Source organism: Nocardioides sp. (assembly GCF_047606145.1).
Classification (GTDB): domain Bacteria; phylum Actinomycetota; class Actinomycetes; order Propionibacteriales; family Nocardioidaceae; genus Nocardioides.
Genome location: NZ_JASGET010000166.1, coordinates 1 through 57,671, shown reverse-complemented (window position 1 = coordinate 57,671; position 57,671 = coordinate 1). Strand labels below are relative to the sequence as shown.

General features: G+C 68.8%; 49 protein-coding genes and 2 pseudogenes (1 of these 51 running past the window's edge). 20 read left to right on the top strand and 31 right to left on the bottom strand.

Annotated elements, in window-relative coordinates:
• The 6 genes from QM638_RS22455 to QM638_RS22430 form a co-directional block, all read left to right on the top strand.
• Positions 1 to 359: the 3' end of an ABC transporter ATP-binding protein gene (locus tag QM638_RS22455; RefSeq protein WP_415145798.1), read on the top strand. The gene continues 421 nt to the left of window position 1, outside the view; only the last 359 of its 780 coding nucleotides appear in the window; its start codon lies beyond the left edge, outside the window; the stop codon is at positions 357 to 359.
• A gap of 86 nt (positions 360 to 445) precedes the next feature.
• Positions 446 to 2,362: an FtsX-like permease family protein gene (locus QM638_RS22450; RefSeq protein ID WP_415145796.1), complete on the top strand. Its 1,917-nt coding sequence runs from the start codon at positions 446 to 448 to the stop codon at positions 2,360 to 2,362.
• A gap of 151 nt (positions 2,363 to 2,513) precedes the next feature.
• The gene (locus QM638_RS22445) at positions 2,514 to 3,077 is read left to right on the top strand and encodes a dihydrofolate reductase family protein (protein ID WP_415145794.1); all 564 of its coding nucleotides are present in this window, start codon (positions 2,514 to 2,516) and stop codon (positions 3,075 to 3,077) included.
• 422 nt (positions 3,078 to 3,499) lie between these two features.
• Positions 3,500 to 3,889, top strand: a complete 390-nt coding sequence (locus QM638_RS22440; protein ID WP_415145792.1) for a GntR family transcriptional regulator — start codon at positions 3,500 to 3,502, stop codon at positions 3,887 to 3,889.
• Positions 3,886 to 4,776: an ABC transporter ATP-binding protein gene (locus QM638_RS22435; protein ID WP_415145790.1), complete on the top strand. Its 891-nt coding sequence runs from the start codon at positions 3,886 to 3,888 to the stop codon at positions 4,774 to 4,776. The genes QM638_RS22440 and QM638_RS22435 overlap by 4 nt, the downstream gene beginning before the upstream one ends.
• Positions 4,773 to 5,801, top strand: coding sequence for a hypothetical protein (locus QM638_RS22430; protein WP_415145788.1), 1,029 nt, complete (start codon positions 4,773 to 4,775; stop codon positions 5,799 to 5,801). Before QM638_RS22435 ends, QM638_RS22430 begins: the two co-directional genes overlap by 4 nt.
• Positions 5,802 to 5,967: 166 nt before the next feature.
• On the opposite strand, the pseudogene QM638_RS22425 reads toward QM638_RS22430, so the two are convergent.
• The 8 genes and pseudogenes from QM638_RS22425 to QM638_RS22390 all read right to left on the bottom strand — a co-directional run.
• Positions 5,968 to 6,273: pseudogene (locus tag QM638_RS22425) on the bottom strand (type I restriction-modification system subunit M N-terminal domain-containing protein); the annotation flags it as partial.
• A 95-nt stretch (positions 6,274 to 6,368) separates the two neighbouring features.
• Complete coding sequence (locus QM638_RS22420; RefSeq protein ID WP_415145786.1) at positions 6,369 to 7,283, bottom strand: hypothetical protein; 915 nt, start codon at positions 7,281 to 7,283, stop codon at positions 6,369 to 6,371.
• A 161-nt stretch (positions 7,284 to 7,444) separates the two neighbouring features.
• The gene (locus QM638_RS22415; RefSeq protein ID WP_415145784.1) at positions 7,445 to 8,431 is read right to left on the bottom strand and encodes an HNH endonuclease; all 987 of its coding nucleotides are present in this window, start codon (positions 8,429 to 8,431) and stop codon (positions 7,445 to 7,447) included.
• The gene (locus tag QM638_RS22410; RefSeq protein ID WP_415145782.1) at positions 8,431 to 10,005 is read right to left on the bottom strand and encodes a hypothetical protein; all 1,575 of its coding nucleotides are present in this window, start codon (positions 10,003 to 10,005) and stop codon (positions 8,431 to 8,433) included. Before QM638_RS22410 ends, QM638_RS22415 begins: the two co-directional genes overlap by 1 nt.
• A gap of 291 nt (positions 10,006 to 10,296) precedes the next feature.
• On the bottom strand, positions 10,297 to 10,707 hold the full coding sequence (locus QM638_RS22405) for a hypothetical protein (RefSeq protein ID WP_415145780.1): 411 nt from the start codon (positions 10,705 to 10,707) through the stop codon (positions 10,297 to 10,299).
• 15 nt (positions 10,708 to 10,722) lie between these two features.
• Positions 10,723 to 11,424, bottom strand: a complete 702-nt coding sequence (locus tag QM638_RS22400) for a DUF433 domain-containing protein (RefSeq protein ID WP_415145778.1) — start codon at positions 11,422 to 11,424, stop codon at positions 10,723 to 10,725.
• 111 nt (positions 11,425 to 11,535) lie between these two features.
• Positions 11,536 to 12,696 (bottom strand): RNA-binding domain-containing protein, encoded by a 1,161-nt coding sequence (locus QM638_RS22395; protein ID WP_415145776.1) that lies wholly within the window; start codon positions 12,694 to 12,696, stop codon positions 11,536 to 11,538.
• A gap of 14 nt (positions 12,697 to 12,710) precedes the next feature.
• On the bottom strand, positions 12,711 to 13,811 hold the full coding sequence (locus QM638_RS22390) for a DUF262 domain-containing protein (protein ID WP_415145775.1): 1,101 nt from the start codon (positions 13,809 to 13,811) through the stop codon (positions 12,711 to 12,713).
• A 216-nt stretch (positions 13,812 to 14,027) separates the two neighbouring features.
• Between QM638_RS22390 and QM638_RS22385 the strand changes: the two genes are divergently transcribed.
• Positions 14,028 to 15,458: an IS1380 family transposase gene (locus QM638_RS22385; protein ID WP_415145773.1), complete on the top strand. Its 1,431-nt coding sequence runs from the start codon at positions 14,028 to 14,030 to the stop codon at positions 15,456 to 15,458.
• A gap of 81 nt (positions 15,459 to 15,539) precedes the next feature.
• Here the strand turns inward: QM638_RS22385 and QM638_RS22380 are convergent, their stop codons facing one another.
• The 4 genes from QM638_RS22380 to dnaB form a co-directional block, all read right to left on the bottom strand.
• Positions 15,540 to 15,836, bottom strand: coding sequence for a hypothetical protein (locus QM638_RS22380; RefSeq protein WP_415145771.1), 297 nt, complete (start codon positions 15,834 to 15,836; stop codon positions 15,540 to 15,542).
• Complete coding sequence (locus QM638_RS22375) at positions 15,836 to 16,495, bottom strand: DNA methyltransferase (protein ID WP_415145770.1); 660 nt, start codon at positions 16,493 to 16,495, stop codon at positions 15,836 to 15,838. The genes QM638_RS22380 and QM638_RS22375 overlap by 1 nt, the downstream gene beginning before the upstream one ends.
• A 3-nt stretch (positions 16,496 to 16,498) precedes the next feature.
• The gene (locus QM638_RS22370; protein WP_415145768.1) at positions 16,499 to 17,788 is read right to left on the bottom strand and encodes a site-specific DNA-methyltransferase; all 1,290 of its coding nucleotides are present in this window, start codon (positions 17,786 to 17,788) and stop codon (positions 16,499 to 16,501) included.
• 279 nt (positions 17,789 to 18,067) lie between these two features.
• Positions 18,068 to 19,504 carry a replicative DNA helicase gene (gene dnaB / locus QM638_RS22365; protein ID WP_415145766.1) on the bottom strand — a complete coding sequence of 479 codons (1,437 nt, stop codon included), beginning with the start codon at positions 19,502 to 19,504 and terminating at the stop codon, positions 18,068 to 18,070.
• Between the two features lie 561 nt (positions 19,505 to 20,065).
• Here dnaB and QM638_RS22360 point away from each other — a divergent pair.
• Together QM638_RS22360 and QM638_RS22355 are read left to right on the top strand one after the other, a co-directional pair.
• Positions 20,066 to 21,400, top strand: coding sequence for an MATE family efflux transporter (locus tag QM638_RS22360; RefSeq protein ID WP_415145764.1), 1,335 nt, complete (start codon positions 20,066 to 20,068; stop codon positions 21,398 to 21,400).
• Between the two features lie 81 nt (positions 21,401 to 21,481).
• Entirely contained in the window at positions 21,482 to 22,747 is a 1,266-nt protein-coding gene (locus tag QM638_RS22355; protein ID WP_415145762.1) for an MFS transporter, read from the top strand.
• Here the strand turns inward: QM638_RS22355 and QM638_RS22350 are convergent.
• From QM638_RS22350 to QM638_RS22315, 8 genes are all read right to left on the bottom strand, one after another.
• Positions 22,736 to 23,530, bottom strand: coding sequence for a helix-turn-helix transcriptional regulator (locus QM638_RS22350; protein ID WP_415145761.1), 795 nt, complete (start codon positions 23,528 to 23,530; stop codon positions 22,736 to 22,738). The genes QM638_RS22355 and QM638_RS22350 overlap by 12 nt on opposite strands.
• 139 nt (positions 23,531 to 23,669) lie before the next feature.
• Positions 23,670 to 24,116 carry a 50S ribosomal protein L9 gene (gene rplI / locus QM638_RS22345; RefSeq protein ID WP_415145759.1) on the bottom strand — a complete coding sequence of 149 codons (447 nt, stop codon included), beginning with the start codon at positions 24,114 to 24,116 and terminating at the stop codon, positions 23,670 to 23,672.
• A 14-nt stretch (positions 24,117 to 24,130) separates the two neighbouring features.
• Positions 24,131 to 24,367 carry a 30S ribosomal protein S18 gene (gene rpsR / locus QM638_RS22340; RefSeq protein WP_415145757.1) on the bottom strand — a complete coding sequence of 79 codons (237 nt, stop codon included), beginning with the start codon at positions 24,365 to 24,367 and terminating at the stop codon, positions 24,131 to 24,133.
• Between the two features lie 91 nt (positions 24,368 to 24,458).
• The gene (locus QM638_RS22335; RefSeq protein ID WP_415145756.1) at positions 24,459 to 25,049 is read right to left on the bottom strand and encodes a single-stranded DNA-binding protein; all 591 of its coding nucleotides are present in this window, start codon (positions 25,047 to 25,049) and stop codon (positions 24,459 to 24,461) included.
• A gap of 134 nt (positions 25,050 to 25,183) precedes the next feature.
• Positions 25,184 to 25,474 carry a 30S ribosomal protein S6 gene (gene rpsF, locus QM638_RS22330; protein WP_415145754.1) on the bottom strand — a complete coding sequence of 97 codons (291 nt, stop codon included), beginning with the start codon at positions 25,472 to 25,474 and terminating at the stop codon, positions 25,184 to 25,186.
• Between the two features lie 245 nt (positions 25,475 to 25,719).
• Positions 25,720 to 27,837, bottom strand: coding sequence for a heavy metal translocating P-type ATPase (locus QM638_RS22325; protein ID WP_415145863.1), 2,118 nt, complete (start codon positions 27,835 to 27,837; stop codon positions 25,720 to 25,722).
• Positions 27,838 to 27,866: 29 nt separating this feature from the next.
• Entirely contained in the window at positions 27,867 to 28,076 is a 210-nt protein-coding gene (locus QM638_RS22320; RefSeq protein ID WP_415145752.1) for a heavy-metal-associated domain-containing protein, read from the bottom strand.
• Positions 28,077 to 28,093: 17 nt separating this feature from the next.
• Positions 28,094 to 28,474, bottom strand: coding sequence for a metal-sensitive transcriptional regulator (locus QM638_RS22315; protein ID WP_415145751.1), 381 nt, complete (start codon positions 28,472 to 28,474; stop codon positions 28,094 to 28,096).
• A gap of 126 nt (positions 28,475 to 28,600) precedes the next feature.
• Between QM638_RS22315 and QM638_RS22310 the strand changes: the two genes are divergently transcribed.
• Positions 28,601 to 29,455, top strand: a complete 855-nt coding sequence (locus QM638_RS22310; RefSeq protein ID WP_415145749.1) for a serine/threonine-protein kinase — start codon at positions 28,601 to 28,603, stop codon at positions 29,453 to 29,455.
• 71 nt (positions 29,456 to 29,526) lie between these two features.
• On the opposite strand, the gene QM638_RS22305 is transcribed toward QM638_RS22310, so the two are convergent.
• The gene (locus QM638_RS22305; RefSeq protein ID WP_415145747.1) at positions 29,527 to 30,027 is read right to left on the bottom strand and encodes a hypothetical protein; all 501 of its coding nucleotides are present in this window, start codon (positions 30,025 to 30,027) and stop codon (positions 29,527 to 29,529) included.
• 103 nt (positions 30,028 to 30,130) lie between these two features.
• Positions 30,131 to 30,784, bottom strand: a complete 654-nt coding sequence (locus QM638_RS22300) for a hypothetical protein (RefSeq protein WP_415145746.1) — start codon at positions 30,782 to 30,784, stop codon at positions 30,131 to 30,133.
• A gap of 44 nt (positions 30,785 to 30,828) precedes the next feature.
• On the opposite strand from QM638_RS22300, the gene QM638_RS22295 reads away from it, so the two are divergent.
• Positions 30,829 to 31,839: an LLM class flavin-dependent oxidoreductase gene (locus QM638_RS22295; protein WP_415145744.1), complete on the top strand. Its 1,011-nt coding sequence runs from the start codon at positions 30,829 to 30,831 to the stop codon at positions 31,837 to 31,839.
• A 611-nt stretch (positions 31,840 to 32,450) separates the two neighbouring features.
• Here the strand turns inward: QM638_RS22295 and QM638_RS22290 are convergent.
• A pseudogene (locus QM638_RS22290) lies at positions 32,451 to 33,816 on the bottom strand (IS1380 family transposase).
• Positions 33,817 to 34,170: 354 nt separating this feature from the next.
• Here QM638_RS22290 and QM638_RS22285 point away from each other — a divergent pair.
• Positions 34,171 to 34,782 carry a DUF5317 family protein gene (locus QM638_RS22285; protein WP_415145743.1) on the top strand — a complete coding sequence of 204 codons (612 nt, stop codon included), beginning with the start codon at positions 34,171 to 34,173 and terminating at the stop codon, positions 34,780 to 34,782.
• A 137-nt stretch (positions 34,783 to 34,919) separates the two neighbouring features.
• A complete protein-coding gene (locus tag QM638_RS22280) occupies positions 34,920 to 35,357 on the top strand; it encodes a transposase family protein (protein ID WP_415145741.1) in 438 nt (145 codons plus the stop codon).
• Between the two features lie 427 nt (positions 35,358 to 35,784).
• Here the strand turns inward: QM638_RS22280 and QM638_RS22275 are convergent, their stop codons facing one another.
• From QM638_RS22275 to QM638_RS22260, 4 genes are all read right to left on the bottom strand, one after another.
• The gene (locus tag QM638_RS22275) at positions 35,785 to 36,702 is read right to left on the bottom strand and encodes a CHAT domain-containing protein (RefSeq protein WP_415145739.1); all 918 of its coding nucleotides are present in this window, start codon (positions 36,700 to 36,702) and stop codon (positions 35,785 to 35,787) included.
• Positions 36,703 to 38,246: 1,544 nt separating this feature from the next.
• A complete protein-coding gene (locus QM638_RS22270) occupies positions 38,247 to 39,923 on the bottom strand; it encodes a S8/S53 family peptidase (protein WP_415145737.1) in 1,677 nt (558 codons plus the stop codon).
• A gap of 10 nt (positions 39,924 to 39,933) precedes the next feature.
• Complete coding sequence (locus tag QM638_RS22265) at positions 39,934 to 40,440, bottom strand: hypothetical protein (protein ID WP_415145735.1); 507 nt, start codon at positions 40,438 to 40,440, stop codon at positions 39,934 to 39,936.
• 49 nt (positions 40,441 to 40,489) lie between these two features.
• The gene (locus tag QM638_RS22260) at positions 40,490 to 41,104 is read right to left on the bottom strand and encodes an RNA polymerase sigma factor (RefSeq protein WP_415145733.1); all 615 of its coding nucleotides are present in this window, start codon (positions 41,102 to 41,104) and stop codon (positions 40,490 to 40,492) included.
• Positions 41,105 to 41,290: 186 nt separating this feature from the next.
• Here QM638_RS22260 and QM638_RS22255 point away from each other — a divergent pair, with 186 nt between their 5' ends.
• Positions 41,291 to 42,427 carry a lipid II:glycine glycyltransferase FemX gene (locus QM638_RS22255; RefSeq protein ID WP_415145861.1) on the top strand — a complete coding sequence of 379 codons (1,137 nt, stop codon included), beginning with the start codon at positions 41,291 to 41,293 and terminating at the stop codon, positions 42,425 to 42,427.
• Positions 42,427 to 43,461 carry an alanine racemase gene (locus QM638_RS22250; protein ID WP_415145731.1) on the top strand — a complete coding sequence of 345 codons (1,035 nt, stop codon included), beginning with the start codon at positions 42,427 to 42,429 and terminating at the stop codon, positions 43,459 to 43,461. The genes QM638_RS22255 and QM638_RS22250 overlap by 1 nt, the downstream gene beginning before the upstream one ends.
• Positions 43,462 to 43,499: 38 nt before the next feature.
• Here the strand turns inward: QM638_RS22250 and QM638_RS22245 are convergent, their stop codons facing one another.
• Both QM638_RS22245 and QM638_RS22240 read right to left on the bottom strand, forming a co-directional pair.
• Complete coding sequence (locus QM638_RS22245; protein ID WP_415145729.1) at positions 43,500 to 44,966, bottom strand: glycosyltransferase family 87 protein; 1,467 nt, start codon at positions 44,964 to 44,966, stop codon at positions 43,500 to 43,502.
• The gene (locus tag QM638_RS22240) at positions 44,959 to 47,292 is read right to left on the bottom strand and encodes a transglycosylase domain-containing protein (protein ID WP_415145727.1); all 2,334 of its coding nucleotides are present in this window, start codon (positions 47,290 to 47,292) and stop codon (positions 44,959 to 44,961) included. Before QM638_RS22240 ends, QM638_RS22245 begins: the two co-directional genes overlap by 8 nt.
• 183 nt (positions 47,293 to 47,475) lie before the next feature.
• Between QM638_RS22240 and QM638_RS22235 the strand changes: the two genes are divergently transcribed.
• A complete protein-coding gene (locus tag QM638_RS22235; RefSeq protein ID WP_415145725.1) occupies positions 47,476 to 48,105 on the top strand; it encodes a PadR family transcriptional regulator in 630 nt (209 codons plus the stop codon).
• Positions 48,105 to 49,187, top strand: coding sequence for an inositol-3-phosphate synthase (locus QM638_RS22230; protein ID WP_415145723.1), 1,083 nt, complete (start codon positions 48,105 to 48,107; stop codon positions 49,185 to 49,187). Before QM638_RS22235 ends, QM638_RS22230 begins: the two co-directional genes overlap by 1 nt.
• 126 nt (positions 49,188 to 49,313) lie before the next feature.
• Here the strand turns inward: QM638_RS22230 and QM638_RS22225 are convergent, their stop codons facing one another.
• Together QM638_RS22225 and QM638_RS22220 are read right to left on the bottom strand one after the other, a co-directional pair.
• Positions 49,314 to 49,793, bottom strand: coding sequence for an SRPBCC family protein (locus tag QM638_RS22225; RefSeq protein ID WP_415145721.1), 480 nt, complete (start codon positions 49,791 to 49,793; stop codon positions 49,314 to 49,316).
• Between the two features lie 119 nt (positions 49,794 to 49,912).
• Positions 49,913 to 51,394 (bottom strand): CCA tRNA nucleotidyltransferase, encoded by a 1,482-nt coding sequence (locus tag QM638_RS22220; RefSeq protein ID WP_415145719.1) that lies wholly within the window; start codon positions 51,392 to 51,394, stop codon positions 49,913 to 49,915.
• A gap of 155 nt (positions 51,395 to 51,549) precedes the next feature.
• On the opposite strand from QM638_RS22220, the gene QM638_RS22215 reads away from it, so the two are divergent.
• From QM638_RS22215 to QM638_RS22205, 3 genes are read left to right on the top strand one after another with little or no spacing between them, the layout of a single operon-like run.
• Positions 51,550 to 53,784, top strand: coding sequence for a DUF6049 family protein (locus QM638_RS22215; protein WP_415145718.1), 2,235 nt, complete (start codon positions 51,550 to 51,552; stop codon positions 53,782 to 53,784).
• Positions 53,781 to 55,472: a murein biosynthesis integral membrane protein MurJ gene (gene murJ / locus QM638_RS22210; protein ID WP_415145716.1), complete on the top strand. Its 1,692-nt coding sequence runs from the start codon at positions 53,781 to 53,783 to the stop codon at positions 55,470 to 55,472. Before QM638_RS22215 ends, murJ begins: the two co-directional genes overlap by 4 nt.
• Positions 55,473 to 55,496: 24 nt before the next feature.
• Positions 55,497 to 57,443 carry a protein kinase domain-containing protein gene (locus QM638_RS22205; protein WP_415145714.1) on the top strand — a complete coding sequence of 649 codons (1,947 nt, stop codon included), beginning with the start codon at positions 55,497 to 55,499 and terminating at the stop codon, positions 57,441 to 57,443.
• Positions 57,444 to 57,671 lie beyond the last annotated feature (228 nt).

Sequence of the window (57,671 nt, the reverse complement as noted above, 5' to 3'; positions counted from 1 at the left end):
TCGATGCGCTCGAGCGGGTCGGCCTGCGCGACCTCGCCCGGCGCCGCCCGCCCGAGCTCTCCGGTGGGCAACAGCAGCGCGTCGCCATCGCCCGCGCCCTCTACGGCCGGCCCGACGTGCTGTTCGCCGACGAGCCCACCGGTGCGCTGGACCGCACCACCGGACGCGAGGTCCTGGCCCTGCTGCGCACAGCCGCCGACGACCACGGGCAGACCACCGTCATGGTCACCCACGACCCGCTGGCCGCCTCCTACGCCGACGAGACCCTGTTCCTCGCCGACGGCCAGATGGTCGGACGTCTCCGGCATGCCGACGCCACCGCCATCGCTCGGCGGATGAGTGAGCTGGAGCAGCGATGACCACCACGCCCACCCGCCGTACCCACGCCCACGTGCCAGGGGCGCTTCGACCGACCCGGTTGCTCACGGGTCCAGGATTGGGGCCGATGAGCCGGCTGTCCCGACAGACGGTGCGCACCTCCTGGGCCGCCTACCTCGGCGCGTTCGTCGCCCTGGCCACCGGCGTCGTCCTGATCGCGACCACCGTGAACCTGCTCGGCTCGGTCGACGCCACCCTGACCCGCCTCGGCTCCGCCGCGACCGACGACCAGCGCCAGCAGCTCGACGACCTCACCTCGATGTTCGGCATCATGTCGGCGGTCTCGATGTTCATGGCCCTGTTCGTGGTCGGCTCCACGTTCGGGTTCGTGATCGCCACCCGCCGCCGTGAGCTCGGCCTGCTGCGGCTGATCGGCGCGACCGGCCCCCAGGTCCGACGGCTGGTCCTGGGCGAGTCCATGCTCGTGGCCGTCGCCGCCTCGATCATCGGGTGTCTGGTCGCCACACCGCTGGCGCCACCGGTTCTCGCGGTGGTGCGGTACGTCGGCCTGACCGACCAGCACCTGGTGGCTCCGGCACCATGGCTGGCCTGGGTCATCGCCGCACCCGCCGGCATCGCCGTGGCTCTGCTCGGAGCCTGGCGCTCCTCCCGCCGGGCCGCCACGGTGCCGCCCACCGCAGCGCTGCGCGAGGCGGCCATCGAACGCGGCCGGCCCACTCCGATGCAGTGGATCGTCGGCATCGTGTGCCTCGCGGCCGTGATCACCGCGGCCGTGATCGCCGGACGGACCGGTCCGCTGTTCGCGCTCATCGCATCGGTGCTGCTGCCCGAGGTCGTCGTGATCGGCCTGATGTGCTTCGGCCCGCTGCTCATCCCCCGGCTCGCCGGCCTGCTCGCCCGCCCGTTCCTGGGCCGCGACGTCACCGCCCGGATCGCCCGCGACGAGCTGCGCGCCGCCGTACGCACCACCACCTCGATCGCCGCCCCCGTGCTCGCGATCTCCGCCATCGCCGGCTCCATGCTCCTCGCGCTCAGCTTCACCGCCGACTGGACCTCCGCCCAGGACCGTGCCCAGCTCCACGCCCCCTTGATCGTCCAGCCCGGACCCGGCCAGGAGCAGCGGACCCTCGCCGACATCCGGGCCGACTCGTCGATCAGGCTCGTCGATCAACGCCGCACCATGACCGTGTCCGTCGATGAGGGCGGCTACGAGGATGAGGAGATCGACGCGGTCGAGGAGTCCACCGCGACCGCGGCGCGCGGCCTGCACGCCGTACGAGGCAGCCTGGACGACTTCCACGGCCACGCGGTCGCGGTCTCCAAGAGCTGGGTCAGCGACTCCGGCAAGGGACTCGGCGACCAGCTGGCCGTGCGCCTCGGCGGGCACCGGGTCGACCTCCGGATCGTGGCCGTCGTGCCCGACGCACCCGACCTGTACGGCGACATCCTCCTACCCGCCGATCTCGTGGCCCACCGACTGGCCGAGCAGCCGGCCAGCGAGCTCTACCTGGTCCTCCGGCCCGGCACGGACACCGACGCCGAACGGAAGGCCCTCGGCACACGGCTCGCCGACACCGGTAGCACCGTGCTGACCGCGAACGAGTGGATCGACTCGGTCACCGATGACACCCGGCGTTCCAACGACCTGGGGCTGACCATCCTGCTCGGCCCCGCCGGCTTCTACGCCGCGATCGCCGTCGTCAACGCCACCCTCATCGGCGCCACCCAACGCCGTCGACAACACCGCACTCTGGCGCTGCTCGGTGCCACCCGGGACCAGCTGCGGCGCACCGCGATCTGGCAGGCCACGTTCATCACCGCGGCGGGCCTGGTCCTCGGCGGGCTCACCACGATCTTCTTCGGCGTGCTGACCCGTCACGCGATCGCCAGCGACCTCGCCGGGACCGGTGTCCAGCCGGCCATGACCATCCCGTGGTGGCCCCTGGCGGCCATCGCGGCGATCAGCGGAGCCCTGGCGATCGTCGCCGCCGCCGCGGGAGCTCGAGGTCAGGCATCCGGGTGAGCTCTCGTGATGACCGCCCGCGAGTTGCGCGTCCCGGACGGGCCGACGTACTCCACTCGGTGATGACGCGCCGACGCGGGCGAGCACGCGTACGACGCTCGACGGATCCGGGGCCCTATGCCGAGGACCGATCCCGTGAGAGGCTGAACCGGTGCGGAAGCTGACCTTCGGCATGAACGTGAGCGTGGACGGCTACGTCGCCGCACCCGGCGGGGACCTCGGCTGGAGCGTGCCGAGCGACGAGCTGTTCCAGTGGTGGTCCGACCGGGTGGGAGAGACCGACCTGGCGCTGTACGGGCGCGGCCTGTGGGAGGCGATGAGCTCCTACTGGCCGACCGCGGACCAGCAGTCCGGCGCCTCCGCGTTGGAGATCGAATTCGCCCGCCGCTGGCGCGACATGCCGAAGGTGTTGTTCTCCTCGACGACCCACACGGTCGACTGGAACACCCGGCTGGCCACCGGCGACGCGGTCACCGAGATCACCCGGCTCAAGGCCATGGAGGGCGGCCCCATGGACATCGGTGGCGCCACGCTCGCCGCGGCGGCCATGCGCGCCGGGCTGATCGACGAGTACATGCTGGCGACCGCCCCGGTCTTGGTGGGCGGCGGCACGCCCTTCTTCACCGCCCTGGACAGCTGGATGAACCTCCGCCTGGTCGAGACCCGGACTTTTCCCGACGGCGTGGTCCTCACCAGGTACGAGACCAAGCGCTGAGTGTTCGACCCCGGGGTGGGGCAGCGGGGCAGACGGGGCCGAGCGCGATCACCGAGAGCCCGCGGAAGGTGCAGGCGACGGCCCGCAGTAGGCCGGTCGCGGCCATCGCCCGGGTGCGCCGGGCGCGCTCGACCACCGGCAACAGCACCCCGGTGAGCACGCTGATCACGCCGGTGTTGGCGGCGAGGCCGATCCCGCGGGTACCGACATGGACGACGCCCGGTGGCCGGCATCCCAGAGCAGGCCGACCGCTACACCCTCGGTTCTCGCTCAGCTGTCGCGTGGATCATCGAGCGCTACTACGTGACGTGCGGGCCCTCGGGGACATCCGTTCGACGGTGAGGTGGCAGGTGCGCAGTCTGCGTTGACCCATCGCCACCATTGTACTAGTATGCTAGATCACTAGTTGGTTAGGAGCACCCATGATCGAGTTCTTACTGGACGCCCGGTCGGGAGTCTCGCCCTACCTCCAGGTCGTGCAGCAGGTACGCCGCGCCCTGCGACTGGGCCTGCTGGTGGAGGGCGATCAGCTGCCCACCGTGAAGGACGTGGTGGCGAGCCTGGCGATCAACCCGAACACCGTCCTCAAGGCCTACCGGGAGCTTGAGCGCGAGGGGCTCGTCGCGGCGCGTCAGGGCGTCGGCACGTTCGTCACCAGGACTCTGGCCGACTCCTCGCTGGCGGCCCACGAGCCGCTGCGCCGCGAGCTCGGTCGCTGGCTCGTCCAGGCACGCGCCGCGGGCCTGGACGACGAGAGCATCGAGGCCCTCTTCCTCAGCACCTTTCGTGCGGTGAACGAGGAGAGCGCGTGAGCAGCGTCGTCCAGGCCGAGGGTGTCGGCAAGCAGTACCGTCGACACTGGGCACTGCGCGACTGCACCCTGGAGATCCCCGAGGGCCGGGTCAGCGGCCTCGTCGGGCCCAACGGTGCCGGCAAGAGCACCCTGCTCGGCCTGGCCGTCGGACTCCTCGCGCCCACCACGGGGACGATCGAGGTGTGCGGCGGTCGCCCGGCGGCGAGTTCGCATCAGTTGGCCAAGGTCGGGTTCGTCGCGCAGGACACCCCGACGTACGCCGGACTGACCGTGGCCGACCACGTGCGGATGGGTGCCCACCTCAACCCGCGGTGGGACGACCCGGCTGCCCGGCGCAGGCTCGAGCTCCTGGGCTTGGACCCCGGCCGCAAGGCGGGGCAGCTCTCGGGCGGCCAGCGAGCCCAGCTCGCGCTGACCCTCGGCCTGGCCAAGCGCCCCGAGCTGCTGGTCCTCGACGAGCCCGTCGCGAGCCTGGACCCGCTGGCCCGCCGGGAGTTCCTGCAGGTCCTGATGGAGGCGGTCGCCGAGGACGGGGTCAGTGTGCTGCTCTCCTCGCACGTCGTCTCCGACCTCGAACGGGTCTGCGACCACGTGATCGTGCTGGTCGACTCCCAGGTCCAGATAGCCGGCGACGTGGACCACCTTCTCCAGACACACCACCGGCTCACCGGAGCCCTGCGCGATCCGGGGAGGCTGCCGGCCGACCAGCACGCGGTGTGGTCCAGCCACACCGACCGGCAGTCGACGTACGTCGTGCGCACCGAGTCGCCGATCCTCGACCCGGCCTGGTCGGTGGCGCCACTCGGCCTGGAGGATCTCGTGCTCGCCTACATGCAGGCCCGGCCGTCGGCGCCGGGCGCGCGCGGGTTGGAGGTGCTCCGATGATCTGGCTGAGCTGGCGGCAGTCCCGGACCCAGCTCCTCGCGGTGTTCGGCCTGCTCGCGGCGGCCTGCGGATGGCTCGCGGTCACGGGGCCCAGGCTCGCGCGGCTGGCCCACCACAACAGCGACGTCTACGACCTGCTGTCCCGCAACGATCGGCTGCTGTTCAACGGTGGCCTCGCGGTTCTCGCGGCGGCCCCCGCGCTGCTCGGCATCTTCTGGGGTGGCCCCTTGGTGGCTCGCGAGCTGGAGACCGGGACCTTCCGGCTGGCGTGGAACCAGTCGGTCACCCGCGGGCGCTGGCTCGCGTGCAAGCTCGGCTTCTCCGTGCTGGTCGTCATGGTCGCCGTGGGCCTCCTCAGCCTCGCGATCACCTGGTGGGCGCACCCGATCGATGGTGCGATGAGCAGCACCCACGGAAGTCTGCCCGCCCGACTCTCGCCGATCTCCTTCGCAATGCGCGGCGTCGTTCCGGTGGCGTACGCCGTGTTCGCGCTCGTGCTGGCCACCTTCATCGGGTTGGTCCTGCGACGCCCGCTGCCCGCGATGGCGCTCACGCTGGCGATCTACGTCTTCGTTCAGGTCGCCGTACCTCTCTGGGTCCGCCCCCACCTGGTGCCCGCGACGACGGTCACCACGGTCATCTCGGCCCCCCTCGACGCCGCGGGTGCGGACGACTCCGGCGCGATCACCATCTCCACCCAGGTGTCGCCCGGTGCTTGGGTCCTGACCAACCAGACCGTCGATGCCCACGGCCGACCGGCCGCGCTTCCGGACTGGTTCGGCGACTGCCTCCCGACGCCACCCGGCGCCTCCTCCCCGACGTCGAAGCAGACCGGTGCGGAGAGCTCGGCCACCCTGGACGCCTGCCTGACCAGGTTGAACGACAGCGGCTACCGCCAGCACCTCGTCTATCAACCGAAGTCCCACTTCTGGCCCCTGCAATGGGCCGAGACCGGCCTCTACCTCCTCGCCTCGGCGCTGATCGCCGTCGCCTCATTCTGGTGGACCCGCCGCAAGCTGGCCTGACCAAGCGTCGAAAACCGGCAATGCCCCGGTGTCGCGCGTCAAGATTCCTGGCAGGACCGTTGAGCCGTTCATGACGATGCCGACTCGGCCGCCGCCGTCCTCGGGGCGCGCATCTTGTGCGCGAGATGGAGCAGGAAGAGCACTCGAACACGTCGACGTCCGGGGAGAACCTGTCGATGTAGTCGTTGAGCTTGTCGACGAGTCCGTCGGCATCGGCCAGCAGATTGGCGAATGGGTAGTTCGACGTGTTGTAGAACGGGCGACCGGTGGCCTTGGCGACCTCGACCCGGAGGCGGTTCGGGTTGTCGTACTTCGAAGCGAGTTCACGCACCACTTCGCGGTCGGGCTCGAGGATGCAGTCGAGACGACGAAGGATGGTCAGCGGCAGGATCACGTTGCCGTACTGGTTGGGGTGGTACGGCCCCCGGAGCTGGTCGGCGATCGACCAGATGAAGCTACCGAGCGTGCTCACAGAGTTCCTCACGACAGACGACCAACAACACCTCAGTCTGCCGTAGCAACGGAGTACGTGCCCGCGCTCCGGACAATCACGTCGCTGCTGTCGAGCTAAGTCGGATCGACCCTGGCGACGAGTCCAGCCGTGAACCAGTGGACCAGGATCACGGCGAGGCTCACGGCGGCCTCGGCTTCCGCCGGCGAGACGTCGACGACAGTGCCGTCGGACCGTGCGTGCCGCTCCTGGTTGTGCCAAAGCATCCTCAGCATCGCGTGCAGGGTCTCGCCAGATGCGATCTGATCAGCATCGAGCCCGCCCACAGACCACCGGGAGGCGGCGTCTCGAAAATGGTCGGCGACCTTGCCGAGCGTGGCCTTGGTGTCCTTCGGAACCACCAGCGGGATCGCCACGGCCTCGACAGCGAGCACCGCATTCCGATAGGCGAGGTCAGGGTCGGGGTCGTGCCGGTAGCACGCTTGCCATGCTGCGCGCATCTTGCGCGCAGCATCGGTATCGGGCGCGGTGATGACATCAACGAGCTGCGCTGTCGCCTCGTCCACCCGGCGCGCGAGACACCAAGCAGGATCTTCAACCCGAGATGTCCAGGCGGAGCCACCCTCAGCGAGCAACTCGCCGAGTCGCTGCGCTTCGCGTATGAGCCGCTCGGCCTTGTCGTAATCGCCGCCCTCGTACCGCTCGCGACCCTGCGTCTGTAGGTCGTACAAGATCGCATCGAGGAGAGTCAGCCGATTCTCGTCGTCCTGTGCCTGCCAGAAGCGATCGAGCAGCTGGTTAGGAGCCGTGTGCTGGGTGCCGACACGCCGGTCCTTCGGCTCCGCGAGAGTGATGTGAAGTCGACGCTCCAAGCGGAACACCATCGGCTGGCCACCCTCGGCGGCGCGGTCCATGAGCCAGCGCCACACGGATCCGGAGAGCCAGGCAGGGATGCCCTCGTGGAGCACATCGAACTCAGTGTCGCCGTCACTTCCCCGTAGGAACAACGGACGCCACGGTGACTCAACCACGCAGAACACCTTCCGCCAGGACGACATAACTCAAGTTGTTAAACAACCCGTAGGCAATTTCAAAGTTCGCTGCATCTCGACAACAGCTGTCGAGATGCAGCGAAGATCAACGAACCTCCCGGGCGGGACTTTGACGAAATCGCTGCGATCTCGGGAGGTCGTCAAACTTCGCTCGTTTCAAACTGCCCACCCTTGCTGATGTTGCAGATGAGGTGTCCAAGCTGGGTGTTCTCCCGGCTGTGCTCGCCGTTGGCCACGAGCGGCCTGATGTGGTCGAGGCTGGGCGACATTGGGTCTGGCCACAGCAGGGTCTTGTCGACCGGACGGCCGCAGATCCCGCACACCCAAGCGTCGCGCTCGAAGACTTCTATTGGGTCGAAGCGTTCAGAGATCGCGCCTGCCAGGCGGACCCGACGTTCGTGCCGCGCCGAGCTCTGCGAGATACGGCGTCGCCGGTCGGACAGCTCTTGCCTCGCGTCGGTCCACCAGGCGTTGGTGTAGTCCGAATCGATTGGCGCAGCGACGATGGCTTCCCAGCGATAGTCGCGCCCATCTGGCGCCACATCTGTGACGAACTCTGTCCACCACTTCACCCGAAGGCCCGCGACTTCGAACTGATCGGTGTCGAGCATCTCCCCTTCCGGGCTGAAGGAGCCATAGCACACGGCGGCGAGGCGCCCGTCGAGCTGCGCGCCCCAGACCTGAAAGTGTCGGGTCTGGACCTCTTCCGCGACGAGAAGGTGGGGTGACCACCAGTCCGGGTGGTTGTCCGCCCGTTCCGCTATCGCGTAGATGACTTCGATGCCGTGGCGCTCGACGAGGTCGCCTTCGATGACGCCGAAGCCTTCGAAAGCGAACGGGGGGCGACCTCCAGGAATCATGCGGAAGTCGCGTGGTCCGCTGGTTCTCGGATTGGGGACAGGGGCAGGACGTTTCAAGGAGGCGGGGTCCCAGCTCCCGTCATCGATCGCCTTCTGGACGGCCCGCTTCCACTGTCGTTTGAAGTTCGTGTTGCACCGAGTCGAGCAGAGGTGGCGGTCGCGGTGCTTGAAGTGTGTGCTCGGCGGAATCGGGCTTCCGCACTTGATACACGGTTCCCTGTTGTTCGCTCGTCCGTCAGGGTGCTTGAGCGCCTCGTCGTACCACATCAGATTCCGTAGAGCTTCAGGCCGACGTGGTCGACCACGAAGCGTGCATTCTCCGCGTCGAGCGCGAAGTACACGCGACCGACCTCGTTGGGCTTGACGTGGTCGTCCAACTTGAGGTGTGGCTCCCGGCTGAGGGTCGTGCCGTCGTGGTCGAAGAGGTGCTTCTTCTGCAGCACCAGAGGTTCGTCTTCTGAGGAGTAATTCAGTTCGAATCGGTGCTTGAACCACTCCTTCATCCGCATGCCGGTGTCACATCCACCGCGACGCCACTCGGCGGCAGCTTGCGCAAGGCGCATCAGCGAGTCCGCCATCGCCTCCACATGCGGGTAGCCAGACTTTCGCCACGCCCGGTGAGCGGCCGCCGTGAACACGATCGCCTCTCCGCTCGCCGTGGTTAAGAAGGTCGCAAACTCGGTGAGGTCGTCTGCCTCCAGTTCAGGTGCCTGGCTCCAGTCGACCGCATTGCGCCCCCCGACGGCTTCGTACGCCCGGGCGGCCTCTGCCTTCCAATAGGCAAGCTGGTGTTCAAGACCGGCGAGAGCGTCGTTCGCCTGGGTGAGGCGGTCGACCTCCTCCACCCACTCTTCGTTCTCATTTTGGAGTCCGCGCAACTGGGTCCGTAATACCTCAACCTCAGCACCCGCGTCTCCGCTCGCCGCTGCTTCATCGAGGGCCTTCTCGAACGCTTCGTCGCGCTCGCGCCGGGCGTCTTCTGCTGCCAGGTGTCTGAGCCGGTTGAAGCCTCGAGCAGCGACTGAAACGGGGGCGACGATCTTCATGAGCGTCGAGACGATCTTCTCGGTGCGTCCGAGGTCCCAGAACTCTGGGTGGCGGGTCTCCAGCGTGGGCCAGATAAGACGCGCGCCATTCGAGGGCAGGGGTGCGTCGATCGATTCCAGGTACTGCGCGATCTGGGCCTGAGCGCGGCGGTCGACGAGCAGCACCTGTGCAAGGCCAGACATCTGGTTGGCCGCAGCCTGCCCGAGCTCCTTTGCGTGCTCATCGCCGCCTTCGACCAAGAGGATTGGCAAGCGCTTCTTGACAGCGAGCACTTCGGGCACGATTTGGGCCTGCCGAGGGTTGATCCACTCGTACCGCGCATCCACCGTCTGATGCTGGTACGACAGCCGGAGGTCGGGATCACGGAGAGCCGACGACAACAGGCCGGGTCGGCGCACGAACTGCACCGAGACAGGCGACATTAACCCGTCGAAGGACTCTCGTCCCAGTTCGACTCGAAGCGCCGCGCCTTCGTCGCTCTGAAAGATGGTGAACTCGCAGACGAACTGGGCACCGTGGCCATCCTCGATGGGCTGCCGCATGCTGCAGTGCAGCACGCGCAGTCGCGATGTCGTCGTGACGGACCACCGCACCGATCGAACGAACTCGTGAGGGCCTCGCCTCGCCGGAAGATCCGCCTGTCCCGAAACCGTCAGATCTGGACCATCCTCTGCGATGTCACGAGACAACCACTTCCGGGCGTGATCGACCAACCGCGGGTAGATCTCGGGTGGGTCAAGGTCCGAGTCCTTCGCCACGGTGACATCGAGTTCAACGATGTAGAGGGGGTCCACTGCGCTCCTTCACCTGGTCGAGCAGGAACCAATCTTGATCCAGGGAACCGACCGCCGGTGGCGTTTTGGCGAGAACCGTCGAGGGACCCACCCGCCATGGCTCGGTCAGGGGACGCCGAGGGTGGGTCCGCTGCACGATCAGGTGCGCCCCGCTTGGAGCCCAAGCGGTGGGACGGTCACCGAACCTGCGGCAGCCCCCGTCAGTTCTCGAGCCACCGACGCGCGGCGTCCTCAAGTTGTTCAGTCAGTTCGTCAAAGTTCAACGCACATGCGGACAGTGGGTGGCGCGAGTCAGAGGTCGACCTCAACCAGGCCGTTTGAGTTCACCAAGTAGAACCAGGGCCCGACCGGACGCGCCTCTACAAGTTCCTCGATCGCGTGCCAGTGCCTGACGAAGCGACCGAGCCACTCCCACGTCGAGAGGTCCTGAGATCCTCCGATACGAAGAACGCGAAGGCCATGTTCGCGGAGCACTTCGCGTTCGCCCGGTCGGGAGCGAATCCGTTTGTCGCGGCCAATCACGACGAGGCTGCGCTGCGCAACGATCTTCAACCAGTCTGGGTCGGGGGTGCCGATCGGACACTCCGGAATCAGCTTGTGACCCACGTGTATGACGTCCTTACGTGCTGCCTCGAGCGTCTTGCCCAGCCCTAGTGCACTCTCGTCTACGTAGAACCGGACCATCGACGCGACGGCGGGCATATCTGGCCTCGCGGCTCAGCCGGCGCGCTGAAGCTCGTAACGGATGGCTGCTTCGACCTGAGAGCGCTCAAGTTCGTAGGACTCGGCGATCGACTCGATCGGCTCGCCAGCCTGCACCAGCTCCCGGATGATGCTGGTCGTCACACCACGACCCTTGATTACGGGATCGCCGTACCCACGGGCCGGGTCGATCTCGATCTCAGGGTTGTCCTCATCCAGGGCGAGGCTCACCGGTGTTGAATCGATTCCGTCACCCGACCACCGAATGGAACTGCGGAACCTTGAGGCCCTGGGACTCCAGTCCAGCATCTGCTGTCCGGAGCGGATGACGACCAGACTCAACCTGTCGCTGAGCTGTACGTCGTCCTGGACCCGGGCAACAAGCTCGCGGCCGTCAGCAGCCAGCCAGAGTTGCGCGGACGCTAGTGGGTACCGCGACCCGGTGAGCTCACGAAGCCTCTCGACCGCCGGCCGCATTCGCTGCAACGTGACACCGGCGTCGCGGTACTCCGCGAGAAGACGGCACTCGACGAGCTCGCCCCAGGTTGCTACTTCCTCGCCTGTGTGCTCAGGGCGGACGACTGGCTGGTAGAACCGGCCTGCGCGCTCGTAGCCATCGATCCAGCGGGCGGCTGTGCCGTTGTGCAGCCCAAGGATTCGGTCGATCTGCGGGAATGAGTAGACCCGCCGATCGAGAAGCTGCACCACGTCGCCCATGCCCGCATCATGCCAGTCTCCGCCGACAGGAATGTGGATCTTGTCGTGGCGCGACCGACGGCGGTGCCTCGGCGCTGACGTCGTCGCTCTTCCCCGCGACGCTCGGACGGCTCAGCCCCACCGGAGTTCTTGGTACTCGATCATCTCGTCGCCGTGGAGTTGCTTGGTGGCGTTGCCAATACGGACCCAGAAGTCGCTCGCACCTGCTCCCCCGCCGGCCGGCTTGGCGAACACCGGCTTGCCCGTGGCGGCCACGGAGACGCGGCAGACGTCGTGGCCCTCGGGTGAGTCGAAGCGGATGTTCACAGTGCCGGCGGTGCTGATGGAGAGGTTGGCATCGAGAAGCTGACGGAGGAAGAGTTCGAAGCCGTCGCGGTTGCCCTTATTGCCCAGGGTCTTGTAGTCGGATTCGAGACCGAGGACGTTGCTGTCGTCGTCGACGCCAATCAGGAGGGCGCCGCCGTCGGCGTTCATGAAGCCGCAGACGGTCTTGACGATGACTTGTTCCATCTTCTTGTCGGCCTGGGCGGTATGGATGTTCCACCGGGCAGTGGACTTGTACTCCACCGATTGGGACTCGCCGGCCTCGAGTAGGTCCGCCAGCGTCGCCTCGCGCCGCACCTGGGTGGTCGCGTCACGCAGAGTCTCGTAGCCGTCGCGGATGACGCGAGCCATGAGCACACGACGTTTCTCCAGGAAGGTGGGGTAGTCCATCTGCTCCCACCCGACTGGGAGGGCGTGCCAGTATTCGTGCCGCTTCCACCGAGTGGCGTCCATCCGCGCCTTCATCACCGGCAGGTACAGCTGCGGGTCGTCGGCGGAGATCTGCGCGTTGTCGGGCCACTCCAGGTAGGCCATGTTGGCGATCGCGTTGATCTGCTTGGTATCCATGTAGCCCTTGGTGGGCAGGAACTTCTTGGGGAACAGGTGGTGCCGCTCGATGTTGCGGGGCGAGTTCATGTCTGGGGAGGAGAGGTCGCGGACCCGCTGGTCGCTGAACAGCAGCTCGGCGTCGAGCAGGTTCAGCGCGGCCCAGTACGCGTGCAACGAAGGCGAGTACGACGCCGAACTATCCAGTGCACCGGGTAGCTGGATGTTCCAGTAGTCATTGGTCAGGTTGGCAGCGACGAGCCGGTCAAGCTCGGCACAGAAGGCATCCTTGTCGCCCTCCGGCAGCGCCCCGATGCGGCCTAGGTCAGACTCGATCTGGCTCTCCGGCGAGCTGGTGTACCGGTTGGTGGTGTGGGCCATGAAGAACCAGCGGGCGATCACGCTGCGCAGCGTCTTCAGATCGATGCCGAGTCGCGGCGCCCGACGAGCCAGAGGATGTAGGTGTAGAGCAGGGCGTTCTTGGAGGTGATCATCCGGCCGCTACGGAAGCCGGCGTGGGCGATGCACTTGAGGAACTCATGCCAGTTCGTCAGGTCGAGTACCTGCTCCTGGGCTTCGCGGAGCTGCTCGAACTGGTCCCTGCTGCGCTCGCGACTGACCTGACCGGTCTCGAGGTCCTTGCCGCGCAGGACGTTGTAGACCGTACTCAGCCGCCCGCGACGGAACGCGAGACCGACGCCCACGCGCAGCAGCTGGTCCGGTTTGGGTTCGATGAATGGGTTGCGGGGCGAGGCACCGCGCACGCTGGCGTCGACAGCGGCGCGGGAGAACTCCTCGAGTTCGCGTCGGCCCTTCTCCCAGTGGACTGACATCAGGGTGAGGATGAAGTCGGCCTGGTTGAGCTGGACACCTTCGGAGTTGATGCGGACGAAGATCTCGGCGACGTGCTCTTCGTCGGCTTGGTCGGTCAGTTCGACGACCTGAAACCGGAAGTCGGCAAGGTCGCTGACCGACTCGATGCGCTGGGCAAGCAGGTCCTCTTCTTCATCGGTGAGCGGTTCGGCACGGGCAGCTTCGAGGCGTTTGACGTAGTCGTTGACCGTGCGGCGCACGCGCCCTTGGAACAGGGCGGTTACGTCAGGTATCAGTTCAGGGTCGCGCGCGGAGGTGGCGTCGGCGACCTCGAACGTCTCGTCCGTGGGCCGGAACGCGATTTGGATGCGCTTGGACTCGAAGGTCTTGGTCAACACTTCCTGCCCGGTCAGTACTGCGTACAGGGAGGTGAGGCGCTGCTGGCCGTCCACGATCAGGAGCTTCGGGACCCGGTCGCCCTCGCCACCGCCGACCTGCTTGGTGCCGACCAGCGCGCCGGTCTCCCACAGCATCAGCGTGCCGACCGGATATCCGCGGTACATCGAGTCCAGCAAGTCGCGGACCTTCGCGGCCTTCCACACGAACGGACGCTGGATGTCAGGCAGCGCGAGGTTGCCGTGCTTGATGTCCTCGACCAGGTGAGTGAGCGAGTACCCGGTGTCCTTGTACAGCGTGGTCGCCATGCCTCCGCAGCCTAGGACACGGACGCGTCTGATTGGTCAGATCTGTTCGCCACCGTGGTCGCTGCAGCACTCGACGCGCCGGGCTGGACCTAAGCCTCGATCCACCGATCGACTTTGAGGTGTTGAGCGTGCCGTGACACGAAGAAGCCCTCCTGGGCTGGGAGTTTGGGACTTGCGACGGAACCAAACCACTCACCCAAGGAGGGCATCTTCAAGATGCGACTCTCTCACACCCTCGGCCGGACCTCGGTCGCGTTCGACGATCCGAACCTCGTGTCGGCCGGCGGGCTGGTCCCCGTGGTCGCGCTTGCGGATCGTGCTGGGCTACGTGACCTGGCTGATGAGTACCTCACTGTCCCGGGCGACAAGGGCGCGAACGCCGGATTGAAGGTCACCTCGCTGGTCGCGGGGATGGTCGCCGGCGCGGACTCGATCGATGACATGGCGCTGCTACGCCACGGCGGCATGGGTCGGATCTTCGCCAAGGCCTACGCACCCTCGACCTTGGGTTCGTTCCTGCGCTCGTTCACCTTCGGTCACGTTCGTCAGCTCGACGCAATCGCCTCCCGGTTCCTCATCGCGATCGCTGGTCTCACCCGCCTGCTGGGCGCGGCCAGCACGGTCGAGCCCGACACGACGGGATACGCGCTGGTCGATGTCGACGACACGATCATCGAGGTCCACGGCCATGCCAAGCAGGGCGCCGGGTTCGGCTACTCCGGTGTCCGTGGGCTCAACGCACTACTCGCCACCCTCACAGTGCCGACCGCGACCACGGCGCCGGTGATCGTGGCCCAGCGACTCCGCAAGGGCTCGACCGGGTCACCGCGTGGCGCGAAGCGCCTGGTCGGCGACGCAGTCAGGACCACCCGACGACTGCTCGGGAAGGCTCGGCTGGTGCTGGTGCGCATGGACTCAGCGTTCTACGGTCGCGGTCCGGTCCACGCCGCCCTCAAGGGCGGCGCCGCGGTGTCGGTGACCGTGCGGATGGATCCGGCGGTCAAGAAGGCGATCGCCACCATCGATGACGACGCGTGGACGGCGATCGAGTACACCGACGCCATCTTCGACGAAACCACAGACACGTGGATCTCTCGGGCCGAGGTCGCCGAGATCGACTTCACTGCATTCGCCTCAGCCAAGAAGACCGAACGGGTACCCGGACGGCTGATCGTGCGCCGGATCCCGGACTTCAACGCCGAGCGGCACAAGGCAGCCGGCCAGGACACGCTGTTCGACACCTGGCGCTTCCACGCGTTCTTCACCACCGCCGACCCTGCTGTCCTCGACATCGTCGCTGCAGACAAGACCCACCGTCATCACGCGGTGATCGAGCAGGTCCACGCCGACCTGAAGCACTCCGCGCTGGCACACCTGCCATCCGGGATCTTCAACGCCAACGCCGCATGGCTCGTGCTGGCAGTCATCGCGTTCAACCTGACCCGCGCGGCCGGAACCGTGGCGGCACCCGACCTCGCAAGAGCGACCACCGCAACCCTGCGCCGCAAGCTGATCAGCGTCCCAACCCGAGTCGCGTCCTCGGCCCGCCGGATCAGGCTGCACCTACCCCGGAACTGGCCCTGGGAGAGCGCCTGGACGGCACTGTTCACCCGCGTCAGCGACCCGCCCCTCGTCCTCGCGACCTGACCACCCCAACAGCCACCGCTGCACAACCCGAGAACCAAGTGGAACACCCGGACAGTGAGGTCCGGCAGCCCTGTGCACCCCCTACCGCCAACGGTGGCCGATACCGACGACCACGACGTCACCATGCCCATCGGTGGATCGAGGCTTAGACAGCCACATGATCACCGGCTTGACGGGCATAGTTGCAGCGATCTGCGCAACGGACTCCGCGAGCATCGCGGTCTTGCCCGCTCCGGTGAGAGCTGACAGTGCGTGGAAGAAGGGGACCACATGGCGCTTGCGGTTAACCGTCTGCACCTGAGGATTCGCGAGGTACTCCGCTACCCGTGAGGAGACGTTGGCCGCTGCCGCTTCCTGGAACTGGTAGAGAGTCAGCATCAGTCGACCCCGTCCGTGTAGGACTCGGTGCGCACATCGAGCCCAAAGTCAGCAAGGATCCGGTCGGGGATCTGGTACCAGTGGACCCCCGGCGTCGCGTACAGATTGAACCGGGAGTAGATGTGGTACACGGGCTTCAGCTTGGCCTTCTCGCCCTCCTCGACGCAGGCCTCATATACCTCTTCGGTGAGGTCGGTGTTTTCACCAACGCCACCCCAGACTAGATAGAAGCCCTCGTCATCGGCATTCTGCGCCACCAGATAGCTGAATGCACGGTCGTTGATTGGACGCAGATGCTGACCGCGACGGCGCGAGGAGTCGAAGTAGGAGGCGATGACGGTGTCCACCATCTCGTCCCGTTCCATGGCTAGCAGTGCCTTGGCATCCACTTGCTTGGTGAGGCTCCGGAAGGTGAACCCGCCTTCGAGGGCTACTCCACGGCCGTTGGCCCACTCACCGGTGACCACTCGCTGTAGACGATCAGCCGTCAATGTCTTGGCGTAGGAGTCTCCTCGCTCGGGCCGCCCCTGTTCGACAAGGATGAAGCGCCGGTCCGCATCTGCGGTCTCATTGAGCGCCATTACTGCATGGCCGGTGGTCCCCGACCCCGCAAAGGGATCGAGAACCGTGCCGTCCGGAGGGCACCAGATCTGAATCAACTTCTAAAACAGCCTGAGAGGCTTCACCGTCTTGAAGTTGTGGTCGGGACCAACAACTGCCGTGAGTTCGTTGACCCCAGTCTGCGAGTGGCCAGACTGCTCGTGCTCCCACGACACTGACCCAAGAACAGCCGGGAACTCGTGGTCATCCTCTGCCCAGAAGGTCATCGGAACAACGCCACGCTTCACGTCTTCCAGGTACCTCTTGTGCGCAGGTCGTCCTTGGCCATCAACGCCGAAGTAGATGACGGGCCAGCGGCCCTTCTTCAGCACCTCCTCGGCCTGAGTCGCAGCCTCCTTCGCGCTGCCCTTGATGACGAGACCCTTGACCCGTGGCTGCACCTCGTCGGGGCGCACGCCTGCGGCTTTCGCCCGCCGAGCGTCGTCCTTGAGGTCACGTTCCGAGTACTGGACGCCCCACTGCTCAAGGATCCTCTTGATTTCACGGCGGGGCATCCGCCAGCAGTTGCCCTCGGGCGGATAGTGCAGCTCACCCGTGAACGGCGACTGGATCGCATAGACCATTCCCTGGTTCTTTGGACCCTTCCCAGCGGAGAGGTCGCTGGACTTCCATGCACGCGGATCTCCGTCTCGACGCTGATACCGAGCATCCATCTCCTCGCTCCGCGGCATGAGAGAGGTCTTTGCCCGCTCCTCGTCCTTGGCGTAGACGAGGACATACTCAGTTGCCGTGCTCACGTGATCCTTGTCGGACCGCGGCGAGTAGGACTTCTGCCAGTTGATGATCGCCAGCCGGTTCTGCTCGCCGAATAGCTCATCCAGCATCTGTCCGAGGTGGAACAACTCACGGTGGTCGATGCAGATTGCAAGCACGCCAGTCGGCTTGAGCATCTGCTTCATGAGAAGCAGCCGGGGGTACATGAACTTCATCCACTTGGTGTGGCGAGCACGGTCGTCCTCGCGCACCAACTCACCGATGCCCGGATCGTTGGGGTCCTCGTCCCACCGGTCGTTGTAGCGCCAGTCCCCGCCCGTGTTGTACGGCGGGTCCGTCAAAATCAGATCGACGTTGCCACGTTCCTTGTACAGCGTGGCAAGCGCTTGCAGGTTGTCACCCTCGATGAGGAGATTCTTTGCCCGGTCCTCGTCCGAACCCGCGCCGTACTTCGCGATAGTGCGCTGAACCCGCGGACGTACCCGGCGAGTGATCCGCCGCGCGGTAGCCTTACCTGGAAAGGTCAACTTGACTCCAGGCTCGGCCTCGCCCTGAAGGCGCCCGACCACCTCGATCAGTTCGTCCTTGCTCAGCAGCTCAAGGTCTTCCAGTTCCAACGTCGCCCCTCCTGGGTCCGCAGCGTCCCAGACGCTACCGGCCAGGACTGCTGCGCACAGTCGATCATCAAGGACCGACAGTCTCGGGCATGCGTCGATCCGGGCACTTCGTAGGACCGCCCAGGTCAACCGTATCGGCGCTGGAGCGTCCGCTCAGGATCCGACCCGCTCTCCCACTACCTTCGAGCCCCGTGCAGCCATGAAAGTCGACCAGAAGAGTCGATCTTGACATTGACAGCGAGTTGTCAATGTTCGCTGCATCTCGACATCAGCACCGTGTCAGTGCGCCATGTCGACGAACCGGCTGTAGTGCCCCTGGAAGGCGACGACCAGGTCCTTGGTCGGCCCGTTGCGGTGCTTGGCCACGATCAGGTCGGCCTCGCCGGGGCGAGTCGACTCCTTCTCGTAGACATCGTCGCGGTGCAGCAGGATGACCATGTCGGCGTCTTGCTCGAGTGAGCCCGACTCGCGCAGGTCCGAGACCATCGGCCGCTTGTCCGAGCGCTGCTCGGAGCCGCGGTTGAGCTGGGAGAGCGCGATGATCGGTACGTCGAGCTCCTTGGCCAGCAGCTTGATCTGTCGGGAGAACTCCGAGACCTCCAGCTGACGGGACTCGACCTTCTTGCCGGAGCTCATCAGCTGCAGGTAGTCGAGCACCACCAGCTTCAGGTCGTGTCGCTGCTTGAGCCGTCTCGCCTTGGACCGGATCTCCATCATGGTCATGTTCGGGCTGTCGTCGATGAACATCGGCGCCGAGGAGACCTCGCCCATCTTCTGGGCGAGCTTGTTCCAGTCGTCGTCGCTCATGTTCCCGTTGCGGATGTGGTTCAGCGGCACCTTCGCCTCCGCGGAGAGCAACCGCATCGTGATCTCCGAGCGGCTCATCTCCAGGCTGAAGAACACGCTGGTCAGGTTGTTGTGGATCGACGCCGCCCGACACAGGTCCAGGGCGAGGGTCGACTTCCCCATGGCCGGCCGCGCCGCGACGATGATCATCTGACCGGCGTGCAGGCCGTTGGTCAGCTCGTCGAGGTCGGCGAAACCGGTCGGCACGCCGTAGATGCCGGCCTCCCGGTTGGAGATCGCCTCGATCTCGTCCAGGACGCCGTCCATGATGTCGGAGAGCGGCGAATAGTCCTCCGAGGCGCGCTTCTCGGTGATCTTGAAGATCTCCGCCTGCGCGCCGTCGACGATGTCGTCGACCTCGCCCTCCGCGCTGTAGCCCATCTGCACGATCCGGGTGCCGGCGTCGACCAGCCGCCGCAAGACCGCCTGCTCGCGCACGATCTCGGCGTAGAACCCGGCGTTGGCGGCGATCGGCACGTTGGCCGCGAGCGTGTGCAGGTACGGCGCGCCACCGATCCGCTCCAGCTCGCCGCGGCGCTCGAGCTCGCTGGCGACGGTGATCATGTCGGCCGGCTCGCCCCGGCCGAACATGTCGATCACGGTGTCGTAGATGGTCTCGTGCGCCGGACGGTAGAAGTCGACCCCGCGAATCACCTCGACCACGTCGGCGATGGCGTCCTTCGAGATCAGCATCGAGCCGAGCACCGCCTGCTCGGCGGCGATGTCCTGCGGCGGCGTACGCTCCCCCGGCCGACGCGGCCGCTCACCCGGCTCGTACGGCGCCGGTCCGTCCGACCATTCCGCGAAGCTCTCGTCCCAGTCGCCCGGCGGCTCCGCCGGCGACGGCGCCCCGGACTCCGTCACACTCACCGAACCAGTCCCTTCACCCAGTGCCGCCCCGTGTTCACCGACCGTCTCCGAACCATCGCCGCACCATCACCGACCCGTCGTTCGTTGCACCTCACGCTAGAACCAGCCACCGACAGTCCGTCCCACACCAGGTACGACGCCCCGCGACTGCCGAGCGCTCGATCCCGCGCGACGATACGTGCTCGCGAAGGCCGCCGACGACTCCCCGCACCCCAGTTATCCACAGGCCCTGGGGATAACTGGGGGACGCCCGTGGACGACACGCCGTTCGTTGTGCACCTGCTGGGGACACGTCTGCGGAAAACGCGCGTCGAGGACGCTCCAACACGGCGCTGACCTGCGCAAACACCGCTCACATGCTGTGGAGGAAAACTACTGCCGGACAAATCCGGTCCGCCGTCCGATCGGTGGACCGATCCGCTGGCGCTATGTCGACAAAGCGCCGGGCGGGGAGAAATCCACAAGTTATCCACCGTCACCTTTCGCCAATGGCGTCGTTGCTCTTGGCCGCCTCGTCAACGGCCCGTCCGAGCGGCCCATCGACTCCGCTACCGTGCGCCCATGCCGTCCCCGCGCCAGCTCGACCGCGAGATCTGGCGCCTCGCCGTACCCGCCTTCCTCGCCCTGGTGGCCGAGCCGCTGTTCCTGCTCGCCGACTCCGCGATCGTCGGCCACCTCGGCACCGCCCAGCTCGCCGGGCTCGGCGTCGCCGGCGCCGTGTTGCAGACCATCGTGGGCCTGTGCGTCTTCCTCGCCTACGGCACCACCGCCAGCGTGGCCCGCCGGATCGGCGCCGGGGACCAGCGCGGCGCCCTGGCCCAGGGCATCGACGGCCTCTGGCTGGCGATGGTGATCGGCGTCCTGGTCACGCTGCCGACCATCCTGCTCGCCCGGCCGCTGGGGCAGCTGGTCGGCGCCGACGGCCAGGTCATCGGCCCGGCCACCACCTACCTGCGCATCGCCGCGCTCGGCCTGACGCCGCTGCTCGTCATGCTCGCCGCGACCGGGGTGCTCCGCGGCTTCCAGGACACCCGTACCCCGATGGTCGCGGCCATCGGCGGCAACCTGCTCAACGTCGTCCTCAACGTCGCCCTGGTCTACGGCGCCGGCCTCGGCATCGCCGGGTCCGCGATCGGCTCGGTGATCGCGCAGAGCTGTGCCGCCGGCGTACTCCTGACCGTCGTGGTCCGCGCCGCGTTGCACGAGCACGCCGCGCTGCGCCCCGACCTGCCCGGCATCCGCGCCGCGGCCCGCGCGGGACTCGCCCTGGTGGTGCGCACCCTGACCCTGCGCGTCGCGATCCTCGCCACCACCTACGCGGTCACCCGGTCCCAGGCCGGCGAGGCCCAGTCGGTCGCGCTGGCCGCCCACCAGATCGCCTTCACGCTATGGTCCACGCTGGCCTTCATCCTGGACGCGATCGCCATCGCCGCGCAGGCGCTCACCGGCCGCGCCCTCGGCTCCGGCGACCGTACGACGACCCGGGCGATCACCGTCCGGATGATCGGCTGGGGAGTGGTGGTCGGTGTCGGGCTGGGCCTGGTGCTCGCGGCCGGATCACCGCTGCTCGGCCGGCTCTTCACCACCGACGCCGACGTCCGGCACCTGCTGGTCGCCGTACTCCTCATCGCCGCGGCCGGTCAGCCGATCGCCGGCGTGGTCTTCGTCCTCGACGGGGTGCTGATCGGTGCCGGCGACGGCCGATACCTCGCGTGGGGCGGCCTCGCCGTACTGCTGGCCTATCTCCCGGTGCTCGCCCTGGTGGTGGCGCTGGGCGGTGGACTCGCCTGGGTGTGGGCGTGCTTCGCCGGTGTGTTCATGGGCGCGCGGTTCGTGGTCCTGGTCCGCCGTGAGCGCGGTGAGTCCTGGCTGGTCACCGGGGACGCACGTCCCTGACCTCCGGCGCGCCGGTCGATCGATCAACAGCCGGCGCCATCCGGTCAACCGCGACCCGTCCCCAGCCGGGATCGTGGAGACATGACCACCTGCCCATCGGTCGAGGCCGGCACCGATGCCCACGCCACCGACACCGCCACCGACACCGCCCGCGCCGCTCACCCGGGCCACCGAGACAGAGAGGTCGAGGCCGACGTCACGGCCGGGGAGCATCGCGCCTGGCCCGCCATCCTCGCCCTCGGACTGGGCATCGGCGCGCTGGTCTCCAGTGAGTTCCTGCCGGCGAGCGTGCTCCCCGCGATGGCCGGCGCCCTCGGCGTCAGCGAGGGTCGTGCCGGCCTCGCCGTGGCGGCGACCGCGCTGGCCGGCGCGGTCACGGCGCCGAGCATCGCCGTGGTGTTCCCGCGCACCGATCGGCGCACGATCCTGATCTGGCTGTTGCTGGCGGCGACGCTCTCCAACCTGACCGTCGCGCTGGCACCCTCCTTCGCCATCCTCCTGGTCGGCCGGCTCGTCCTCGGAGTGGCGATCGCCGGCTACTGGTCCTTCGCGTTCGGCGCGGGCACCCACGCGATGCCCGGTCGCGACCACGTCGTCTCCACCACGCTCGCCCTCGGCGTCACCCTCGCCACCATCGTCGGAGTGCCGTTGGCCTCGGTGGCGGCGGACGCGGTCGGCTGGCGCGCCGTCTTCTGGGCGGCGACGGTGCTCAGTGTCCTCAGCGCCGCCGCGGTCGCCCGCACGTTGCCCGCGGTGCCGGTGCGACCGGGAGCCGGTCTGTCCGCGCTGCGGCGGGCGCTGTCCCACCGCCGCCTGATGTGCGGGATCGCGCTGATCGTCCTGATCGCGTTCGGCAACTTCGCCGCCTATCCCTACATCCGCCCCGCGATCGCCGTGGTCGCACCGGACCAGACCGGCTGGCTGTTGCTCGCCTGGGGCGCCGGTGGCGTCGTCGGCAACCTGGCCGCCGGTCGGTTCGCCAGCCGCCTGCGCATCGTCGCCGCCGCGGCACCGCTGCTGTTGGCGGCGAGCCTGGTCCTGGCGGCGAGCGCCGAGACGGTACCGGTGCTGGTGGTCGCCGTGGTGGCCTGGGGGCTGGCCTTCAACGCCGTCCCGGTGACCACCCAGCTCTGGGTCACGCGGGCCGAGCCGGATCGGGCGGAGTCGGCGCTGTCACTGCAGGTCACCGCGTTCCAGGTGGCGATCACACTCGGCTCGGCGGTCGGCGGCGCGCTCCTCGACAGCCGCGGCCTGGCCAGCGCGTTCCTGGTGGGAGCGGTCGCCGCCGGACTCGCCGGGATCGGGTTCGCGGCGCTGCCGTCACGGCGAGGCTCCTCATCGCGCTGAGACTCGCCGCTCGGTCCGCCATGCCTGTGGCGCCTGCCCGTGGTGGGCCGAGAACGCCCGGCTGAACGCGGCGGTCGAGGAGTAGCCCACCCGGTGGGCGACGTAGGCGACGCCCCGGGCGGGATCGGCCAGCAGATCGCGGGCGGTGTCCATCCGGATCTCCCGCACCACATCGGCCGGGGAGCGGCCGAGCGAGCGGCGGAACCGTTCGGCCAGCGCCGACCTGGACAGGTGCGCCAGCGCGGCCATCCGCGCCACCGACCAGGCCTCACCCGGACTCGCGGCCACCCGATCGACGACACGGGTGACCACGCTGTCGACCACCCCGACGCCACCCGCGTCCTCGGACGGTGGGTCCTGACCGAGCCAGCTGGTCTGGACCGCGGCCGCGATCAGGCTCAGGTAGCTCTCCGCGAACAGCGGCGGCATCACCGCGTCCTGCAGCGGACACCGCGCGATCAGCGCCGCCACCCCGGGGTGCTGCCCGGTGAAGTCCCGGACCACGAACGGACTCGGCACCGTCATCGGCCGCGCATGGCGCAGATCGGCCACCACCAGCACCGAGTCGGCCGAGGCGATCACCCGGTGCGCCGTACGGATCTCGGCGACCACCGCGTCACCGGTCGCCAACGCGATCTCGCCGGCGGAGGTCGCGAGCCGAACGCCGCCGCGCTGCACCAACAGCCATCGCCGGCCCGGCATCACGCTCAGCTCGGCACCCGCCGAGAGGCGCAGCCGCTGTGGTCGGGCGGCCTCCGCGGCCGGCGACTGGACCAGGGTCATGACTCCAGCAGCCAGCACCGAGGCCGCGATATTCCGGGCATCGCGCTCCGAGGCCCACGACGCCGACGCGTCCCCGACCTTCCGCACCCGACTCAGCGAGGATCGGGTGCGAAAGATCGGGGACGCGGAAAGAGCAGCCTCAGGCCGGGATGACGTTGAGGGCGAGCTTGGCCGACACCTCGTCGTGCAGCTTGACCGAGACCTCGTGCGAGCCGAGCGACTTGATCGGGTTGCCGAGCGCGATGGTACGGCGGTCGATCGACTCGCCGGTGGCCTCGGCCACCGCCGCGGCGATCTCGGCCGAGGTGACCGCGCCGTAGAGCCTGCCGTCCTTCCCGGCGCGCACCTTGACACTGACTGGGGCGGCCTCGAGCTTGCCCTTGATCTCGCCGGCGTGCTCGGAGTCGCGGACCGCGCGAGCGGACCGGGCGGCCTTGATCTGGTCGACCTGGCTCTGTGCACCGCGGGTCCAGCGGATCGCGTCGCCGCGCGGGACCAGGTAGTTGCGAGCGTACCCGTCCTTGACCTCGACGACGTCCCCGGCGGAGCCGAGGCCGGTGACCTCCTGGGTCAGAATGATCTTCATCTCTCCGACTCCTCTCAGCGACCGGTCGAGGTGTAGGGCAGCAGGGCGACCTCACGGGCGTTCTTGACCGCGATGGCCACATCGCGCTGGTGCTGGACGCAGTTGCCGGTCACGCGACGCGCGCGGATCTTGCCGCGGTCGGAGATGAACTTGCGAAGAAGCGCGGTGTCCTTGTAGTCGACCGCCGTCGTCTTCTCCTTGCAGAACTGGCAAACCTTCTTCTTCGGCTTGCGAATCACTGCCTTGGCCATTGTGGTGCTTCCTTCCTAGAAGCCCGGCCCCGCCGGAGCGGGTGTGTGCCGGAATGGTTGAGGGATTCGTATTTCGGTGGAGCTCAGCGACTCAGAACGGGGGCTCGTCGTTCCCGACACCGGGCACGGCCCACGGGTCGTTGGCCGGCGCGGACTGTCCGGACTGGCCCGACTGTGCTGGCTGTCCCGACTGGCCGGACTGGGCTGGCTGCCCCGACTGGGGCGACTGGGCCCACGGGTCGTTGGCCGGCGCGGCGGCGGCCTGGCCGCCGTACCCTCCACCGCTGTTGCTGTAGCCACCCTGCCCGCCGGACTGGCGGGAGGCGCGGGTCACCTTGGCGGTGGCGTAGCGCAGCGAGGGGCCGACCTCTTCGACGTCGAGCTCGAAGACCGTGCGCTTCTCGCCCTCACGCGTCTCGTAGGTCCGCGACTTCAGCCGCCCCTGCACCACGACACGCATGCCGCGCTGCAGTGACTCGGCCACGTTCTCCGCGGCCTGACGCCAGATCGAGCAGGACAGGAACAGCGCCTCGCCGTCCTCCCACTCGTTGGTCTGCCGGTTGAAGCTGCGCGGCGTCGAGGCGATCCGGAAGTTCGCCACCGCTGCACCCGACGGCGTGAACCGCAGTTCGGGGTCGTCGACAAGATTGCCGACGACGGTGATGACGGTGTCGCCTGCCATAGGGCTCTCCCTCGCTAGTTGCTGGTGCTCTCATCGGCGCGTCGGCCGCTTCGAGTCGGTCGATGACGTGGTGTCAGGGACCATCTAACCCGGAGCTGCCCACCGCCGACAGGGATCATCCACAGACCCGGCGCTCAGTGAGCGTCGGGGCGGATGACCTTGGTGCGCAGGATGGACTCGTTCAGACCGAGCTGACGGTCCAGCTCCTGGACGGTCTTCGGCTCCGCCGTCAGGTTGACGACGGCGTAGATGCCCTCGGCGTTCTTCTTGACCTCGTAGGCCAGCCGGCGGCGGCCCCACACGTCGACGTTCTCGACGGTGCCACCGTCGTTACGGACCACGGCGAGGTACTTGTCGAGCGACGGGGCGACGGTGCGCTCGTCCAGACTCGGGTCGAGGATGACCATCACTTCATAGGCACGCATAGCTGTCTCCACCTCCTACGGACTCGGCGGCCACGGTCTCTCCGTGGCAGGAGGGCTAGCGTTGCCCGCCCTTCGGACCGGACGGGACAACGCAGGCTATCAACCGGCGGCGATGCCCGCCGAATCGTCGTACAGCGCCCGGGCGCGTTCGGCAAGGTATGCAGCCGAGCGGGCACTTCCCCCGCGGAACTCCACCGGGGAAGTGCGCATTGAGCTGCATACCTTGCCGAACGGTCACGCCCCCGCTACCGAAACCGCCGCAGCCGCAGCGAGTTGCCGACCACGAACAGCGAGGAGCAGGCCATCGCGGCGCCGGCGATCATCGGGTCGAGCAGGCCGGCGGCGGCGAGCGGGATCGCGGCCAGGTTGTAGGCGAACGCCCAGAACAGGTTGCCCCGGATGATGCCGAGGGTACGGCGCGCGAGCCGGATCGCGTCCGCCGCGGACCGCAGGTCGCCGCCGACCAGGGTCAGGTCGCTGGCCTGGATCGCGACATCGCTGCCGGTGCCCATGGCCAGGCCCAGGTCGGCCTGGGCGAGCGCGGCGGCGTCGTTGACCCCGTCGCCGATCATCGCCACCACCCGGCCCTGGTGTTGCAGCCCGGCCACCGCCTCGACCTTCCCCTCGGGGAGTACGCCGGCGATGACCTCGTCGATGCCGACCTGACCAGCCACGGCGTCGGCCACCTCGGCGCGGTCGCCGGTCAGCAGGACCGGCCGCAGCCCGAGCCCGCGCAGCCGCGCGATCGCCTCGGCGGAGGTCGGCCTGACCTGGTCGGCCACCTCGAGGACGCCGACGGTGGATCCGTCGACCGCCACCTCGACGCCATCCTCCGCACCCGAACCCCGACGACCGACGTAGACCCGACGACCCTCCACCACGCCCTCGACCCCGAGCCCGGGCTCGTTGCGGAACCCGACCACGGCGGGCAGCTCACCGCGCCCGGCCGCCGCCGCGTGGATCGCCCGGCCGACCGGATGCTCCGAGCCGGCCTCGACCGCGCCGGCCAGGCGCAGCACCTCGGCCCGATCCAGCTCACCGGTCGGCTCGACGCCGGTGAGGGCCATCTCGCCGGTGGTCACCGTGCCGGTCTTGTCGAGCACGACCGTGTCCACCCGCCGGGTGGACTCGAGCACCTCGGGGCCTCGGATCAGGATGCCGAGCTGCGCGCCGCGGCCGGTCCCGACCAGCAGCGCGGTCGGCGTGGCCAGGCCGAGCGCACACGGGCAGGCGATGATCAGCACCGCCACCGCCGCGGTGAAGGCCGCCTCGGCGCCACCGCCGAAGGCCAGCCAGCCGATCAGGGTGAGCAGCGCGAGCGCGATCACCGCGGGCACGAAGACCGCCGAGATCCGGTCCGCCAGACGCTGCACCGCCGCCTTCCCGTTCTGCGCCTCCTCGACCAGTCGGGTCAGCTGGGCCAGCTGGGTGTCCCGGCCGACCCGGGTCGCGGTGACGACCAGCCGTCCGCCGGCGTTCAGGCTCGCGCCGACCACTTCGTCGCCCTCGCCGACCTCGACCGGCATCGATTCGCCGGTGAGCAGCGAGTTGTCCACCGCGGAGACACCCTCGACCACCCGGCCGTCGGTGGCGATCTTCTCCCCGGGCCTGACCACGAAGAGGTCGCCGACCCGCAGCCGGGCGACCGGGATCCGGGTCTCGAGGCCCTCGCGCAGCACCGCGACGTCCTTGGCGCCCAGCGCGCCCAGGCTGCGCAGCGCATCGCCGGCCCGGGTCTTCGCCCGGTTCTCGGCGTACCGCCCCGCCAGCACGAACGTGGTCACCACCGCGGCGGCCTCGAGGTAGAGATGGCCGCCGCTGCCGGTGACGAGGGCGACCAGGGACCACAGGTACGCCGCCAGGGTGCCGACGCTCACCAGCGAGTCCATGGTGGCGGCGCCATGCCGGGCGTTGACCAGCGCCGCCCGGTGGAAGGGCCATCCAACCCAGCCGACGACCGGGGTCGCGAGTGCCAGCGTGGCCCAGCCCCAGCCGGGGAAGTGCAGGGTCGGCACCATGGCGATCACCGCGACCGGCACGGTCAGGGTGACCGCCAGCCAGAGCCGGACGCGCAGCGTCCGCGCCGACCGGTCGGCGGAGCCCGGCTCCGCGGTGGGCTCGGTCGGCGTCACCGTGGCGTGGTAGCCGGCGGCCTCGACGGCGGCGATCAGCTCCGCGGTGCTCACCGCTGGGTCACGGGTGACGCTCGCCCGCTCGGTGGCGTAGTTCACGCTCGCCTCGACCCCGTCCAGCCGGTTCAGCCGGCGCTCGATCCGGTTCGCGCAGGACGCGCAGGTCATGCCCTCCAGATCGAGCTGGATCAGGCCGGGCGACGCACCGACCCGGTCGCCGACGCGCTCCAGGCGGTCGCGTGGTTGGTTCACCCGGGCGCTCATGTCAGCTGGTAGCCCGCGTCGGCGACCGCCGCCCGTACCTCGTCGGGGCCGAGCTCTCGGTCGGCCTCGACGCTGAGCGCACCGCTGGCCAGGTCGACCGTCACCGCGCTCACGCCGGCGAGTGCGCCGATCTCCTCGGTGACCGAGGCGACGCAGTGGTCGCAGGTCATCCCGGCGACGGTGCCGGTGAAGGTGTGCCTGCTCATCTGTCTCTCCCTCTTCCTCAGGACCGGACCAGGCGAGCGATCGCCTCGGAGGCCTCGGCGAGCTTGGCGTCCGCCTGGGGTCCGCCGTCGCGGACCGCCTCGGCGACGCAGTGGTTCAGGTGCTCGTCGAGCAGTCCGAGTGCCACCGACTGCAGCGCCTTCGTGGCGGCGCTGACCTGGGTCAGGATGTCGATGCAGTACGCCTCGGAGTCGACCATCCGCTGCAGCCCGCGGATCTGTCCCTCCACCCGGCGCAGCCGCTTGAGGTAGGCGTCCTTGTTGCCGTGATGCAGGTATCCGTGCTCGTGGCCCTGCGGACCGTCCTGCTGGTTGCTCTGCTCGCCGGCGACCCCCTCCGGGGCCGACGTGGCGGAGGGGTTCGGAATGGTGTCGCTCATGCGTCGAACATACCCCCCAAGGGTACCGAAATCTACCCCGAGGGGGTATCGCCGCCGGCGCGGTTGTCCACAGTCGTACGACGACCGGCCCACCCGCGCCGGCACCCACCTACCGTGGGCCGGGTGATGTCACGCCTCGAAGCCACGACCGTGGCCGGCCGGTACGTCCTCGTCGACCCGATCGGCGCGGGCGGGATGGGCTCGGTCTGGCGGGCGTACGACGTCCGCACCCAGCGCTGGGTGGCCGCGAAGGTGCTGGCCGCGACCGACAGCGCCGCGCTGCTGCGCTTCGTCGGCGAGCAGGGGGTGCGCATCGTGCATCCGCACGTGGTCGCGCCGACGAGCTGGGCGGCCGAGGACGCCTCGGTGCTCTTCGCGATGGATCTGGTGCGCGGCGGCACCCTCGCCGACCTCCGCGCCGAGCACGGGCCGCTGCCGCTCGACTTCGTCGTCGTCCTCCTCGACCAGCTGCTGGCCGCCCTCGCCGCGGTGCACGCCGCCGGCGTCGTGCACCGCGACGTCAAGCCCGCGAACCTGCTCCTGGAGGTCACCGGCAGCGGTCTGCCGCATCTTCGCCTGGCCGACTTCGGGGTGGCGGCGGTCGCGACGTCGTCCTGTCCGGGCACCGTCGGCACCGACGGCTACCTCCCGCCCGAGCAGGCGCTCGGCGCACCGCCCGAGCCACGGGCGGACCTCTATGCCGCCGGACGCGTGGCCGAGCGGATGCTCAGCACCAGGCAGGCCGAGCCGATCGCACCGCTGCTGGCCGCCCTGACGGCGGCGGATCCGGGCCTCCGGCCGCCGTCGGCGCGACAGGCTCGACGGATGCTTCGGCAGCATCGCCCACCACCCGGCCGAGCGCCCCGCTCACGGCAATGGCCCACGGTGACCGACCGGCTCGGCGACGCCCAGCTCGACGTACGGCGGGCGCTTGCGCTCGATCTCCCGCGGCGTCGACGAGCGCCACGGTTCTGGTGGTGAAGGGAGGCAGGACGCACCACGCCCGCCCCCGGCAGACCGGGGACGGGCGAGCGGATCGGGAGGAGCCAGGCTCAGGCGAGCTTCTGCTCCTTGGTGTAGAGGTAGCCCGAGAGCGCGGTGCCGCCCAGGGTGAAGATGAGGGCCAGCCAGTAGCCGACACCATGTCCGTAGTCGATATCGAGTCCGGACACCTTCCCTGGCCAGATGAACAGGGCCAGCAGCGTGAAGATGAAGGCGACCCCGAAGAGTCCCACGATGGTCACCGACGGCACCGGCACCTTGACCTTGAGAGCCGGCAGGATCGCCAGCACGCCGGCGGCGAGCGCCAGCAGAGTGGCGAACCAGCCGAAGAACCCGTGCCAGGCGTTACCGGAGGCACTCAACCCACCGCTGCTGGCGGTGTAGTAGGGCAGCAGTCCCCAGATGAAAGTGAGCACGCCGATGGCGGCGAGTGCCAGGTTCTCCCGCCCGGCCGACTTCAGGTCGTTGAGGGCGTTGTTGGGATCGAAGCCGCCCGCGCCGGCCGGCTGCGGAGTGGACGGCGGAGGCGGTGGGGGCGTCTGGTTGGACATCTCATTGGCTCCTGCTCAGGATGTGTTCGATAATTGGGCCCTAATCTGGGGCCTGCGGCCACGAAGCGCAAGACGGTGACCGTCGCGACGTGACCGGTCAGGCTCAGGCGGTGCCCTTGTCGCGCACCAGCAACAGTGCGGAGAGCCCGGCGACGACCAGGGCGAGCACGACCGCGAGGTAGTAGGTCACGTACGGCTGCAGCTCGGCGGAGCCACCCAGCTTGGGATGCACGAAGATGCCCACGACGAGCAGGATCAGGCCGAGGCCGGAGGCGCCGAGGCTGACCAGTGAGGCCTGCGCGAACCTGGTGCCGAGCAGCGGAGCGGCCACCACGAGCGCGCCGAGGAAGACCAGCCACACGCCGGCCCAGCCGAGGAAGCCGTGATAGGCGTCGAGGTTGAGGCCGGCATCGCCGTAGGAGCCGCCCTTCGGCTTGTAGAACATGAACTCGCTGACCACCAGGGCCAGCACCCCGGCGGCGACGACGGCCGCCTGGAACGGGCGGGCGTTGAACGGCCGCGGCGCGCCGTACGGACCGGGGTAGCCGCCGTACTGACCCTGGGGCGGGTAGCCCTGCTGACCGGGGTACCCCGGCGGGGTCGGATAGCCCGGGTACTGCTGCGGGTAGCCCTGCGGGCTCTGCGGGGCGCCGTACGACGGCGGGGCCGAGGGATACCCCGGCTGCTGGGGTTGCTGGGGCTGTTGCGGTTGCTGGGGGTACTGACCACCCGGCGGAGGAGGCGTGGAAGAGCTCATGCCGCTCGGCCTTCCCGCTTCCCGAAGTCACTAAACTCGCGCACGTGGGCACGTCCTCCTCGCGGCCGCTGCGCCGGCTCGGCTTCCTCACCATCGGACTCTTCGATCCGGCCGAGCCCGCCGGTGGACACGAGGAGACGCTACGGCTGATCGAGCTCGGCGAGCGTCTCGGGTTCGACTCGGCGTGGCTGCGGCACCGCCACCTGCAGTACGGCATCTCCTCGCCGATCGCGGTGATGGCGGCGGCGACCCAGCGCACCTCCACCATCGAGCTCGGCACCGCCGTGACACCGCTCGGCGCGGAGAACCCGTTCCGGCTCGCCGAGGACCTCGGCACCCTCGACGTACTCTCCGGCGGCCGGATCAATCCGGGCTTCTCGGTCGGCCCGCCGATGAACTACGACCACTTCAAGGACGCCCTCTATCCCGGCACCGCCGACGGGGAGGAGCTCTCCTACCCGAGGCTGGACCGGCTGCTGGACTACCTCGACGGCGCGCCGGTCTCCGACCTCGAGGGCACCGTCGGCATCGAGACCTTCGCCCGCACCATCCAGCCGCACTCACCCGGACTGCGTCGACGGATCTGGTACGGCGCCGGGTCGCTGAGCTCCGCGGAGTGGGCCGGCAGCCGCGGGCTGAACCTGCTGACCTCCAGCGTGGTCAAGGCGGAGGGCTCCGGCGACGACTTCGCCACCATCCAGCGCCGCCACATCGACGCCTTCCGTGCCCGACACCCGGACGGGGAGCAGGCTCGCGTCTCCCAGGGTCTGGTGGTCATCCCGACCGACTCGGCCACCGCCGGGCAGGCCGAGCGGTACGCCGCCTACGCCGCCGCGCGGATGGACCGCACCCGGAGGCCGCAGGGGCCCGCCGGGCTGCTCTTCGCACCGGACCTGGTCGGCCCCTCGGCCGAGCTGGCCGAGCGGCTGGCGGATCACGCCGGCTTCGCCGCGGTCGACGAGGTGGCCTTTGCGCTGCCGTTCACCTTCGGCCACGACGACTACGCGCAGATCCTGACCGATCTCGCTGGGGCGTTGCGCCCGCTGCTGGCCTGATCCTCCGGGCGGGCAGTTTCACCGGTGAACCGGTTGTTCTGCCGCTTCCTGCGTGTTGCAACCCGCGAGAAGTTCCAGTTTCACCGGTGAACCGGTGAAACTTCCCGCCGGTTCCCACCCGGCGACCGAAGCACCGCACCCCGGAAGGTCCGAGGGGGAAGGCTCGGGTGGGGCCGGCCCCCTCAGGAAGCCCCACCCGCGCCGTCTGTCCCCCCAGAAGTGGCGAGATGACGCACCGGCCGCCAGGCCGGGCCGGCGCGTCTCGTTCTCGCTCACCACCCAAGAGACGGCGAGTCGGGCACTGATACGTCCCGAGCCGAGAAAAGTCCCGGGACGCGGACGGACCCATTGGCCGCGAGAAGGCGTGGACCGGACGAGCTCAGCTGAAGCAGACGAACGGCGTACCGAGCGCCCGCGGCTGGCCACCTCGGTCGACGGCGCATCGCCCTACATAGGCAGACGGCTTGGTCTCAGCCCTGATCCACCGGCAGTGAATTCGGATGCTGATTCGGGGTGCGGTTGGCGGTGTGGATGCTGAGGGCGTGGCGGGGCCGCCGGTGTGGCCGGCTCTTCCACGTCGGTCCTTGATCGCGCCTGTTCGGGCTGGGTGGTCAGGGGGTGGCTGCGACTGGTGGCCCGGTCGCGGTGGACCACAGCAGTTCCCAGCCCGGCATCCAGGGCCAGCGCGCTGGTAGGTGCAGGACGAGTCGTCGGCCGGTGGTTGCGATCCGGGCGGGACGTTGATGATCCGCGTGCGCAGGGTGGCCCACCTGGCGGTGCGCATCGCAGCGGCAACCGCGGTCGCGCGGGCGATGTTGAATGCGATCACCGCGTGCGCGACCCACGCAGCGTTCGCGCGTACTTCCCGCTGGGCAGATGGGCGAGCGGGCCGTCCTTGAGCTCGGCGATGACCTGCTCGACCAGAGCGTAATCGCGGTGACGCTGATCAGCCTCGACCGTGCCCAGGGTGCTGTTGGTGATGAACGCGCGGTGGCGGTAGGCGGCGAACAGCTCCCGTGCTCGGCGCCGTCACCGGCCAACGGTTGCAGTCGCTTGACGCGGCGCACGACCAGGCGACACGGCACGTGCTCGTGCTTGTGGCGAGCGGTGAACGCGACGAACCGAACCTCGGCGACCTCAGCGTCGGAGACCCACCGCTGCTCGTCCTCGTCGTAGACCGCGTTGGGGTACACGATCGACTTCCAGGCGGTGGCGTGGATGCCTGCGATCGCCGCGGTCACGGTCGGTGTTATCCGCTCGGTCACGCTGAACCAGGTCTGGTGACGCAGCGCGGTGCCAACGAACGCGTGGCCGTAGTAGGCCGAGTCAGCACGGGCCAGGACCTGGCCGGTGACGCCCGCTGTGCGGGCCGTCTTGATCGCTTAGGCCAAACAACCTCCCCACGCCGGTGGCCGAGGCGGTGTTGCCCTTGCGGAGCCGGGCGCGGGCGATCACCGGCGCCGCGGTCGGGGTCGAGATCGTCGCCAACTGCAAGTTCAGGCCGCGCTGGCCGGTGTAGCCGAACGCAGCACCCTGCTTGGCGTAGCCGTGGACCCCACGCACGGTGTCGTCGACATCGACGAACGCGATCCCGTCCGCGCCGCTCAGCAACTGCGGTACTCGGTGGGCGAGTCCGGCCAGCAGTCCCGCGCTGATCTTGTCGAGTTGCTGCACGTGCCCGTGGGTGAAGGCGCGCAGGAACGTGCCCAGCGTCGAGGGCGCCCGCACGCCGCCGAACAGGCGGCCCATCCCGGCGTGACGCAGCAGGTCGAGGTCATCGATGGAGTCGGCACCGGTGAGCATCCCGCCGACCACCGACGCGGACTTCGCAGCCGCGTTGGGCGAGGACACCGTCAGCCCGCCAAGCAGGTCATAGAACCCGGCCGACCCAGCCAACCGCAGGGCGGGGACCAGACCGGCTGCCGACACCAGATTCGGGTCATCGAAGACAGGCCGGATCGTGTGAGAAGGTTTCACTTACGAGGTGCCCCTCTTGAGTGGTTCGGATCGGACGTCGCAATCCAGATCCTCCCTGCTCAGGAGGGTATTCTCGTTCTACGCCACACTCACGCCGCCCAGCGACATCGGTGGATCAGGGCTCAGTACAAGCAAGAAAAAGAGAGCATCGCGCATCAAGCCTGCATCGACGGGTGACCAGGCACGCCGCGGCATCGCCGCTGCGACCATGCTCGCATCTGTGGGAGAGGCCGAGAGATCCCAGCCCATGAGCTAGGCCCAAACCAATCGCGGCGTTGCTCGAGATAGCCACTGGCCCACACGGCATCGTTCAACTACGCTGTCGCTGTGCCTGGGCCACGGATGATTGTCTTGATGGTAATTCCGGCATTGGCTGCTGTGTTCTTCCTAGTTCGCCCCGGGATGGCTAACTCGATATCTGGTCTTCGCCGTAAACCGCTGGTCGCGATCGCAGCTCTACTTCAGTTGGTCCAACAGGAAGGATGGTGGCCACAGAACGTGCCGCTCACCGTTGAGCGACGCGTCTACGCCGTCACAATCGTTTTCATCGCTTGTTGGTTCTGCTGGTCCAACCGACAACTCGCCGGAAGCACTGCGGGGCGGTTGGCAGTCACGCTAATCCCACTAGGTACTGCTCTTAACGGACTGCCGATCGTGGTCCTGGGCGCAATGGTTTACAGACCCCAGTCAGCTGTCACAGCCGGTTATTCTGGCCCTGAAGCTTACGGAACTATTCCTGGCTACGTCCACCTGAACGAAGTCTCACCGTTATGGCTCCCGGTCTCAGATTTCATTCCGGTGCCATATCTTGAAAAAGTTCTCAGTGTCGGTGATTTAGCTTTGTTTGCTGGTCTATTTTTGTTAATTGTTGGACTTTTCGATCAGAGGTCGCTTTGCGAATCAAGAATCACTGGAAATTTTCTGCACAATTCTTCAGATGGATCCTTCAATGAGAATCAGGAATGAAGGAGCATGACTCAGAACCCTGTTCCGGGGTGCGTGTCTAATAGAACACCGGCCTTGTTTTTGAGAATAGGATTACCACACCTCTATTTTCTGACGAATAAGGCCGATGCGTTACCCCGCTACGACAGGACTTTCCTGTGAGCAGATCACCGAACTGGTTGTCCCGCGTGGCAGCGGTGGTTGGTCCGCGCCCAGCGACGGGCCGTGAGCCTGGGCTGGGTCTGTACCGGCAGGTGGTCATGGTGCTGACCCTCCTGCGCCAGAACATGACCCAGTACATGATCGCCGACCTGCACGGCACCAGCCAACCCACGGTCTGGCGGATCTACCGCCACCTGTTGCCGATCATCGAGGAGGCGATCTGTCTGCGCGCCCCCGGCGAACTTGCCGACCTGGCCGACGGACGCATTGTCCTTCCGGACGGCACCGACGTCCCGGCCAGGCGCTTCGCGCCTGCATTCACCGAGAGCTACTCCGGGAAACTGCACCGCCATGGGGCTCTCGGTCCAGGTCACGGCCACCCTCGACGGGGACCTTCTCGCGGTCTCCGAGCCGGTGGCTGGCCGTCGTCATGACCGCTGGGCCATCACCGAGACCGGCTGGAACAAACACTGGAGGGCCCCTACTGGATCGCCGACCCGGCCTGCCTCGGCACCGCCGCGATCACCCAGACCAAGCGACCCCGCCGAGGCCAACTCAGGGACAACCGCCGCGAGGTCGACGCCCACATCCCCTCCATCCGCTCGGCAGTAGAACGCGCCATCGCCCAACCTGAAGAACTGGAAAATCTTTCGCCACCCGATACCGCGGACGACTCGCCGAAATCCCCGACGTCATCCGCATCATCACACGGCTTGAGTTCTACCGACTGGGATGGTGACTTCTAAATCATGCTCATCGATCTCATGGCAGTTCAATTTCATTTCTCGGCGTTAACGCGATCGATACTCCCTTCGAAATCTCGCGTTGGATCATGTAGGACAGACACCGGCCCGGCCACCGTCATGCAAAGCAGACGAACGGCGCCGGCGGCGCATCGGCTCGTGGCGCAGGCACCGCAGCGGCGAGCGCCTCGGCGGGTGGTATGCCGGTGGCCAGGTCGCGGTGGAGACGGACGAAGGCGTCGTACGCCGCCTCGTCGGCGACCGCCGCGGGCGAGGCGATGACGCAGCGAGCACCGGCGTGCAGCCAGGCCGCGGTCATGCCGATGAGCTCCTCGCCCCAGCGGACCGTGGAGCGGCCGACCTCGCACGCGGAGAGGAGGACGACGTCGGGCACGGCCGCGAGCTGGTCGATGTCGTAGCCGAACCACGGTCCGTCGGCGAGCTGCAGGCCGGAGAACAGCGGGTTCTCCGCGGAGTGCCGGCCATGAGCCGCGACGTGGAGTACGTCGACGCCGGCGGCCAGCGTCGAGACCGCCGCCGCGGTGGCGCCGCGGCCGGTGAGCGTCGTCGCGGTCGACCACTCCTTGGCGGCCGCGGTGACCTCGTAGCTCCCCCGGGCCACCCGCGGGCCGGCGACCAGGCCGGCCGAGGAGGTCCGCAGCGGGCCGGTGGTCCGGGCCAGCCACGAGGTCGCGCTCTGGGCCACCGTCACCGGGCGACCGCTCAGCCCGGGCAGCAGCGTCCACGGCACGCCAGCGAGCACGCCGGACGGCGTGAGCACGATGCCGCGGTCGCCGAGCTCGCCGAGCAGCGGTGCCACCAGCAGCTCCGCGATCCGGCCGAGCCGCGCGACTAGGTCGCCCCGGACCGCTCTGCCCATCGGCCCGGGCAGCTCGGTGGCCGCCACGTCGAGGTCGGCCATCAGCCCGCCGAGGAGGCCGTCGAGCGTTGTACGGTCCCCGAGCTCGAACCGTGCCGTCCGACCCGCCGTGACGACCAGCGCTACGACCCGATCGGAGACGACCACATAGGCCACCAGTGCATCGGGCCCAAGCCGAGCTTGGAGCTCCACGAGTGGAACCGGGTCCGCGACCTGTCCGGAACCTTGCTTCCGCCAGGCCTGCTCTCGGACCTGCCGGCGTAGCTCGGCCTCCCGCACCATCGTCGGGCTACCTCGGAGCTCGGCGAGCGCAGCCGCCAATTGGGGGTCAGTGGGGGCCCGCACCGGTTGCACCCGGCTGGCCATCATCCGGGCCCGCTCGGACCACTCAAACAGCACCCGGTCAGAGCGTGAATCGACGGCCAGTACGAGGCCGCGCCGGGCGAGCCGGACTCCGCTGCCAACCACCGACGTCTGCAGATCGAGACTGCCGAAGGAGCTCTGCCACCCGTGCAGTTCCGCAAGCGCCCGACGCAGCTGGCGCAACGCCTCGGTCCGACGACCCAACGATGCAGACAGATCAGCTCGAACGTCGGCGACCAGCAGTCGGGTGGCCAGCGGGGTGGTTGAACGAGTGCGGACCACTGCGAGGCGGGCCCGCGCTTCCCCCCGATCTCCTCTTCGAACGAGCACACGTGCCGAGTTCAACCGGGCGGTGAGAGCTGCAGAGGTCAGACCAGCAAGGTCGAAGTCGGTGGCCAACCGATCACCCCATGCAACGAGGCTAGGCCCACACCGTCCGGCCTCGACTGCAGCGGCATGCATGAGGCCTTCAGCTCGCAACTGCCAAATAGGAGCATTGCTCCGCACGAACTGAGCTCTCGCCCGACGCGCCGCCGCCAAGGACTCAGCTGGATCATCAAGGGCGAAGGTCCGAGCAAGGGTCAGTTCCGCCTCCCCGCGACGTTGGTAGAGCCGGCGGCGCACGTAAGCTGCCGACGCCTGACGTAGCGACGACCGAGCCTCCTGCATCAGTCCAGCCGCCATCAGCGCTTCAGCCCGGTCGCTGGCGGCTGCAGCCCGCAGCGCGGGCCCACTCGCGGAGAGCACCGTCTTGGCCTCATCCATGGCGCGAATCGCGCCCACGACGTCGCCGGCGAGAAGGAGAGAGCAACCCAGGTTGTGCTTGGCCTTCGCTGCTGCGAAGGCATCATGCGCCTCGGTGAAATACGCCGCGGCACGTTCAAAGTCAGCTGAGGCCGGGCCCGCCAGGTCGCGCTGGGTATAGACACTGCCGCGATTGAGATGAGCGCGGCCGAGCAGTCGTGGGTCACGACGCAGAAGCCGAATCGCCTCACCGAACGCCTCGAGCGCTTCATCCCGATTTCCCCGCAGCATCCCGAGCAGACCGATCTGGCTGTACAGCGTTCCCCTCGTGGCCTCAGTCAGGCCGGGATAGTCGAGCGCACTCCGGCACAGCGCGATTCCGTCGGTGGCGCCTGTCTCCTGCCAGATATAGGCCAGACTCGCATCGATCCTAGCGAGGAGGTCTCCGGGTTCAAGTCCTGCTCGTGCGCGCTCAAGAAGCTGTCGCGCTTCCGCGTGCCGCCCGCGAGCGCTGGCAGCGACACCTCGTCGATGCAGTTGTTCGCGAGACGGCATGCCCCCATGATGACGGCTGCCGGCATCGCCCGTCTGCGTCAGGGCTTGAGGTTGGTGACCATCCCCACCGCGGCCCATGCGGTCTGCGGGCTCGGTTCGATCGGGCCCGGGCCCGGCTCGATCTCGAGCAGCTCTGCGGCGATCTTGCCAGCCGTGATCGGTGCGCTGAAAGACGTACCGCTCCAGACGGCGAAGCCACTGCGGAAGTCGTCGGGGTCCATCGAAGACCGTTCGCGGAGCTTACCACCGTCGCGGAACCAAGTCCGGGCGATCGGCTCGTAGCCGCCTTGGACCTTCGGGAAGCTGCTCATCAGCACAGCGCCCACCTCGTAGTGCCGTACCCAGGGTCCGATGTTGCTGAACAGCGCGTCGATCTTCCCGTCCGGATTCTTCGCGCCAACCGACACGACCGGCGCGATCTCTCGGTCTGCCGGATAACGTTTGTTGTGCCGCCACGGCCCAAAGGCCGCCGGAAACGCCGGCCGCGTGGTCGCGTCATTGCCTGCAGAGCAGACGATCGTGACGCCCAGCCTTCCGAGTTCGCGCAAGAGATCCCGCAACGCATCGTCGATCAGTTCTGTCACGTTCGGCGTCTCGTGGTAATAGCTGAGCGAGAGACTGAGAACGTCGATGGCGTGGCCCTTACTGGGGTCTTCATGGTTCTGTCGGACAAGCTCGACAACCTGACAGAGTGCGATCAGCAACTCGGCCTCCTCCATCTCGCCATCAGCGGGAACGACCCGCCACGAGAGGATCTCCGCGTCCGGGCAGGCCTGGTGGATAAGTCCCGCGACGAAGGTCCCATGCCCCGCGATGTCGTTGAGGGTCCCGTCCAATGGCCGCTCGGAGCCGCCGGCCGCCTCCCAGTCCGATTCAGTGATGTTCGGGTCTCCGATCGGAAGGTTCCGCCACCCCTTCTTGGTCTTGGTGCGGACCTTCACATCGGTGTCGACCACCGGCCGCTGCTTGACGCCACTGATCATTCGACGGAACCAAGGATGCTTGGTCCAACAGCCGGTGTCGAGCATGGCGACAACAGGGCGCCGACGTCGGTAGCGCCGACTGAACTCTTCGTCGGAGAGCCGATGCGGAGAAGGACCGGTGTACGCGATCGGCTGGCGCCCACCACTTCCTTGGCTCAGGTAGCTCGCAACCGCAACCGAGCTGGTTCCGACCACGGTGTTGGGCTCATGGAGGGTGTTGGGCTCGTGCAGCGTATTCGGCTCGTGCAGCGTGTTGGGTTCGAAGCCGCGCGGGGATACCGGTGAGATCAGATGGTTGAGGAACGCCCCCTCCACCGGTGCATAGTCGGCGCTGCCCTCCTCGTCGGTGTCCCTAGAGATTGCTCGTGCCTTCTGCAACAACCGCCACGCGTCCGGTTCCGGCTGCCCCGGGTCCGCGGTGATGTCAACGACGATGATTCCGTTCGGCAGCGAAGCCGTCCGTTCGGTCTCCGGCCTGGGCGTCACCTGCCAGTCAAGCTCCTTGCCTGCGCGCTCGAGCACGTCGATGACCCGCTCGTGCCGTTTCGGGTGGCGATCGCTGCGTGCGACGGTCAGATGGGTCCCGATATACGAGGTCGGCAACGCCGTGATGCCGGGGATCACCGCCTGGTTCGGGTTCAGCACCCGCCAGCCACGCTCGGGCTGCTCCCAATCCCGATGCCGACGGCTCTCCCGACACCAGCCGGTCTCGACCTGGTCATTCTCCGACACGATGTGCTCCTCAGATCTCGAAGGTGGGGGTGAGGAACGGCACCCGAGAGCCGTCGTGGGGCTCGAACCGCAGCCGAACCAGGCCGGGCGCGAGGTCGGTGAGCTCGAACCGGCCGGTGTCGCCGAGCACCACACCGGTGGTGCCGCCGCCGTCACGCACCGCCCGCACCGTCAGCGGCTCGGGCGGGACGACCCAGCCGTCGATCCGGGAGGTGTCGTGCTGGTCGGGTGCGATCCGCACCAGCACATCCACCTCTCCGTGCACGAAGCGCAACGTGTACGCCGAGGCACCGACCTCGTCGGTCTCCGGCCGCCGCACACTGCGGGTGCCGGCGAGCGCGTCACCCGGGTTCTCGGAGGACTCCACCAACAGCATCAGCTCGAAGTCCAGCCCGCTGAGCGCCTCACTCGCCGCTGCCGTCTGCATTCGCTCGATCAGGCCCTCGGGCACCGGGTCGTGCTCGGCGTACGCCCGCCGGACGACCCGTAGCAGTCCTTCGCGACTCATCTCACTCATCGCGGGACCCCCGTTCGAAGCGCAGCGAAGGGAGCATTCGCATGGTTCATCAGGCCTCTCCTGCCTCGATCAGGGCCACCCGCAGCTTCGCCAGGCAGCGGCCGCGGGTCGGGCCGATGCTGCCAACGGGCATCTGGAGGTCCGCCGCCAGCGCGGCGTAGTCCGGACGATTCTCGAAGGCGACCACCCGCAGCAGCCGCTGACAGCGCTCGGGCAGGGTGGACACCGCCCGCCACAGTCGCTCGTCGCGATCGTGCTCGAGTGCCTCACTCTCCGCCGAGCGTTGCGACGGGACGTGCAGATCGAGGTCGATCTCCTCGACCGGCTCGTCGCGCTGCCCCCGCTTGGCGGTGCGCCAGGCCTCGCGGCGTGCGGTGACGGTGAGCCAGCCACCGACCGCGGTGCTGTCCAGGATGGACGTACTGCTGCGCACCAGCGCCAGCCAGGTCTGCTGGATGACGTCCTCGGTGCGCTCCCGACTGAGCCCGTAGGCACGCACCACGTGCCACAACACCGGCGTCATGACGGCGACGAGATCGTTCAGCGCCTCGGGGTCGGCGTCCATCCAGCGGTCGAAGGCCGCCGTCGCCTGTGCCCAGAGTGCGCCGGGGGCCTCCGGATCCTCCTCCGGTGTCGTCGAACCGGATGTGGCGGTTGTCGTCATCTGTCTCCCCACCGACAGTCTCGTCATCACGCTCACGACAACCGAGGAGTCCGCTCGCGGTCGCGTGATACATCCCGTGGCACCCGCCCGAGAGCCTGGTGCTCCTCGGTGCCGCGTGAGACTAGACTCCCACCGCCGGTGCGTCTTGGGGAGTACTTCGCGCAGGCCGGTAGCCTTCGGCAGGTGTTGCGCGTCCGCCCGATCTCGTCCGAGGAACACCTCGCCTTCATCGCCGGTCGAGAATCGGCGAGCTTCCTGCAGACCCCGGCCTGGGCCCGGGTGAAGACCGAATGGCGCGCGGAGTCGCTCGGCTTCTTCGACGACGACGCCCTGGCCGGCGTGGGCCTGGTGCTGCATCGGCCGGTGCCGAGGCTGCGGCGGGCCACCCTCGCCTATCTGCCCGAGGGGCCGGTGATCGACTGGTCGGGCGAGATCGCCGACTGGCTGGCCCCGTTGACGGCGTACCTGAAGAAGAACGGCGCCTTCGGAGTGCGGATCGGTCCCCCGGTGGCCACCGCGGTCTGGGACGCGACCCAGGTCAAGGCGGGCATCGCCGACGACGCGGTACGCCGCCTCACCGACCTCCCCCCGACCGAGCGACCCGCGCTCGGGGCGCGGGTGGTGAGCCAGTTGCGCGCGCTCGGCTGGCGGCCGCAGTCGCCCGAGGACGGGTTCGGTGCCGGACAGCCGCAGTACACCTTCGAGATCCCACTGACCCATCCCGACGGGCGGCAGAAGACGCCCGACGAGGTCCTCCGCGGCATGAACCAGCTCTGGCGGCGCAACATCAAGAAGGCCGCCAAGGAAGGGGTCGAGGTCGGCGTCCTGGCCGGTCCGGTCACCGACGACGCCCTGACCGCGTTCCACGAGCTCTACCTGCACACGGCCGAGCGCGATCACTTCACCCCGCGGCCCCGGGGCTACTTCCGCACCATGTTCGACGCCCTCGGCGGGGAGGACCCGGAGCGGATCAAGCTCTTCAGCGCCCACCACGACGGCACCCTGGTCGCGGCCACGATCATGGTCCGGGTCGGTGCACACGCCTGGTACTCCTACGGCGCCTCCTCCACCGAGAAGCGAGAGGTCCGCGGCTCCAACGCGCTGCAGTGGGCGATGATCCTGGACGCGTTGGCGGCCGGCGCGTCGGTCTACGACCTGCGCGGCATCACCCCCACCCTGCTGGCCGATGACCCCCACGTCGGGCTCATCGGCTTCAAGGTCGGCACCGGCGGCCGGGCGGTGGCCTACGCCGGCGAATGGGACCTGCCGCTCCACCGGCTGCTCTACTCCGCCTTCGACCTCTACATGAGCAGGCGCGGCTGATGCCCCTCACGCTCACCGTCGACGGCGACGCCTGGCGCGACCACCTGCGCGCCGTCGCCGAGACCAGTCCCGGACTTGTCCCGGTCGCCAAGGGCAACGGCTACGGGTTCACCCTGGGCCGGCTGGCTCGCCGCGCGCAGTGGCTGGGCACCGACACGCTCGCGGTCGGCACGTACGCCGAGCTGCCCGAGGTGGCCACCCGCTTCCCGGGCGCGATCACCGTGCTCAGCCCCTGGCGCCCGTTCGTCCCCGAGCTCGATCCCGGCCTGCGAGGCCGGGTGATCCACACCGTCAGCCGCGGCGAGGACCTGCCGGCGCTGCTGGAGCGGCAGCCCGGTGCGCGGGTGGTGTTGGAACGGATGACCTCGATGCGGCGCCACGGGATGGAGCCGGCCGAGCTCTGGCGGGCCGCCGACCTGGCCCGGGCGCGGGCCAGGTTCGAGGGCGTCACCCTGCACCTGCCGATGACCGGTGCCAACCTCGCCGAGACCCGGTCGCTGATGGCGGACGTCGTCGGCGCCGGGGCGGACACGGTCTGGATCTCGCACCTCAGCTCTGCCGAGCTGGCCCGGCTCGCCGGCTCGTACGCCGACCTGAGGATCCGGCCGCGGATCGGCACCGCGCTCTGGCTCGGCGCGCGGGACGCGCTGCGGGTCGGCGCGACGGTGGAGGACGTGCATCCGCTGCGTCGCGGACAGGTGTTCGGCTATCGCGGCCGACGTGCGCTGCGCGACGGCCACCTGGTGGTCGCCGCGGGCGGCACGGCGCACGGCCTCGGCCTGACCGCGCCGTCCGGACACACCGCCCTGCGCACCCGAGTGTCCACCCTGGCCAAGGGCGGTCTCGACGCCGCCGGACTGGTCCGCTCGCCGTACCTGTGGCAGGGCCAGCAGCTGCTCTTCGCCGAGCCACCGCACATGCAGTCCTCGCTGCTGCTTCTCCCCCGAGGCACCCGGGTGCCCCAGGTCGGGGATCGGCTCGACGTACGCGTGCGGTTCACCACCACCACGTTCGACGAGATCCTCATCGACTGAGGCGTCTGTGGGTCCTGAGGTCGGGGCAGTTTCACCGGTTAACCGGTGGTTCTGCCACTTCTCGAGGGTTGCATCGCGCAGGAAGTTCCAGTTTCACCGGTGAACCGGTGAAACTGCCCAGGCTGCAGCACGTCGCGCACCACCAGCCCGACCAGGTAGAGCTCGGCGGCGACCCGCAGGACGACGGCGAACCAGTAGAACGGCACGTCGTCGCCGCCACCGGCAGTGAGCTCACCACCGAGGTACCACCACACGCAACAGAAGTAGAGCAGCTCACCGGCCTGCCAGACGATCTGGTCGCGCCAGCGCGGCCGGGCCAGCACCGCCAACGGCAGCAACCACAGCACGTACTGCGGTGAGTAGACCTTGTTGACGATCAGGAACCCGGCGACGATCAGGAAGCCGAGCTGCGCCAGCTGAGGCGTGGTCGGCGCCCGCATCCCGAGCGCCAGCACCCCGGCGCACCAGGCACCGAAGAGGAGCCACGACCAGATGTTGACGGTGTGCGCGGAGATGCTCACGTCGGCGGCCTGCTGCACCACCAGCCACAGCGACCCCAGATCCGGCCCGCGCTCGGCGTTGAAGGTCCAGAACACCTTCCACTCCGCGGCCCCGGTGGCGTACGCCGGCAGGTTCACCAGCACCCAGGCGAGTGCCGCGGCGAGTCCGCTGCCGACGAAGTCGCGCCAGCGTCGCTCCCGCCAGCAGATCACCAGCAGCCCGCCGAGCAGGAACAGCGGGTAGAGCTTGGTAGCGGTGCCCAGCCCGACGAAGACGCCGGTGAGCAACGGCCGGCCGCGGGCCCAGGACCACATCGCGCCGGCCACGAACACCACCGCGAGCAGGTCCCAGTTGATCATCCCGGTGACGGCAAGCATCGGGGAGAGCGCGAACGCCGCCGCGTCCCAGGGTCTGCGCCGGTTGGTGCCGGCCAGCATCCAGGTCGCCAGCAGGGCGGCGATCGCGAACCCGATCACGTTGACCACCACGAACAGCCGGATCTCGTGCTTCATCCCGTGCACGTTCCACAGGTCGTCCACCGAGACCGCCGCCCGCTCGGCGAGGTCGGGTGAGCCGGCCAGCACGTGGGTCACCTGGGCCGCCGTCCAGGCGTAGTAGGAGATCCCGACCGGATACTCCATCACCTGGGTGTAGCGCGCCCGCACCTCGGCGTTGTCGCTGTAGGGCCACTTCAGCTCCGAGAACCCGCGCGCGGTGTAGAGGAACGGCAGGTCGGAGTAGCACAGGTAGGAGTACTGGGTGGTCCCGTCGCTCCAGGTGACGTCGTAGCAGGCCTTCTTCGAGGTCATCCCGACCGCGAAGGTCAGCGAGGTCAGCAGCAGCAGGATCCCGGCCACGGTGAACCAGCGCCGGGTCCCGTGGGCGTGCCGGCCGAGCGGGCCGCCGATCGACTCGGAGACGCCGAGGACGACCGGGTCCTCCAGCGCGGGCGCCACGATCGGCTGGTCGGCGTCGGCCGCCTCGACCTGTCGGGGCTCAGCCACCGCCGCCGCCCTTCTCGACCCGGCCGGTCACCCCGCTCGCCGTCGCGGAGGGCTGCGTCGTCGTCGTGGCGGTCGCGGAGGGCTCGGAGGTCTTGGTCGGCTCGGAGGTCTTCGTCGGCGTCGGCGTCGGGGTGCTCTGGTGCGTCGGGGTCGAGGTGTGCGTGGGGTGCGACGTCGCCGTGTTGCGCTGGGTCGGCCGGCTGGTCGGCGTCGCCTGCGGGGTGTACGACGGGGTCGGGTCGTGACCGGAGCTCGGGGCGTCGCCGTCGACCCAGGCCGGCTCGGGGAAGTCCTCCACCTCCCAGCCGTCGGTAGCCCGCTTCATCACGTCGGTCCAGGTCTCGGCCGGATAGGTGGCGCCGAAGTAGGACGGCAGCCACCCGTCGAGCTGGTCGTTGCCGTCACCCCTGACGTACATCACCGCCGTCACCAGCTGCGGCGTGTAGCCGACGAACCACGACGAGGAGACGTAGGAGCCGCCGTCACTGTCCTCCTTGGTCGCCGTACCCGTCTTGCCGGCGGCCGGCTTGTCGAGCGCCAGCGCCGCCGTGCCGGTGCCGTGGCTGACCGTCTCCTGCAGGGCGTAGGAGACGTCGTCGGCGATGTCCTGCGACATCACCCGGGTGGTGGCGTTGGTGGCCTGGTAGAGCACCTTCCCGGAGGCGTCGGTGACCTTGTCCACCACGTGTACGTCGGCCCGCAGACCGCCGTTGTCGATGGTCGCGTAGGCGTTGGCGAGGTTGATCGGGCTGACCGTCGAGTTGCCCAGGGTGAGCAGGAAGTTGTCGGCGTTGAAGTCGGCACCGGAGGTGGACGGGATGCCGGGGTACTTCTTGTTCGCCTTGGCCGGCGGGATGCCGGCGGCGCGGGCCATGTCGTAGACGTCCTCCGACCCGTCCGGCAGCGAGCTCGACATGTCGACGTACGCCGTGTTGATCGACTCCTCCATGGCGTACAGCGCACTCACCTGGCCATAGCTGTGACCGTCGTAGTCGCCGGACTGCTCGCCCTCGTTGTGCACCTCGATGTCGCCGAACGTCTTGGGGCTGTTGCCGTCGAAGGTGTCCTTGAGCGAATAGCCGGCCTTGAGACCCGCGGCGAGGGTGAACGGCTTCATGGTGGAGCCGACCATGCCCCGCGAGGCGGCCCAGTTGGTCTGCGACTCCAGGTAGTTCTGCCCACCGTAGAAGCCGCGCAGGGCGCCGCTGCCGGGCGCGACCATCGCCACCCCGATGTGCAGCTTCTTGTCGCTGAACCCGTCCGGACGGGCCTCCATCACGCCCTGCTTGGCGGCGTTCATCGCTCCCCTCGTCAGGGTGGTGGTGACGCGTAGGCCACCGCCCTCGATCTCCTCGGGGGTGAAGCCGATCTGCTCCAGCTCGTTCTTCACCAGGGTGAGCGCATGCCCCCGCTGGCCGCCGAGCTTGTCCGAGCTCTCGATCTTGGGGAACGCCGGCAGGTGGCGCTCGGCCTTGGTCGCCTTCTGCTCGGTGATCTTGCCCATCGAGGCCATGCCGTCCAGCACGTAGCGATAGCGCTCCAGCAACGACTTCCGGGCGTCCTTGCCGTTGGCCGGGTCCAGGCCGTAGGGGTCGTTGAGCACCGAGGCGAGCACCGCCGACTGGCGCACGGTGAGGTCGGCGGCGTGCTCTTCGAAGTAGGCCTCGGCGGCGGCCTCGATGCCGTACGCTCCGCGCCCGAAGTAGATGGTGTTGAGGTATCCCTCGAGGATGTCCTGCTTGCTCATCGTGCGCCGGATCTTCAGCGACAAGATGGCCTCCTTCACCTTGCGCTTGTAGGAGCGCTCCTGGTTCAGGTAGAGGATCTTGACGTACTGCTGGGTGATCGTGGACGCACCCTGGGTGGAGTTGCCGGCCGCGTTGGAGAAGGCGGCCCGGATGATGCCCTTGAGGTCGATGCCGCTGTTGGTCCAGAACGTCCGGTCCTCGGCCGCGACGACGGCGTCCTTGATGCTCTGCGGCATCTCGTCGTAGTCGATCGAGTCCCGGTTCTGGTCGGCGAACTGGCCGACCTCGTGGGTGCCGTCGGCGTAGTAGATGTGCGTCGTCTGGGTCTGGAAGGCGGCGTTGGGACTGGGGATGTCGATCGTCTTGTAGAGGTAGATCGCCAGCCCGACCAGGATCAGGACCAGGACCAGCCCGGTCGCCAGCAGCCAGCGGGTGATCCGCCAGAACCACTGCTTGCCGGTCAGCTTCCGCTTCGAGCCGCCACGACCGGAACCACCGCGAGACGCCGCCGACCTCGTCGAGGAGTCGGCCGCGCCGGTGCTTGCCCGTCGCTTGCCGCTCGAGGGGTACTCACTCACGAAGTCTCCAGACGAATCCGCCGACATTTGCCCGGCCGCCGTACGACGGCCGGACCACAGGGTACGCATCCAACCTGAAACCGGCCCTCTCGCCGTCGACGGCGACCCAACCGCGCGGTGCGACATGGTGAAATGACATCCCGGGGATTCGCAACAGCCGGATATATCGCTACGATGTATTGCATGGCACGTCGCGCGGAGACCATCGAGCTGGCAGTCCTCGGACTGCTGCACGAGGGCCCCATGCACGGCTACGAGCTGCGCAAGCGGCTCAACCTGATGCTCGGCTGGGGTCGCGTCCTCTCCTACGGGTCGCTCTACCCCGCGCTGAAGAAGATGCTGCGCGCCCGGCTGATCGAGGAGAGCACCGTGGCTCCCGCGATCAGCCGCCGCCAGCGGATCGTCTACCAGCTGACCGAGGCCGGACACCGCGAGTTCGAGCAGCTCATGTCCGATGTCGGCCCGGTCGCCTGGGAGGACGACAACTTCGACATCAGGTTCGCCTTCTTCGGTCGGACCGACATGGAGATCCGGCTGCGCGTCCTGGAGGGACGTCGCAGCCGCCTCCAGGAGCGGCTCGACAGAGTTCAGCAGCAGTTGGCGATGACTCAGAAGGAGGTGGACTCCTACGCACGTGAGCTACAGCGGCACGGCGTGGAGTCCGTCGAGCGTGAGGTGCGATGGCTCTCGTCGCTCATCGATGCCGAGCGCAACCCGGCCTCGGCCGACAGCGAGGTGGCCGCCGGCGACCCGATACAGGATCCGCAGAGCCACCAGATGGCCTCGGGAACCGCAGAAAGGAAGGAGCCCTGATGGGTTCGGTACGAGTAGCAATCGTGGGGGTCGGCAACTGTGCCAGCTCCCTGGTGCAGGGTGTCGAGTACTACAAGGACGCCGACCCGTCGGGCACCGTTCCCGGCCTGATGCACGTCAAGTTCGGTGACTACCACGTCTCCGACGTGCAGTTCGTGGCGGCGTTCGATGTCGACGACAAGAAGGTCGGCAAGGACCTCTCCGAGGCCATCAACGCCTCGGAGAACAACACCATCAAGATCTGCGACGTCCCCACGCTGGGCATCGAGGTCCAGCGTGGCCACACCCTCGACGGGCTCGGCAAGTACTACCGGCTGACCATCGAGGAGTCCGCCGCCGAGCCGGTCGACGTGGTCAAGGCGCTCCAGGACGCCGAGGTCGACGTGCTCGTCTCCTACCTGCCGGTGGGCTCGGAGGAGGCCGACAAGTTCTACGCCCAGTGCGCCATCGACGCGGGCGTGGCCTTCGTCAACGCGCTCCCGGTCTTCATCGCCTCCGACCCCGAGTGGGCGAAGAAGTTCACCGACGCCGGCGTCCCGATCGTCGGTGACGACATCAAGTCGCAGGTCGGCGCGACCATCACCCACCGCGTGATGTCGAAGCTGTTCGAGGACCGGGGCGTCGTGCTCGACCGGACCTACCAGCTCAACGTCGGCGGCAACATGGACTTCAAGAACATGCTCGAGCGTGACCGGCTGGAGTCCAAGAAGGTCTCCAAGACCCAGGCGGTCACCTCGAACCTGACCGGTCCGCTGTCCGGCAAGGTCGAGGACAAGAACGTCCACATCGGTCCGTCCGACTACGTGCAGTGGCTCGACGACCGCAAGTGGGCCTACGTCCGCCTCGAGGGTCGCGCCTTCGGTGACGTCCCGCTGAACCTGGAGTACAAGCTCGAGGTCTGGGACTCGCCGAACTCGGCCGGCATCATCATCGACGCCGTCCGCGCCGCCAAGATCGCCAAGGACCGCGGCATCGGCGGCCCGATCATCCCGGCCTCGGCGTACCTGATGAAGTCGCCGCCGGTCCAGATCGAGGACACCGAGGGTCGCGTGCTGTTGGAGAAGTTCATCTCCGGCGAGTGATCTTCCTCTGAGAACCCGTTCTCAGAGGACAACCGCCCCGCTCGGCCTCGGCCGGGCGGGGCGGTTCGCATTCTCGCCGTACGCCGGCCGGCGCCACTCCGGCCGGTCCGTCCCGGTCGGGTCCGGCTACGCGGCCTCGGCCACCGTCTCCGCCTCGGCCTTGAGCCGCCGCAGCGTCGTGTTCATCCCGGCCTCCAGCTCGGCGACGAACCGCTCCTGGCCACCCAGCAGCGCCTTGATCAGGCCGCGCGAGAGCAGAGAGGTGCCGTCGGGCACCTCACGACGGTGGGTGACGACGGTGGTCCCGGGCCGGTCCGCCGACTCGGCGAGCTGGAAGGACCACACGGTGCGGTTCTCCACCACCCGGAAGGCGAAGTCCGAGTGCGGCGCGAACCGGACCACCTTCGCCGTGGTCGGCCAGCGCTTCAGCCCGTGACGGTTGAGGTTGACGAAGCGGGTGCCGAGTCGGACCGGCCGGCCGAAGACGTGCGTCCGCACCACCTGCGGACTCCAGGACGCCATCCGGGAGACGTCGGTGATCATCGACCACAGCTGGGCGGCGGAGGCGTCGATGGTGATGCGTGCTTCAAGTTCGGGAGCGCTCATGAGACCAACCTACCGGCCAGTAGATCGGAGGGGTGCACCTTCCCGCCGAGTCGGCGCGAACTGGTCCATCAAGCGCCGACTCGCCGCCTGAGCGCGTACAACAAGCGCCGACTCGGCGATCAGGCCCGGGCGTCCCACCACACCCTGAGCCGGGCGGTCGCCTCCTCCTCGGAGAGCGGGCCCTCGTCGATCCGCATCTCGAGCAGGTACCGGTAGGCCTCGCCCACCTCGCGACCCGGAGCGAGCCCGAGGATCGACATGATCTGGTTGCCGTCGAGGGCGGGTCGCATCGCGGCGAGCTCCTCCTCGCCGGCCAGCCGTTCGATCCGCGCCTCGAGCGCGTCGTAGGTCCGGGCGAGCCGCTCCGCCTTCCGCCTGTTCCGGGTGGTGCAGTCGGCCCGGGTGAGGATGTGCAGCCGTTCGAGCTGGTCGCCGGCATCGCGGACGTAGCGCCGGACCGCGGAGTCGGTCCACTCGCCGGTGCCGTAGCCGTGGAACCGGAGATGCAGCTCGACCAGCCTGGCGACCGCGTCGGTCTCCTCCCCGGAGAAACGCAGCGCCTTCATCCGCTTGCGCACCAGCTTGGCGCCGACCACGTCGTGATGGTGGAAGGTGACGGTGCCGTCCTCGAGGAAGCGACGCGTCCGCGGCTTGCCCACGTCGTGCATCAGCGCCGCGAAGCGGGAGATGAAGTCCGGACCGCCTCCGGGCAGCCGGTCCTCCTGCTCGATCGCCTGCTCCAGCACGGTCAGCGAGTGCTCGTAGACGTCCTTGTGTCGGTGATGCTCGTCGCGCTCGAGCCGCAGCGCGGGCAGCTCGGGCAACACCCGGTCCGCCAGGCCGGTGTCGACCAGCAGGGTCAGCCCGAGCCGGGGGTACGGCGCACAGATCAGCTTGGTCAGCTCGTCGCGGACCCGTTCGGCGGAGATGATCTCGATCCGGTCCGCCATCTCGGTCATGGCCGCCACCACGTCCTCGGCCGGGGTGAAGCCGAGCTGCGCAGCGAACCGGGCCGCCCGCATCATCCGCAGCGGGTCGTCGCCGAAGGAGTCCTCCGGGCGGCCAGGGGTGCGCAGGGTGCGGGTGGCCAGATCGACCACTCCGCCGTACAGGTCCACCACGCTGCGCTCGACGCCGTGGGGGCCGGCCAGCCGGACCGCCATCGCGTTGACGGTGAAGTCGCGGCGACCCAGGTCCCCGGCGAGGGTGTCACCGAAGTCGACCTCCGGCTTGCGCGAGTCGGGGTCGTAGACCTCCGATCGGTACGTCGTCACCTCCACCTGCCACTCCCCCTTGCGGCAGCCGATGGTGCCGAAGGCGCGGCCCATGTCCCAGGTCGCGCCGCGCCGCTCCGAGCCGACCCAGCGCTTGAGGATCCGCTCGGTGGCCTCCGGCCGGGCCGAGGTGGTGAAGTCCAGGTCGTGCTGGGCACGACCGAGCATCGCGTCGCGAACCGGGCCACCGACCAGGGCGAGCTCGTGACCCTCCGCGGCGAAGAGCTCGGCCAGCGGCTCGATGACCGGAGCGAGCCGATCCAGCTCCGCGGTCACCGAACGCTGGACGTCGGCGATCGGGATCGGGGGCAGCGTGGTCTCGGACACGGCGGCATAGTTTACGAGGGCATCCGCGTCCGGCCGATATCCTCGACGCCATGCCTAGCCCCCCGCTGTCGTCGACGTCGACGACAGCGGGACCTCCACCCACCGGCCCCCGGCCGCCGGCCGGATCCGCCCGCCGGCCGTTTGCGCCTGCCGCGGTGGCGGTGCTGACGCTCGTGCTGACGGTGATACTGACGAGCGCGCTGGTCGGTGTCGTGCTGCCGGTCGGGCCGGCCGCGGCGGCCGAGAGCACCGAGAGTCCGCTCGCGGTCACCATCGACACCATCGACACGGTCAGCCTGAACGGCTCCGGTCCGATCACCGTCTCCGGCACCGTCACCGATCGCGACTCCGACACCTGGACGAACGTCCACGTCTATCCGTTCCTCGGCGACCATCCGATCACCTCCGAGACCGAGCTGAACCAGGCCGCCGACACCGACGAGGACGCCTACGTCGGCACCCGGAAGATCCTCCAGGGTCACTACGCCACCATCGACTCCGTCGACCCCGGCGAGACGGTCGGCTGGTCGTTCACCATCCCCCGGGCCTACCTGCGCAAGTACACCTCCGGGACGGGGGTCTACTGGTTCGGCGTACACGCGCTGGGGCCGACGCCCGCCGGTCAGATGGCGCGCGCCGACGGCCGAGCGCGGACCTTCCTGCCGCTCGTCTCCACCACCAAGGGCCAGCAGCGCGACAAGGTCGCGGTGGTGCTGCCACTGCGGCACCGGGTCCGCTACTCCCCCGACGGCCGGATCGCGCGGCAGCGGGTGTGGACCACCGATCTGGGCGACGACGGCCGGCTCGGCCGGCTGCTCTCGTTCGGCGCCACCAACCGCGGCGTGACCTGGTTGGTCGACCCGGCGGTGCTCGACGCCGTACGGCGCTTGGCGATGGGCAACCCACCGCGCAACATCGATGCCACCGACGGCAGCGACGGCACCGGGGTCGGTACGCCGTCGGCCTCGACCTCGCCCAGCGGTCCCCGGTCCTCGCCGTCCGCACCCGATGCCTCGGCGAGCGCCGGCATGGAGAATCCGATGACCTCCGCGGAGCGCAGGCGCACCCGGGCGGCGACCGCCGCCGCCAAGCACTGGCTGCAGCGGCTCAACGGCGCGATGGCCGGGCACGAGGTGCTCGCCCTGCCGTACGGCGACCCGGACCTGTCCACCGTGGCCACCACCGATGCGAGCCTCTACCGGATCGCCCGCGCCCGCGGCCGGGCGGTGCTGCGTGCCCTCCACATCAAGGCCACCTCGGCGGTCTCACCCGCCTCCGGCTACCTGGACGCCACTGCCATCAGGACGCTCAGCGATCGCCCGTTGACGGTGGTCAGCGACGCCATGATCCGGGGCACCGCGCCGGTGGTCGCGCGCTATGACCGGCACGACCTGATCACCACCTCGGCCGACGCCGCCAAGGGTGGGCCTGCCCCCGGCAACCGGTACACGGCCACCGCGCTGCGACAACGACTGATCGCCGTGACGGCGCTGCGGCACGGCACCGGGACGCCCACCATCTTGATGCTGCCCGACGACTGGTCGCCCTCCACCGACGCGCTCGCCGCGTTCACCACCATCGACGACAGCCCCTGGGCCAGGCTCACCTCGGTGTCCAACGCCGTCGGCTCCGCCGCAGCGACGACCGTCCGAGCCAGACGGCTGGTCTACCCGGAAGCCCAGAAGGACGCCCAGCTCTCCACCGGCGTGGTCGCCGAGGCGAGCCGGCTGATGAGCACCGGTCGGACCCTGCAGCGGGTGTTGACCCACAACGACCGGGTCGCCGCCGAGGTGCAGGACGAGGCGCTCACCTCGGTCTCGTACGCCGCCCGGCCCGGCGAGGAGTATCCGGTGGTCCGTTCGATCGAGGCGATCGAGAATCTGCTCGGCGGCGTCCGGGTGAGCAGCGCCTCCGCGGTGCTGCTGTCCAGCAACTCGGGCAGCTTCTCGATCACCGTGCGCAACGGGCTCGACCAGGCGGTCTCGGTCCGGCTCCGGGCGATCTCCGACTCGGGCATCAGGATCACCGTGCCGGCGGAGGTGACGGTGCCGGCCAACGGCAGCAGCACCCAGCTGCTCCAGGCCACCTCGACCACCAACGGCGTGCATGCGGTCCGCCTGGAGCTCACCGACTCCGCGGGCAAGACACTGGGCGGATTCACCGAGGTGTCGATCAAGACGACCCAGGTGAGCACCATCATCTGGTGGTTCATCGGTGCCGGTCTGGCCCTGCTGTTCGCCGCCATCGCGGTGCGGCTGGTGCGCCGCATCCGCGCGGCCCGCGGCACGCCTCCCTCCTCGGGCCCGGATGAGCCGAGCGGGGCCGGCCCGGACCGGCCGTCCGATCAGGCGCCGGGCGCCGAGGCCTCCACTCCGCAGGAGGCGGCGTGACGGCGGCCGCGCGTCGTGCCACCACCGGCGCCCAGCGCGCCGAGGACAGCAGCGTCCTCGGCGCGAGCGCGGTGATGGCTGCCGGAACCATCGTCTCCCGGGCCAGCGGGTTCATCCGATCCGCGCTGCTGGTCGCCGCGATCGGCTCGGTCGGCACCCACGCGGACGCGTTCAACCTGGCCAACACGATCCCCAACATGCTCTACATCCTGCTGGCCGGAGGCGTCTTCAACGCCGTCCTCGTGCCGCAGCTGGTGCGCGCCTACCAGCACGATGCCGACCACGGCAAGGCCTACACCGATCGGATCATCACCCTGGCGTTCTGCTTCCTGGGTGCGGTGACGGTGCTGCTGGTGCTGGCGGCGCCGCTGGTCATGCGGATCTATCTGGACTCCTCGTGGTACCAACCCGACCACGACGCACAGCGAACCGCGGCCATCGCGTTCGCCCGGCTGTGCCTGCCCCAGGTGTTCTTCTACGGGATGTTCGTGCTGGTCGGGCAGGTGCTCAACGCCCGCGGCCGGTTCGGCCCGATGATGTGGGCACCGATCGCCAACAACGTCGTCTCGATCCTGACCCTGGCCGTCTACCTGGCGCTCTTCGGTGCCAGCCCGGTCGGCGGCTACTCCGACGCGGAGGTGCTGCTGCTCGGCCTCGGTTCGACGCTCGGCATCGCCGCCCAGTTCCTGCTGCTGCTCCCGCCGCTGCGGGCCGCCGGGGTGCGGGTCTCGCCACGGTTCGACTTCCGCGGCACCGGCCTGGGTCACACCCTGCGGCTGGGTGGATGGACGGTGCTCTTCGTGGTGGTCAACCAGATCGCCTACACGGTCGTGACCCGGCTCGCCTCGGGTGGCGCCGCCGCCGAGGGCACCGGCTACACGATCTATGCGAACTCGTTCCTGGTCACCCAGGTCCCGCACTCGATTGTGACCGTCTCGCTGGCGACCGCGCTGCTGCCGCTGCTGACCCGGCACGCCGCCGGCGGCGACCGGGCCGGCATGGGTCGCGGCCTGTCCCGCAACCTGCGCTCGGCCCTGTCGCTGGTGATCCCGGCCGCCGCGCTGCTGCCGGTGCTCGCCAACCACGTGGCCCGGCTGTTGTTCGGGTACGGCGCCTCGGCGGATCAGTACCACTCCTACGCCCCGACGCTGGCCGTGTTCGCCCCCGGGATGGTCTTCTTCACCGTGCACTACTTCATGCTCCGCGGCTTCTACGCCATCGAGCAGAACCGGACCGTCTTCTTCATCCAGTGTGCCGTCGGCGCCACCAACGTGGTGGCCGCGCTGGTACTGGTCAGGCTGGTCGATCCCGAGCACACCGCGCCCGCCCTGGCCGCCGCCTACGGCCTCTCCTACCTGGTCGGCGCGGTCGTCTCCTTCGTCGTGCTCCGCGGTCAGGTGCGGGACCTGGACGAGACCCGACTGCTGCGGTTCCTGATCCGGATGCTGCTGGTCACCGCCGTCGCCACCCTGGCGGCCTGGCTGGTCGACCAGGCACTGCTCACCTACGACCGGGCACCGGGGCTGGTGGTCACCGTCGCCGAGATCGCTGCGGTCGGTGGGGTCTCCGGGTGCATGGTGCTGCTCGGCGCCAAGGCGATGCGCATCACCGAGCTGAACCAGATGGTCGCGCAGATCGGACGCCGCCTCGGCCGCGGTGGTCAGACCGATCGGAGAGTGGGCCGATGAGGAACCTCCTGGGAGACTGGGGCCATGGAGTCGACCCGCGCCGGTGATGTTCTGGCCGGCAGGTACCACTTGGTGGACCTGCTCAGCGAGGCGCGCGACGGACGTTTCTGGCGGGCCGACGACCGCATCCTGGGGCGCCCGGTGGCGATTCACGTGCTCGACGTCCACGACGAGCGTGCCCCGCGCCTGTTGGCCGCCGCCCGCGCCTCCGCGACGGTCAACGACCCGCGACTGCTGCGGGTGCTCGACGCCGCCACCACCGACGCGATCGCCTACGTGGTCAACGAATGGGGCAGCGGCATCTCGCTGGACAACCTGCTGGCCGCCGAAGGACCCCGTACGCCGCGGCAGGCCGCCTGGATCCTCAGCGAGGTCACCGACACCCTGAGCGCCGCACACCGACGCGGACACGCGCACGGCCGGCTGAGCCCGGAGAACATCCTGATCGACGACCTGGGTGCCGTCCGGATCATCGGGTTCGCCGTCGAGGCGGCGCTCTACGGCCTGCAGCCCCACCCGATGGCGGACATCGAGACCGACTGCGTGGACGCCGCCGCGTTGCTCTACGCCGCGCTGACCGGGAAGTGGGCCGGCCGCTCGCCCTCCCGGGTGCCGGCCGCGCCGACCAACCACGGCCGACTGCTGCGGCCACGCCAGGTGGTCGCCGGCGTCCCCCGGGTGCTCGACGACCTGTGCACCGAGGTGCTGCGCCGGGGTGCCGGCGAGCCGGCCTCGGCCGCCCAGCAACACGCGGTGCTGGCGGCGTACGTCGGCGAGTACGCGGAGGTGACCCCGACCGAGCCGGGCTCGGAGTCGGACCTGGACGCGCTCACCCCGCCGGACGGCATCGTGCTGAACCGGACCACGGACCCGGCGTCCTCGGCCCAGGCGGCCCCGCCGGCGACCCAGTCCCTCGAACCGGCCGGCGAGGAGCCGACCCTCCAGGTGCCCACCGAGCAGCCGGCTGAGCAGCCCACCGAGCGGTCGGCTGAGCCCGACGAGGCGCCGGAGCCGGTGGCCGACGAGCACCCCGATCCGGACGCCACCGAGCCGGGGCTGCCGGTCTTCGACGACGACTGGAGCAAGCCCCGGGCCGACCCCGCTCCGCCACCGCCTCCGTTCGAGCCGCCGACACCGAAGCCGTTGTTCGCCGACGAGCCGCGCCAACCACGCGAGTCGGTGGCCCCCGAGCCGGTGGGCCGGCAGCCCGGTCCGGCCCGGGGAGAGACCGAGCCACCCACCCGACCGACCCCGGTCGATCAGACCGGAGCGGCCGCGGCGACGAACGTCCATGCCCAGCGTCCGGTGACCCCCCGCCCGCCGGTGATCCTCCCCGAGCCGGACGACGAGGACGGCGTGCCCGGACGCCGCTGGCTGCGGGCCGCCATGATCATCGGGCTGATCGGCGTACTGCTGGTCTGTGCCGCCCTCGGCTACAACCTGAGCCGCGGCAAGACGCCGTTCGGACAGGACAAGGCATCCGCGTCGCCATCGGCCACCGCGACCCCGAAGCCCAGCGTGATCAAGGGTGTCACCGGCACCGACTACGACCCGTACGGCGACCCGCCCGAGGAGTACCCGGATCTCGTCTCGCTCACCCTCGACGGCAACGCCACCACCGCCTGGCGCACCCAGGTCTATCTGCAGCAGCTCGGCCCGAGCGGCCTCAAGACGGGCGTCGGCCTGGTCTACGACCTGCACGGCACCTACGACCTGAGCACGATCCGGCTGCGCTTCATCGGCACGCCCACCACGGTGCGGATCTACGTCTCCGACACGGCACCGGGCGAGACCACGCCGCCCTCGGGGAAGGCGGCCGGGAGCGGCACCCTGAAGATCACCGGCTCGATCTCGCTCAGCGGTGCCACCGGCCGCTACGTCACCGTCTGGCTGACCTCGCTCCCCGCGGTCAGCGGCGGCTACCGCGGCGAGGTCGCCGAGGTGACGTTCCTGGGCACCTCGGCCGGCTGATCCCGGGCCGGGAATCCTCCACCGCCACCATCCGTTAGCACGGTGTCCGCAACGATGGTGCCGCGCATGTCGGGTACTCGATCGTGTGGGTGTTTGTTGAGGTCATTGTTGAAAGGGATTCTCGATGGTTGCTGCTTCTTCTGCTGAGTCGCCGCGTGAGGTGGTTGTGGTGGGTTCTGGTCCGTCGGGTTATACCGCGGGGGTGTATGCGGGTCGGGCGGGGTTGTC

Excerpts from the sequence above, each read along its gene's own strand:
- QM638_RS22450 (WP_415145796.1), top strand. The coding sequence starts at position 446 with ATGAGCCGGCTGTCCCGACAGACGGTGCGCACCTCCTGGGCCGCCTAC.
- QM638_RS22440 (WP_415145792.1), top strand. The coding sequence starts at position 3,500 with ATGATCGAGTTCTTACTGGACGCCCGGTCGGGAGTCTCGCCCTACCTC.
- QM638_RS22430 (WP_415145788.1), top strand. The coding sequence starts at position 4,773 with ATGATCTGGCTGAGCTGGCGGCAGTCCCGGACCCAGCTCCTCGCGGTG.
- QM638_RS22415 (WP_415145784.1), bottom strand. The coding sequence starts at position 8,431 with ATGTGGTACGACGAGGCGCTCAAGCACCCTGACGGACGAGCGAACAAC.
- QM638_RS22405 (WP_415145780.1), bottom strand. The coding sequence starts at position 10,707 with ATGCCCGCCGTCGCGTCGATGGTCCGGTTCTACGTAGACGAGAGTGCA.
- QM638_RS22400 (WP_415145778.1), bottom strand. The coding sequence starts at position 11,424 with ATGGGCGACGTGGTGCAGCTTCTCGATCGGCGGGTCTACTCATTCCCG.
- QM638_RS22390 (WP_415145775.1), bottom strand. The coding sequence starts at position 13,811 with ATGGCGACCACGCTGTACAAGGACACCGGGTACTCGCTCACTCACCTG.
- QM638_RS22385 (WP_415145773.1), top strand. The coding sequence starts at position 14,028 with ATGCGACTCTCTCACACCCTCGGCCGGACCTCGGTCGCGTTCGACGAT.
- QM638_RS22380 (WP_415145771.1), bottom strand. The coding sequence starts at position 15,836 with ATGCTGACTCTCTACCAGTTCCAGGAAGCGGCAGCGGCCAACGTCTCC.
- QM638_RS22360 (WP_415145764.1), top strand. The coding sequence starts at position 20,066 with ATGCCGTCCCCGCGCCAGCTCGACCGCGAGATCTGGCGCCTCGCCGTA.
- QM638_RS22355 (WP_415145762.1), top strand. The coding sequence starts at position 21,482 with ATGACCACCTGCCCATCGGTCGAGGCCGGCACCGATGCCCACGCCACC.
- QM638_RS22350 (WP_415145761.1), bottom strand. The coding sequence starts at position 23,530 with ATGACCCTGGTCCAGTCGCCGGCCGCGGAGGCCGCCCGACCACAGCGG.
- rplI (WP_415145759.1), bottom strand. The coding sequence starts at position 24,116 with ATGAAGATCATTCTGACCCAGGAGGTCACCGGCCTCGGCTCCGCCGGG.
- rpsR (WP_415145757.1), bottom strand. The coding sequence starts at position 24,367 with ATGGCCAAGGCAGTGATTCGCAAGCCGAAGAAGAAGGTTTGCCAGTTC.
- QM638_RS22335 (WP_415145756.1), bottom strand. The coding sequence starts at position 25,049 with ATGGCAGGCGACACCGTCATCACCGTCGTCGGCAATCTTGTCGACGAC.
- rpsF (WP_415145754.1), bottom strand. The coding sequence starts at position 25,474 with ATGCGTGCCTATGAAGTGATGGTCATCCTCGACCCGAGTCTGGACGAG.
- QM638_RS22320 (WP_415145752.1), bottom strand. The coding sequence starts at position 28,076 with ATGAGCAGGCACACCTTCACCGGCACCGTCGCCGGGATGACCTGCGAC.
- QM638_RS22315 (WP_415145751.1), bottom strand. The coding sequence starts at position 28,474 with ATGAGCGACACCATTCCGAACCCCTCCGCCACGTCGGCCCCGGAGGGG.
- QM638_RS22310 (WP_415145749.1), top strand. The coding sequence starts at position 28,601 with ATGTCACGCCTCGAAGCCACGACCGTGGCCGGCCGGTACGTCCTCGTC.
- QM638_RS22305 (WP_415145747.1), bottom strand. The coding sequence starts at position 30,027 with ATGTCCAACCAGACGCCCCCACCGCCTCCGCCGTCCACTCCGCAGCCG.
- QM638_RS22300 (WP_415145746.1), bottom strand. The coding sequence starts at position 30,784 with ATGAGCTCTTCCACGCCTCCTCCGCCGGGTGGTCAGTACCCCCAGCAA.
- QM638_RS22285 (WP_415145743.1), top strand. The coding sequence starts at position 34,171 with ATGGTAATTCCGGCATTGGCTGCTGTGTTCTTCCTAGTTCGCCCCGGG.
- QM638_RS22265 (WP_415145735.1), bottom strand. The coding sequence starts at position 40,440 with ATGAGTGAGATGAGTCGCGAAGGACTGCTACGGGTCGTCCGGCGGGCG.
- QM638_RS22260 (WP_415145733.1), bottom strand. The coding sequence starts at position 41,104 with ATGACGACAACCGCCACATCCGGTTCGACGACACCGGAGGAGGATCCG.
- QM638_RS22250 (WP_415145731.1), top strand. The coding sequence starts at position 42,427 with ATGCCCCTCACGCTCACCGTCGACGGCGACGCCTGGCGCGACCACCTG.
- QM638_RS22235 (WP_415145725.1), top strand. The coding sequence starts at position 47,476 with ATGGCACGTCGCGCGGAGACCATCGAGCTGGCAGTCCTCGGACTGCTG.
- QM638_RS22230 (WP_415145723.1), top strand. The coding sequence starts at position 48,105 with ATGGGTTCGGTACGAGTAGCAATCGTGGGGGTCGGCAACTGTGCCAGC.
- QM638_RS22225 (WP_415145721.1), bottom strand. The coding sequence starts at position 49,793 with ATGAGCGCTCCCGAACTTGAAGCACGCATCACCATCGACGCCTCCGCC.
- QM638_RS22205 (WP_415145714.1), top strand. The coding sequence starts at position 55,497 with ATGGAGTCGACCCGCGCCGGTGATGTTCTGGCCGGCAGGTACCACTTG.